57 protein-coding genes (2 of these 57 cut by a window edge) are annotated in these 57,671 nt (G+C 43.2%); 35 read left to right on the top strand and 22 right to left on the bottom strand.

The annotated features are described in order from the left end of the window. A protein-coding gene (locus tag OHT75_RS09690; RefSeq protein ID WP_264726277.1) for a penicillin-binding protein 1A crosses the window boundary here: on the top strand, positions 1-1,436 show its 3' portion. Its footprint begins 1,120 nt before the window's first position; the window shows 1,436 of its 2,556 coding nt (coding positions 1,121-2,556); its start codon lies off the left edge, out of view; it ends in the stop codon at positions 1,434-1,436. A gap of 83 nt (positions 1,437-1,519) precedes the next feature. On the opposite strand, the gene yjjG is transcribed toward OHT75_RS09690, so the two are convergent. From yjjG to OHT75_RS09675, 3 genes are all read right to left on the bottom strand, one after another. Further along, positions 1,520-2,203, bottom strand: a complete 684-nt coding sequence (gene yjjG / locus OHT75_RS09685) for a pyrimidine 5'-nucleotidase (RefSeq protein ID WP_264726276.1) — start codon at positions 2,201-2,203, stop codon at positions 1,520-1,522. Between the two features lie 73 nt (positions 2,204-2,276). Continuing rightward, positions 2,277-3,344, bottom strand: a complete 1,068-nt coding sequence (locus tag OHT75_RS09680; RefSeq protein WP_264726275.1) for an aminoglycoside phosphotransferase family protein — start codon at positions 3,342-3,344, stop codon at positions 2,277-2,279. Positions 3,345-3,393: 49 nt separating this feature from the next. Further along, a complete protein-coding gene (locus OHT75_RS09675) occupies positions 3,394-4,644 on the bottom strand; it encodes a hypothetical protein (protein WP_264726274.1) in 1,251 nt (416 codons plus the stop codon). 183 nt (positions 4,645-4,827) lie between these two features. Between OHT75_RS09675 and gmk the strand changes: the two genes are divergently transcribed. The 28 genes from gmk (at position 4,828) to OHT75_RS09535 (ending at position 33,394) form a co-directional block, all read left to right on the top strand. Further along, complete coding sequence (gene gmk, locus OHT75_RS09670; protein ID WP_264726273.1) at positions 4,828-5,451, top strand: guanylate kinase; 624 nt, start codon at positions 4,828-4,830, stop codon at positions 5,449-5,451. 61 nt (positions 5,452-5,512) lie between these two features. Further along, positions 5,513-5,791 carry a DNA-directed RNA polymerase subunit omega gene (gene rpoZ, locus OHT75_RS09665; RefSeq protein ID WP_188735731.1) on the top strand — a complete coding sequence of 93 codons (279 nt, stop codon included), beginning with the start codon at positions 5,513-5,515 and terminating at the stop codon, positions 5,789-5,791. A gap of 13 nt (positions 5,792-5,804) precedes the next feature. Further along, positions 5,805-7,907 (top strand): bifunctional GTP diphosphokinase/guanosine-3',5'-bis pyrophosphate 3'-pyrophosphohydrolase, encoded by a 2,103-nt coding sequence (gene spoT / locus OHT75_RS09660; RefSeq protein ID WP_264726272.1) that lies wholly within the window; start codon positions 5,805-5,807, stop codon positions 7,905-7,907. Positions 7,908-7,941: 34 nt separating this feature from the next. Next, positions 7,942-8,325 carry a RidA family protein gene (locus OHT75_RS09655; protein WP_264726271.1) on the top strand — a complete coding sequence of 128 codons (384 nt, stop codon included), beginning with the start codon at positions 7,942-7,944 and terminating at the stop codon, positions 8,323-8,325. Positions 8,326-8,406: 81 nt separating this feature from the next. Beyond that, positions 8,407-9,108 (top strand): tRNA (guanosine(18)-2'-O)-methyltransferase TrmH, encoded by a 702-nt coding sequence (trmH, locus tag OHT75_RS09650; protein ID WP_264726270.1) that lies wholly within the window; start codon positions 8,407-8,409, stop codon positions 9,106-9,108. Between the two features lie 354 nt (positions 9,109-9,462). Beyond that, positions 9,463-11,118 carry an AMP-binding protein gene (locus OHT75_RS09645; protein ID WP_264726269.1) on the top strand — a complete coding sequence of 552 codons (1,656 nt, stop codon included), beginning with the start codon at positions 9,463-9,465 and terminating at the stop codon, positions 11,116-11,118. 152 nt (positions 11,119-11,270) lie between these two features. Then, on the top strand, positions 11,271-12,200 hold the full coding sequence (locus OHT75_RS09640) for a calcium/sodium antiporter (RefSeq protein WP_264726268.1): 930 nt from the start codon (positions 11,271-11,273) through the stop codon (positions 12,198-12,200). A gap of 169 nt (positions 12,201-12,369) precedes the next feature. Then, a complete protein-coding gene (gene recG / locus OHT75_RS09635; protein WP_264726267.1) occupies positions 12,370-14,445 on the top strand; it encodes an ATP-dependent DNA helicase RecG in 2,076 nt (691 codons plus the stop codon). 135 nt (positions 14,446-14,580) lie between these two features. Further along, entirely contained in the window at positions 14,581-15,471 is an 891-nt protein-coding gene (locus OHT75_RS09630) for a DUF3014 domain-containing protein (protein WP_264726266.1), read from the top strand. 210 nt (positions 15,472-15,681) lie between these two features. Further along, on the top strand, positions 15,682-16,419 hold the full coding sequence (locus OHT75_RS09625; RefSeq protein ID WP_264726265.1) for a beta-ketoacyl synthase chain length factor: 738 nt from the start codon (positions 15,682-15,684) through the stop codon (positions 16,417-16,419). Continuing rightward, entirely contained in the window at positions 16,412-17,233 is an 822-nt protein-coding gene (locus OHT75_RS09620) for a lysophospholipid acyltransferase family protein (RefSeq protein ID WP_264726264.1), read from the top strand. The genes OHT75_RS09625 and OHT75_RS09620 overlap by 8 nt, the downstream gene beginning before the upstream one ends. Positions 17,234-17,259: 26 nt before the next feature. Continuing rightward, positions 17,260-17,517, top strand: coding sequence for a phosphopantetheine-binding protein (locus tag OHT75_RS09615; RefSeq protein ID WP_264726263.1), 258 nt, complete (start codon positions 17,260-17,262; stop codon positions 17,515-17,517). 8 nt (positions 17,518-17,525) lie between these two features. Continuing rightward, positions 17,526-17,774, top strand: a complete 249-nt coding sequence (locus OHT75_RS09610) for an acyl carrier protein (RefSeq protein WP_264726262.1) — start codon at positions 17,526-17,528, stop codon at positions 17,772-17,774. Further along, positions 17,774-18,325, top strand: coding sequence for a COG4648 family protein (locus tag OHT75_RS09605; RefSeq protein WP_264726261.1), 552 nt, complete (start codon positions 17,774-17,776; stop codon positions 18,323-18,325). Before OHT75_RS09610 ends, OHT75_RS09605 begins: the two co-directional genes overlap by 1 nt. After that, a complete protein-coding gene (locus OHT75_RS09600) occupies positions 18,318-19,688 on the top strand; it encodes an AMP-binding protein (RefSeq protein WP_264726260.1) in 1,371 nt (456 codons plus the stop codon). The genes OHT75_RS09605 and OHT75_RS09600 overlap by 8 nt, the downstream gene beginning before the upstream one ends. Beyond that, entirely contained in the window at positions 19,681-20,046 is a 366-nt protein-coding gene (locus OHT75_RS09595; protein WP_264726259.1) for an ApeI family dehydratase, read from the top strand. The genes OHT75_RS09600 and OHT75_RS09595 overlap by 8 nt, the downstream gene beginning before the upstream one ends. Positions 20,047-20,049: 3 nt before the next feature. Continuing rightward, a complete protein-coding gene (locus OHT75_RS09590; RefSeq protein ID WP_264726258.1) occupies positions 20,050-21,747 on the top strand; it encodes a glycosyltransferase family 2 protein in 1,698 nt (565 codons plus the stop codon). 4 nt (positions 21,748-21,751) lie between these two features. Next, a complete protein-coding gene (locus OHT75_RS09585) occupies positions 21,752-23,317 on the top strand; it encodes an HAL/PAL/TAL family ammonia-lyase (protein WP_264726257.1) in 1,566 nt (521 codons plus the stop codon). Continuing rightward, positions 23,317-23,745, top strand: a complete 429-nt coding sequence (locus OHT75_RS09580; RefSeq protein WP_264726256.1) for an acyl-CoA thioesterase — start codon at positions 23,317-23,319, stop codon at positions 23,743-23,745. Before OHT75_RS09585 ends, OHT75_RS09580 begins: the two co-directional genes overlap by 1 nt. Then, on the top strand, positions 23,738-24,607 hold the full coding sequence (locus OHT75_RS09575) for an outer membrane lipoprotein carrier protein LolA (protein ID WP_264726255.1): 870 nt from the start codon (positions 23,738-23,740) through the stop codon (positions 24,605-24,607). Before OHT75_RS09580 ends, OHT75_RS09575 begins: the two co-directional genes overlap by 8 nt. Beyond that, on the top strand, positions 24,604-26,982 hold the full coding sequence (locus OHT75_RS09570) for an MMPL family transporter (protein WP_264726254.1): 2,379 nt from the start codon (positions 24,604-24,606) through the stop codon (positions 26,980-26,982). The genes OHT75_RS09575 and OHT75_RS09570 overlap by 4 nt, the downstream gene beginning before the upstream one ends. Before the next feature lies 1 nt (position 26,983). Next, positions 26,984-28,243, top strand: coding sequence for an NAD(P)/FAD-dependent oxidoreductase (locus OHT75_RS09565; protein WP_264726253.1), 1,260 nt, complete (start codon positions 26,984-26,986; stop codon positions 28,241-28,243). Positions 28,244-28,312: 69 nt separating this feature from the next. Further along, positions 28,313-28,915 (top strand): DUF3261 domain-containing protein, encoded by a 603-nt coding sequence (locus OHT75_RS09560; protein ID WP_264726252.1) that lies wholly within the window; start codon positions 28,313-28,315, stop codon positions 28,913-28,915. A 49-nt stretch (positions 28,916-28,964) separates the two neighbouring features. After that, positions 28,965-30,173, top strand: a complete 1,209-nt coding sequence (locus OHT75_RS09555) for a beta-ketoacyl-[acyl-carrier-protein] synthase family protein (protein WP_264726251.1) — start codon at positions 28,965-28,967, stop codon at positions 30,171-30,173. Continuing rightward, positions 30,170-30,652, top strand: coding sequence for a hotdog family protein (locus tag OHT75_RS09550; RefSeq protein ID WP_264726250.1), 483 nt, complete (start codon positions 30,170-30,172; stop codon positions 30,650-30,652). The genes OHT75_RS09555 and OHT75_RS09550 overlap by 4 nt, the downstream gene beginning before the upstream one ends. 18 nt (positions 30,653-30,670) lie before the next feature. Next, on the top strand, positions 30,671-31,396 hold the full coding sequence (locus OHT75_RS09545) for a 3-ketoacyl-ACP reductase FabG2 (protein ID WP_264726249.1): 726 nt from the start codon (positions 30,671-30,673) through the stop codon (positions 31,394-31,396). Continuing rightward, on the top strand, positions 31,393-32,622 hold the full coding sequence (locus OHT75_RS09540; RefSeq protein ID WP_264726248.1) for a beta-ketoacyl-ACP synthase: 1,230 nt from the start codon (positions 31,393-31,395) through the stop codon (positions 32,620-32,622). Before OHT75_RS09545 ends, OHT75_RS09540 begins: the two co-directional genes overlap by 4 nt. Before the next feature lie 28 nt (positions 32,623-32,650). Continuing rightward, on the top strand, positions 32,651-33,394 hold the full coding sequence (locus tag OHT75_RS09535; protein ID WP_264726247.1) for a hypothetical protein: 744 nt from the start codon (positions 32,651-32,653) through the stop codon (positions 33,392-33,394). Positions 33,395-33,519: 125 nt separating this feature from the next. Here OHT75_RS09535 and OHT75_RS09530 read toward each other — a convergent pair whose 3' ends face one another. The 8 genes from OHT75_RS09530 to OHT75_RS09495 all read right to left on the bottom strand — a co-directional run bounded on the left by OHT75_RS09530 (position 33,520) and on the right by OHT75_RS09495 (position 40,146). Next, complete coding sequence (locus OHT75_RS09530; RefSeq protein WP_264726246.1) at positions 33,520-35,022, bottom strand: methyl-accepting chemotaxis protein; 1,503 nt, start codon at positions 35,020-35,022, stop codon at positions 33,520-33,522. 10 nt (positions 35,023-35,032) lie between these two features. Further along, complete coding sequence (locus OHT75_RS09525) at positions 35,033-35,650, bottom strand: SCO family protein (RefSeq protein WP_264726245.1); 618 nt, start codon at positions 35,648-35,650, stop codon at positions 35,033-35,035. A gap of 241 nt (positions 35,651-35,891) precedes the next feature. Beyond that, positions 35,892-36,485, bottom strand: coding sequence for an FMN-dependent NADH-azoreductase (locus OHT75_RS09520; protein ID WP_264726244.1), 594 nt, complete (start codon positions 36,483-36,485; stop codon positions 35,892-35,894). A 167-nt stretch (positions 36,486-36,652) separates the two neighbouring features. Continuing rightward, a complete protein-coding gene (locus tag OHT75_RS09515) occupies positions 36,653-37,162 on the bottom strand; it encodes a thioesterase domain-containing protein (RefSeq protein WP_264726243.1) in 510 nt (169 codons plus the stop codon). A gap of 2 nt (positions 37,163-37,164) precedes the next feature. Beyond that, positions 37,165-37,602: a D-aminoacyl-tRNA deacylase gene (gene dtd, locus OHT75_RS09510; protein ID WP_264726242.1), complete on the bottom strand. Its 438-nt coding sequence runs from the start codon at positions 37,600-37,602 to the stop codon at positions 37,165-37,167. A 7-nt stretch (positions 37,603-37,609) separates the two neighbouring features. Beyond that, on the bottom strand, positions 37,610-38,179 hold the full coding sequence (locus tag OHT75_RS09505; protein ID WP_264726241.1) for a hypothetical protein: 570 nt from the start codon (positions 38,177-38,179) through the stop codon (positions 37,610-37,612). A gap of 9 nt (positions 38,180-38,188) precedes the next feature. After that, positions 38,189-39,121 (bottom strand): alpha/beta fold hydrolase, encoded by a 933-nt coding sequence (locus OHT75_RS09500; RefSeq protein WP_264726240.1) that lies wholly within the window; start codon positions 39,119-39,121, stop codon positions 38,189-38,191. Next, complete coding sequence (locus tag OHT75_RS09495; protein ID WP_264726239.1) at positions 39,118-40,146, bottom strand: virulence factor BrkB family protein; 1,029 nt, start codon at positions 40,144-40,146, stop codon at positions 39,118-39,120. The genes OHT75_RS09500 and OHT75_RS09495 overlap by 4 nt, the downstream gene beginning before the upstream one ends. A 104-nt stretch (positions 40,147-40,250) precedes the next feature. On the opposite strand from OHT75_RS09495, the gene OHT75_RS09490 reads away from it, so the two are divergent. Then, positions 40,251-40,475 carry a hypothetical protein gene (locus OHT75_RS09490; RefSeq protein ID WP_261297709.1) on the top strand — a complete coding sequence of 75 codons (225 nt, stop codon included), beginning with the start codon at positions 40,251-40,253 and terminating at the stop codon, positions 40,473-40,475. 39 nt (positions 40,476-40,514) lie between these two features. Beyond that, positions 40,515-41,165 carry a DUF2959 domain-containing protein gene (locus OHT75_RS09485; protein WP_264726404.1) on the top strand — a complete coding sequence of 217 codons (651 nt, stop codon included), beginning with the start codon at positions 40,515-40,517 and terminating at the stop codon, positions 41,163-41,165. A 122-nt stretch (positions 41,166-41,287) separates the two neighbouring features. Here OHT75_RS09485 and OHT75_RS09480 read toward each other — a convergent pair whose 3' ends face one another. The 5 genes from OHT75_RS09480 to leuA all read right to left on the bottom strand — a co-directional run bounded on the left by OHT75_RS09480 (position 41,288) and on the right by leuA (position 46,775). Then, the gene (locus tag OHT75_RS09480; RefSeq protein ID WP_264726238.1) at positions 41,288-41,743 is read right to left on the bottom strand and encodes an Lrp/AsnC family transcriptional regulator; all 456 of its coding nucleotides are present in this window, start codon (positions 41,741-41,743) and stop codon (positions 41,288-41,290) included. 335 nt (positions 41,744-42,078) lie between these two features. Beyond that, the gene (leuD, locus tag OHT75_RS09475; protein ID WP_264726237.1) at positions 42,079-42,684 is read right to left on the bottom strand and encodes a 3-isopropylmalate dehydratase small subunit; all 606 of its coding nucleotides are present in this window, start codon (positions 42,682-42,684) and stop codon (positions 42,079-42,081) included. A gap of 19 nt (positions 42,685-42,703) precedes the next feature. Next, a complete protein-coding gene (gene leuC, locus OHT75_RS09470; RefSeq protein ID WP_264726236.1) occupies positions 42,704-44,116 on the bottom strand; it encodes a 3-isopropylmalate dehydratase large subunit in 1,413 nt (470 codons plus the stop codon). Beyond that, the gene (gene leuB, locus OHT75_RS09465; protein WP_264726235.1) at positions 44,116-45,210 is read right to left on the bottom strand and encodes a 3-isopropylmalate dehydrogenase; all 1,095 of its coding nucleotides are present in this window, start codon (positions 45,208-45,210) and stop codon (positions 44,116-44,118) included. The genes leuC and leuB overlap by 1 nt, the downstream gene beginning before the upstream one ends. Beyond that, positions 45,207-46,775: a 2-isopropylmalate synthase gene (leuA, locus tag OHT75_RS09460; protein WP_264726234.1), complete on the bottom strand. Its 1,569-nt coding sequence runs from the start codon at positions 46,773-46,775 to the stop codon at positions 45,207-45,209. Before leuA ends, leuB begins: the two co-directional genes overlap by 4 nt. 660 nt (positions 46,776-47,435) lie before the next feature. On the opposite strand from leuA, the gene OHT75_RS09455 reads away from it, so the two are divergent. Further along, positions 47,436-49,250, top strand: coding sequence for a tetratricopeptide repeat protein (locus OHT75_RS09455; protein WP_264726233.1), 1,815 nt, complete (start codon positions 47,436-47,438; stop codon positions 49,248-49,250). A gap of 25 nt (positions 49,251-49,275) precedes the next feature. Here OHT75_RS09455 and recQ read toward each other — a convergent pair whose 3' ends face one another. Then, complete coding sequence (gene recQ, locus OHT75_RS09450) at positions 49,276-51,099, bottom strand: DNA helicase RecQ (protein WP_264726232.1); 1,824 nt, start codon at positions 51,097-51,099, stop codon at positions 49,276-49,278. Positions 51,100-51,269: 170 nt separating this feature from the next. On the opposite strand from recQ, the gene OHT75_RS09445 reads away from it, so the two are divergent. Together OHT75_RS09445 and rarD are read left to right on the top strand one after the other, a co-directional pair. Beyond that, the gene (locus tag OHT75_RS09445; RefSeq protein WP_264726231.1) at positions 51,270-51,734 is read left to right on the top strand and encodes a thioesterase family protein; all 465 of its coding nucleotides are present in this window, start codon (positions 51,270-51,272) and stop codon (positions 51,732-51,734) included. 116 nt (positions 51,735-51,850) lie between these two features. Beyond that, positions 51,851-52,753, top strand: coding sequence for an EamA family transporter RarD (gene rarD / locus OHT75_RS09440; protein ID WP_264726230.1), 903 nt, complete (start codon positions 51,851-51,853; stop codon positions 52,751-52,753). Positions 52,754-52,763: 10 nt separating this feature from the next. Here the strand turns inward: rarD and OHT75_RS09435 are convergent, their stop codons facing one another. The 5 genes from OHT75_RS09435 to radC all read right to left on the bottom strand — a co-directional run bounded on the left by OHT75_RS09435 (position 52,764) and on the right by radC (position 56,329). After that, positions 52,764-53,297: a PH domain-containing protein gene (locus OHT75_RS09435; protein ID WP_264726229.1), complete on the bottom strand. Its 534-nt coding sequence runs from the start codon at positions 53,295-53,297 to the stop codon at positions 52,764-52,766. Positions 53,298-53,527: 230 nt separating this feature from the next. After that, complete coding sequence (argA, locus tag OHT75_RS09430; RefSeq protein WP_264726228.1) at positions 53,528-54,847, bottom strand: amino-acid N-acetyltransferase; 1,320 nt, start codon at positions 54,845-54,847, stop codon at positions 53,528-53,530. Positions 54,848-55,113: 266 nt separating this feature from the next. After that, on the bottom strand, positions 55,114-55,287 hold the full coding sequence (gene rpmG, locus OHT75_RS09425) for a 50S ribosomal protein L33 (protein WP_160054468.1): 174 nt from the start codon (positions 55,285-55,287) through the stop codon (positions 55,114-55,116). A gap of 6 nt (positions 55,288-55,293) precedes the next feature. Continuing rightward, a complete protein-coding gene (gene rpmB / locus OHT75_RS09420; RefSeq protein WP_160054466.1) occupies positions 55,294-55,530 on the bottom strand; it encodes a 50S ribosomal protein L28 in 237 nt (78 codons plus the stop codon). Positions 55,531-55,651: 121 nt separating this feature from the next. Further along, the gene (radC, locus tag OHT75_RS09415; RefSeq protein WP_264726227.1) at positions 55,652-56,329 is read right to left on the bottom strand and encodes a RadC family protein; all 678 of its coding nucleotides are present in this window, start codon (positions 56,327-56,329) and stop codon (positions 55,652-55,654) included. Positions 56,330-56,481: 152 nt separating this feature from the next. On the opposite strand from radC, the gene coaBC reads away from it, so the two are divergent. After that, positions 56,482-57,671: the 5' portion of a bifunctional phosphopantothenoylcysteine decarboxylase/phosphopantothenate--cysteine ligase CoaBC gene (gene coaBC, locus OHT75_RS09410; protein WP_264726226.1), read on the top strand. It continues 4 nt past the right edge of the window; only the first 1,190 of its 1,194 coding nucleotides appear in the window; it begins with the start codon at positions 56,482-56,484; its stop codon lies beyond the right edge, outside the window.

The following is a 57,671-nucleotide window of genomic DNA, read 5'->3' as shown; positions in this document are numbered from 1 at the left end:
ATTGGGCAGGATTAAAATGGGCACGTAAGTTTATCAGCGATAAACGTCAAGGCTTACCGCCTAAACTCGCTAGCGATATTTTGCAAGTTGGGCAGCAGGTTTACGTCCGTAATAATGGCGAATTCTGGCAATTATCACAAATCCCTGAGGTATCCAGTGCCACAGTAAGTCTTGACCCATTTGATGGCGCGATCCGCACTCTTGTCGGTGGATTTAGTTTTAGTCAAAGCCAATTCAACCGAGTAACACAGGCTAAGCGTCAATTAGGTTCAAATATTAAACCGTTTATTTACGCCACGACATTAGAACAAGATTGGACATTGGCTACCTTGATCAATAATGCCCCGATCAATAAACCTGATACTCGACAAGGTACAGCTTGGCGACCTAAAAACTCACCCGACATCTATGGTGGCCCAACGCGTTTACGTGTAGGTTTGGCGCAATCGATTAACGTCATGTCAGTTCGGGCCATGCGTCATGCAGGTTTGCAAAACACGATTGATGAGCTGGTTAAATTCGGTTTTGATCCTAAAGATTTACCCCGTAACGAATCATTAGCGCTTGGCTCACCATCTGTGACGCCTTTGCAAGTTGCTACTGCATTTAACGTTTTTGCTAACGGCGGTTATTTAGTTGAGCCTTATTTCATTGACCATGTCACAGATGCTTATGACAATATCATTGAACAAGCCTCACCGACTTTAGCTTGTTCACCTGCGGCTGCCCCTGCTTCAGAGTCGTTTAATCAGCAATCCGATACCAATACTATCAACGATCCTTTGGCAACGATGGACGCTGAATTAACCGCTGAAAATAGCGATACTGAATTAGTCTGTAATCGTGAAAATGGCCGTTATGCGGATCAGATCATCACTGAACAAACGGCATTTTTAATTACAGAATCATTGAAAAGTGTTATTTGGGGCGGTGGTGATTGGAGCAAAGGAACAGGCTGGAATGGTACTGCTTGGCGCGCGTCAAAATTAATTAAACGCCATGACATAGCCGGTAAAACTGGGACAACTAATGAATCCCGTGATACTTGGTTTAGTGGCTTTAATCCAACATTAACCTCTACCTTCTGGGTGGGCTTTGATGATCATGGCCGTCAACTTGGCCGTGCTAGCTGGATGGCTAATGGTGCACCAGATCAAATATCAGGGGCCGAAGCTGGTGCTAAAACTGCGGGGCCAGGCTGGAATGACTTTATGAATAAAGCCTTAAAGGGCACTCCTGAACATTCGACTGAGCCACCAAAGGGTATTGTGTCTGTACGGATTGATTTGGAAACCGGTAAACTCACGCGCAAAACCGATCATACTACGGCTTTCGAATACTTCGTTGAGGGCACTGAACCTAAAGAATATGCCACTGAAGCCCAAGAATCTGGCGAGATATTTATTGATAATGTTGCCGAAGATTTGTTCCAATAGCATTGATAAAAAGAGTGTCAGTTAATTAGCGACAAAGCCGCCTTAAGTGAAAACTTAAGGCGGCTTTTTCATGTGTTCTTATATTATAAAAACAAGCGCTGATGTAACTCTGTTAACGAAGAAACTTGGTAATGAGGTTGAATATTGGCATCATTTACTTGGCCATTGGCATTTAACCAACAGGTTTCAACACCGGCATTGATCCCGCCTAAAATATCTGATTGAAGGGTATCCCCAACCATAAGTATGTGATGTTTTTGCGGCTGACCCATTTTTTCAAAAGCATGATCAAATATCGCTTTATCCGGTTTGGCTTTACCCACTTGCTCAGAAATAATCACCTGAGAAAACGCACTATCCATGCCAGTCTTTTGTAAACGAGCCTGCTGTAATTGTGTAAAACCGTTAGTAATAATCCCAAGATTAACTTTACCCACTAAGGCATTAATTAACGCTTTTGCCCCAGGTAATGGCTCACAAATATCCGCCATTGCCATTAAAAAATCATGGTTAAGTTGTTCAGGTTTAACTGCTAACTTGGTCCCCCACTCTACAAACCTTTGGGTTTGTAATGTGTGCGCGCTAATCGTTCCATTTTGGTACTCAACCCAAAGTGGTTTATTCACTTTTTGATAATGATCAAAATCCGACTGATTGAATGCTATGTTATATTTTGAAAATAATAACTTAAGCCCAGCAAATGCATCAAAATGAAACAAGGTTTCATCAGCATCAAATAATATCCACTGGTATTTAGAAATATGCATTTTTTGTTCTCAAGCAGGTTGAGTCGATTATTTTTATCGACTCAGAATAGGTAATTTTGATTTTTAAAGAGTACTATTCAAACAAAGGCTTTAATTGTGACTCTTGCGCTAACAGGCTTTTAAAAATCGTCAACTGGTTAGCTGCACGGTCAAGATTATGATGAGGTTTATGAATAGAGAAGTACACATCACCATTGATATGGTCTGCTAAAAAACGGCTACCCAACATTAATGCCATCACTTTAATACCTAACCATAAACTGCGCTTTTCTATCGGTGTAATTATCCCATCGAGGGCATTGATATAACTTTCACTGGCCGCGGCTATAATTTCAGGCCTTGCAATGACTTTATCTAGGGCTGTGGAATCTTCTTCCTCAGGGGAGCAAAAAGCACGCACCATATCACCAAAATCATACATTAAATACCCTTTCATACAGGTATCCAAATCAATGATAGCCATGCTAGACATGTCGCGTTTATCAAACAGCATATTATTGATTTTTGTATCATTATGACAAACTCTAAGTGGTAATAATGATTCAACAAGTTTGAGCTCTTCAAACAATGCTGTTTGGCTAAAGACTAGATCTACCCATTGCTGACATTCAGCCAAACGCTGACATTTGTCGTCAGCCACGGCTTGTTGCAATTGGCTTAATCTAAAGGGCAAATTTAAAAAGTCATTGATCACATCTTTAATGCAATTGGGACTTAATGAGCTTAATGCTGCAGCAAAGTGACCAAAGGCACCGGCGGCCATTTTTGCTTGCTCAGTATTATTGACCACTTCTATGGTATGGCTATTGGGTAGATAAGTGATTGCCCGCCAAAAACCAAGTGACTGCAAATCTACCCCATAATGTTGCTCTAGGGTTGGTACAGGTTTCACAACCTGTAATTTATAACAATGCGAATCACGCTGTTGCTGTAAGTGTTCGCTGATATAAAGTGCATTTTGAATCAACTCTTGGGGTTGAGTAAATACATCGGTATTAATTTTTTGCAGTACAAACTCGCCTTCAGGCCAACGCACTAAAAAGGTTTGATTAATATGTCCATTTCCAAGCGCTGAGATAGTGACTTTATCTAAACCAATACCATAATGAGGCAACACTTGCTGCCTAATAAAATCACTCACTCACACACTCCATTTCATTTTGTCGCTCAATCTGATTAACGATATTGCTTTAATTAGTTGGTAAATAATCTGCAAATACTTGATGCTGCATCAAGGTTGCTTGACTGCCTTTTAGGCTAAAATCATAACCACAAAGTTTAAAACTACCACGCATTGCAATGTGATTAATAATAGATTTGTTATCTAAAGGTGAAAAACGCGCTTCAGTGGCTTCATCGCTCAATAAATCAACAGTAATTGGACGATATTCGCTGCCATCGTTAAATACTAATTCACTACAAGCTTTATCGCCTTTGGCGGTATCAAGCCGCCATATGTTTTGTGCCGAGCCGGTATCCCCCAACCAACGAAGAATAAAAATGTCATTTTGCATCACAATCCAAAAACCATCCGGCAACTTTGCTGAAATCCGCTCAACTTGCTGCTCAACATGGGACTCGGTTACCTCAACATTCTCATTGGTATCATTTTCACCACTGGTTAAGCTCACTAGCCCCCACACAATCAGCCCAGATATCAATAACACGCCAGTTATTTTCGCCGCCCAAAGAAGTGGAACATGATGTTCTTTGGCGCGATTAAGCCAAGATTTGACTAATTCGGTCACTGAGCCAGCGTCTAATGCATCATGGTCAACGTCAAAACGATGCGATGCTTGCCATGATTTTCCGAAAAAAGGCTCACTGGTTTTATCACTTGCTTCGACAATGGGCTCACGCTGCAAAGATTCTTTATGAATGTCAGTCTTATGGGCTTCTAGATCATCGAAAGTGGACACCTTTATCTGTGGTTCCAAGTTCTCGACAGTCATTTTGAACTCTTTACTTGCAGATTTTGCGGTATCATTTACATATTGACCAAAGACTTGCGGCTCATGGCGTTTTCTTGCTCGGCCGAGTATAGCCTGAGGCTGTGTTTTGGCGCCAAAATACCCTTCAACATATTTAGCCTGATTATCTTTGGCCGGAAAAAAGCTGATAAATGTACTGCAAGCCACACCTAATAAGCCAATGCCAGTGATCACACCTAATGGCCAAAACCAATAACAACTCAAGCCAAACAACAAATGGGGTAAGAGTGGCATTAATACCCAATACAGTGGTTTAGCCGCATCAATTAAACGCCGAGCTGTCGACAACCCCATCACCACACTGCTTAGCAATGTGACACATAAAATCAGCACACTTTGTGGAAAAACCAAACTTACTAACGGCAAAATGCCAAAGCTTGCTAATGTAATCCCCATAAAACGGAAGGCATTGTCGCGGCCCTGATAGCACCAAAGCGTGTTTAACTGCATTAAAAAATCCTTGAATCGTAAGCCAAGCGACTCTTTTGAGCCACGGCGTGCATTTTAATATGAATCACTCAAAAAAGAGAGTGCTGAATACAATCTCTGTGGGCAGTAATTTTATGGCTATGTTGCCCGATTCGGTTGAGTTATAATGTTAAGCTTTATTAATCCTAATGCGAGAGCAGCACTATGAGTATTCGTGGCAATCTTTTTATCGTGTCAGCCCCCAGTGGCGCAGGAAAGTCTTCTTTGATATCAGCACTATTAAAAGATAAACCCAGTGATATGCAAGTTTCTGTCTCTCATACCACGCGTCAACCCCGTCCTGGTGAAGTGAATGGGCAACATTATCATTTTGTCAGCATTGAAGCGTTCAAAGCGTTAATCGCTGCGAATGCTTTTTTTGAATGGGCTGAAGTATTCGGTAATTATTACGGAACGTCACGTACTGTTATCGAACAAACCCTAGCCAAAGGCATTGATGTTTTTTTAGATATTGATTGGCAAGGTGGCGAACAAGTTAAAAAGCTCATGCCAGAAGCGATTGGGGTATTTATTTTACCCCCCTCAAAAGCTGAATTAGCACGCCGTTTAACTGGCCGCGGCCAAGATAGCCAAGCGGTCATTGATAGCCGTATGGCACAGGCCGTATCAGAAATGTCTCATTATACTCAATATGATTTTGTCATTGTGAATGACGATTTCGATACTGCATTAGTTGATTTACAAGCGATCATTCGTAGCCAACGACTAACCTGTGCTAGTCAGAGCCATACTCACAATGGTATGCTTGTCGATCTATTGGCAAACTAATTGTCTTAGTGTACAATTTTGCGTCATTTTTTCCCCATAGATAACACTGGAGTTTCAACACATGGCTCGCGTAACTGTAGAAGACGCTGTAAATAAAATCGGCAACCGTTTTGATATGATTTTGGTTGCGGCGCGTCGTGCACGCCAAATCGCCGTGCAGGGTAAAGACCCTATGGTTGAAGAGATGAATGATAAGCCAACGGTTATCGCTTTACGCGAAATCGAATTAGGTTTAGTCACCTCTAATACTTTAGACGCTGATGAGCGTCAAACTGTCCGTGAGCGCGAAGCTGCTGAAATAGCTGCTGTTGCTGCCATTGCAGAAGGTCGTGTAATTTAAGGAGTAGCGCCACTTGTATCTGTTTGAAGGTCTCAAGGAGTCGGCTTCCGCTTATCTAGACGCGGAGCAAGTAGAATTACTCAAGCAGGCCTATTTGGTTGCGCGAGATGCCCATGAAGGGCAGATGCGCACAAGTGGCGAGCCTTACATCACCCATCCGGTTGCGGTTGCCCGCATCCTTGCTGACATGCGTCTTGATTATGAGACGTTAATGGCAGCCTTACTTCATGACACCATCGAAGACACCCCCGTCACCAAAGAAGAACTCGCAGAGTTATTTGGTGCCGATGTGGCAGAATTAGTCGAGGGTGTTTCTAAGCTAGATAAAATCAAGTTTCGTGACAAGAAAGAAGCGCAAGCTGAAAACTTTCGCAAAATGATGATGGCTATGACGCAAGATATTCGCGTTATTCTTATCAAACTAGCTGACCGTACCCACAATATGCGCACCTTGGGGGCGCTTCGTCCTGATAAGCGTCGCCGCATTGCCCGTGAAACGCTTGAAATCTACGCCCCCATAGCCAACCGACTTGGTATTCACAATATCAAAATTGAATTGGAAGATTTGGGCTTTCAAGCCTATTACCCAATGCGATATCGGGTCATTAAAGAAGTGGTTAAATCTGCTCGTGGCAATCGCAAAGAATTAATCAACAGTATTGAAGGTGCGATTGAAACGCGTCTAGAAGACGCAGGTATTCCGGCAAAAGTGAAAGGCCGAGAAAAAAACCTGTACTCTATTTACCGTAAAATGCGCAATAAAGAGCTGCAATTTGAAGAGGTAATGGACATATACGCCTTCAGGGTTATTGTCGATAGCATCGACACCTGTTACCGCGTATTAGGGGCAATGCATGGCTTATACAAGCCTCACCCTGGCCGCTTTAAAGACTACATTGCCATCCCCAAAGCTAATGGTTATCAATCATTGCATACATCACTATTTGGTCCCCATGCTGTGCCTGTTGAAGTGCAAATTCGCACCGAAGAAATGGACCAAATGGCTGATAAAGGGGTTGCTGCGCATTGGATGTACAAAAATAATACTGATGCTTCACAGCAAAGTACCACCCAAGTTAGAGCGCGAAAATGGATGCAAAGCCTGCTGGAGCTTCAGCAAAGTGCCTCCAGCTCATTTGAGTTTGTTGAAAACGTTAAAACTGAGCTTTTCCCCGACGAAATTTATGTATTTACCCCTGAAGGGCGAATATTAGAATTACCCGTCAACGCAACTGCTGTCGACTTCGCGTATGAAGTCCATACCGATGTCGGTAATACCTGTGTAGGCGCTCGCGTTAACCGCCAGGCTTATCCGTTAAGTCAGCCATTAATTTCTGGGCAAACAGTCGAAATTATTACCGCCAAAGGCGCGCGTCCCAATGCTGCTTGGCTTAACTTTGTGGTAACAGGTAAAGCGCGCGGCAAAATTAGACAGGTACTAAAAAGCTTAAAAGGCGATAACGCCATTGCATTAGGTCGCCGCCTACTCAACCATGCCTTGGGTGAAACTAAAATTGAACATATCCCTGTTGATCTGATAGATAAAGTCATTAAAGAAACGAAACATAAGAGTTTAGATTCCTTACTGGCAGATATTGGTTTGGGTAATGCCATGAGTATTGTCATTGCGCAGCGTTTGATGGGACAAAAATTAGAATCGGCATCCAAAGATGGCAACGCTATGCCAATTCGCGGCGCTGAAGGCATGTTAGTGACTTATGCGAATTGTTGTAGGCCTATCCCTGGGGATGCGGTAATTGCGCATGTTAGCCCAGGTAAAGGTTTAGTGGTTCACATGGAAAGCTGCGCCAATATTCGCGGTTATCAAGGTGAGCCAGACAAGTATATTCCTGTGCATTGGGATAATGCTGAAGGGGTTGAATACCACGCTAACTTGCGGGTTGAAATTGTTAACCACCAAGGGGCATTAGCTAAAATCACCTCCATTATCGCCTCTGCGGGTTCAAATATTCATAATTTAAGCACCGAAGAGCGTGATGGCCGAGTCTACCAAATTAATTTACGTATATCAGTAAAAGACAGGGTACATTTAGCCAATGTAATGCGTCGTATTAGGGTGCTTCCTGAAGTATTACGCACATCGCGCAACCGATAACCTACAATCATAATAATCAACAAGAGACATTATCATGGCAGAAAAAATCATTATCGCGACCGATAAAGCACCGCAGGCGATTGGCACATATTCACAGGCCGTTAAAGTTGGCAGTACCGTTTATCTTTCAGGTCAAATTCCATTAGATCCCGCCACAATGACGATGGTAAGCGATGAGTTTTCTGCTCAGGTTGTACAGGTATTTGAAAACTTAGCCGCCGTTTGCACCGCGGCTGGCGGCAACATGAGTGACATCGTTAAGTTAAATATCTTTTTAACCGATTTATCGCATTTTGCAACAGTGAATGACATCATGAGCCGTTATTTCCAACAACCCTACCCTGCACGTGCAGCAATTGGCGTAAAAGAACTGCCAAAGGGATCATTGGTTGAAATGGATGGGATCATGGAGCTATAAGCTTGATACTCAAGCCAGTCCATATCCCAAAATAGAGGGCGCTTAAGCGCCCTTTTTGTTTTATCAACATGAACAATTATTATGAGTCCAGAACGCTACGCCCGCATTAATCAAATGCTAGACAACCGCCAAACGGATCTAACACTCTGCTTAGATACTGTGCATAAAACCCAAAACATTGCCGCGGTAATTCGTACTGCAGATGCTGTAGGTATCCATCAAATTCATGCGGTTTGGCCCGATGCTGACATGCGTGTTTCAGGTAATACGGCATCAGGTAGTCAGCAGTGGGTCAAAACCCTGCAATACAACAGCATGAGTGAAGCAGCTGAACAGTTTAATTCACAAGGCATGCAAGTGTTGGCAACTAATTTTTCAGCTGACGCCATCGACTTTAGAGACATTGATTACACTAAACCCACAGTCGTTATTGTAGGTAACGAGCGCGACGGTGTCAGCGATGAAGGCCTTGCAATTGCCGATCAGCATATCATCATTCCAATGCTTGGCATGGTGCAATCGCTTAATGTATCTGTAGCTTCAGCATTAATTATGTATGAGGCCCAACGCCAACGTCAGCAAGCTGGTATGTATGGCACGCGTCAGTTAGATGAAGCTTATTGTCAAACAATGCTGTTTGAACAAGGCCACCCTATCTATGCCAAAGCCTGTAGACGTAAAAATATTCCTTATCCTAGGATTGATGAACAAGGGCAAATAGCTGCTAATCAAACTTGGTGGCAACGGATGCGTGAACCCGATCCCAATGCTGAACAAGTTTAACTGAACATCTGCGAGTGCTGATGAGCTTCTTTGCCAAAAAGAGTGGCTAACGCCAAGCTTGCGGCGATCCCATTGGGACAACATAACCGTCCCACTTTGTACCCAACAATTACCTCGTAAAATCACAACAATTTCATATAACTTATTCAACCTGCCACAAACAACATCGTTAAGTAATCTAAATAATGGCCAAATATCATCCACTTTGCTGCTGGTCAGAGCTTATTATTAACTGATAACGTTTAATATCACAGCAACGTAAACCATTTGCGCCGGCTCACAAAACTCGCCATACTAGTTCAAACGCATGTTTGAACTAGTCTTATTAATAACAAAAAATCAGAGAATAGCCCTATGAATAATGCAATGAAAACACCCGTTGAGATGCTTGCGCATTGGGTTGAAACTCAAGGTGATAAAGTTTATCTACGCCAACCCATAGATGGAAAATATGTCGATTTTACTTGGCGTGAAGTACAACAAAAAATGCAACAGATCACCGGAGCCTTGCGCCATTTAGGCTTAGTTCCTGGCGACAAAGTTGCCATTTTATCTAAAAACTGTGCCGAATGGTTCATTACCGATCTGGCATTAATGCACGGCGGTTACATCAGTGTACCGATTTATCCAACAGCCAATGCCGATACCATTCGTTATGTATTAGAACACAGTGGCACCAAAGCCATTTTTATCGGTAAGTTAGATTATTGGGCGGATCAAGAAGCAGGCGTAGGTGGGGATATCTTACGCTTGGCGATGCCTTACGACACCATGCCTGCACAATATCAATGGGATCAATTGCTATCCTTGGGACAACCGCTGGTCGATGCCGAGTACCCTGCACCCGATGCCACAATGACATTAATTTACACCTCAGGTTCAACCGGTAAACCTAAAGGTGCAATTCATACGTTTGCAAATTATACCTGGACCTGCAACGCAGTTGTACGTGATTTGCAAACCAACACAGCTGATAGATTAATATCGTATCTACCTCTGGCTCATATTACTGAGCGGGTGGCTATGGAAGGCTCTTCTTTTTATTCAGGCTCATCGGTAGCCTTTGTCGAAAGTCTTGACAGTTTCGTCACCGATGTACAACGCTGCCGTCCAACGGTTTTCTTCTCTGTGCCGCGTTTATGGACGTTATTCCAGCTGAACATTATCAATAAAATTGGTGAGAATAAGCTTAACTTTCTCTTAAAAGTACCAATCATCAGTAGCATAGTTAAACGCAAAATCCAAAAAGGTTTAGGCTTAGAGCATTGCCGCTTATTAGGATCTGGCTCTGCCCCTATTCCGCCAACACTCTTGCAGTGGTATCACAGCATTGGTATGAATATCTGTGAAGCCTGGGGCATGACGGAGAATTGTGCTTACTCGATTATCAATTTCCCATTCAATCCCAATAAAATTGGCAGTGTGGGTCGTGCCATTGAAGGTTGCCAAGTTCGCCGAACTGAACAAGGTGAATTAATGGTCAAAAGTCCCGGTTTAATGAAAGGCTACTACCTGCAAGAAGAAGCCACTGCCGCGGCATTTGATGAGGATGGCTTTTTCTATACTGGCGATTTATGCGAGATAGACAGTGATGGTTATATTGATATCACTGGCCGAGTCAAAGATAATTTTAAAACCTCAAAAGGAAAATATGTGGCACCGGTGCCGATCGAACGTAAGTTGGCTCAGGATTCACACCTTGAGTTAATTTGTGTCATTGGTTCAGGTTTACCCCACCCCGTTGCATTGGTGCAATTATCTGAGGGCGCAAACAGACAGCCACGTGAAGAAGTGCGCACCTCATTAAAAGCCACCTTAGACAGCATTAATCCTAACCTAGAATCCCATGAACATGTCGATGCGATTGTGGTGGTAACTGACCCCTGGACCATTGAAAATGATGTGCTAACACCTACGCTTAAAATTAAACGCCATGTACTAGAAAAAGCGTTTAGTGCCAAAGTAGAAGGTGTACGTGGAGCAAAAGTGCGCTGGGAAGATGAGCTATAACTCGATGAATTAAAATTCATGAGATAGATAAAAAAATACACGCTGAATGCGTGTATTTTTTTGACATATTCTGTCAACATATGCCGACGAAAACTGTCACCTTAAGTGCTGAAAAAACTGCCACTTGGGTAACCTAATTTAAAGAGAGTATCATGTTGATTGCATTGGCTATTATTGGCGGATTTATCATTTTAACCTTCGGCGCAGAAGCCTTAGTGCGTGGCGCGAGTGCTGTCGCGTTACGTTTGGGTATTGCACCTTTGATCATTGGTTTAACCATTGTCGCCTTTGGTACCAGCGCACCAGAGCTAGCAGTAAGCGTTAAATCTGCTTTAGCGGGCAATTCAGGCATAGCGCTTGGCAACGTTGTGGGATCAAACATTGTCAATATTGGCTTAATTTTAGCGCTAACCGCACTTATCAGACCCATCCAAATCCAATCGCAAATGGTAAAGCGCGATATTCCCATTATGATTGGCGCGTCTGTTCTAGTCTGGTTTTTATTGATAGATGGTGATGTAAGCTTTATCGACGGTGCGATTTTATTTAGCCTGTTGATCGGTTATTTAGTGTTCAGTTACATCAGTTCAAAAAATGAGCCTGAAGCGTTAGATATCGATACCACTCCACAAAACCCTCTGCTGTCTATTGGCCTTATTGCTGTCGGTATCGCGATGTTAGTCGGCGGCGGCATTCTATTTGTCGATGGCGCGGTAGACCTTGCCAAAATGTTTGGTATTAGCGAAGTCATTATTGGTTTAACTATTGTGGCTATTGGCACCAGCATGCCTGAACTCGTCACCTCAGTGATGGCTGCGTTAAAGGGACAAAGTGATATCGCTATCGGTAACGTTGTAGGCTCTAACATCTTCAACATCCTTGGTATTTTAGGCGCTACGGCGTTAATACACCCCGTATCGGCAGAGGGCTTTAATCAGATCGACTTTATTGCGATGATTATTTTTGCCATCTTAGTACTACCATTTGCCTGGAGCGGTCTGCGTATCGGGCGTCGTGAAGGCGCATTATTACTGGCGGGCTATATTGGATATACCAGCTATTTGATTTCTCAAGTGGTGTAATTACCAGCGTGTTTAATTCAATATTAAGGGCCCTGAATACTCAGTATTTGGGGCTTTTTCTTTTTTATGCTTCATCACGTTGCCTTAGGGACAATCTCTGCTAGTATAGACAAAATACATGTATATATTTACAGTGTTATTTCAATAAGCGAATTGGAGTCAGTTGCATTTGTTGCGTTTAGATTTAGTGCCCATTACTGAACTAAAAGGTGTGGCCAAAAAAGTGGCTGAAAGGCTGCATAAATTAGGCATAAAAACAGTGCAAGATGTGCTGTTTCACTTACCTCTACGCTACGAAGACCGTACCCAAATTTATCCTATCGCCAGCTTACCTTTTGGCAGTTATGGCACCATTGAAGCGCAAGTGCAATCGACGCAAATTATTCAAGGTCGCCGCCGAATGCTAATTTGCAATGTGCGCGATGATACCGGCCCAATGACCTTACGTTTTTTTAATTTTTCGATGGCACAGCGTAGCGCCATGCAACAGGGGGCGATGATCAGAGCCTATGGTGAAATCCGCCGCGGTAATTACCATGCTGAAATTGTTCACCCTGAATATAAAATCATTCAAGTAGGTGACGATGCCAATTTGAGCGAGACTTTAACGCCCATCTATCCAACAACTGAAGGGCTAAAGCAAGCCAGTTGGATAAAGCTCACCGATCAAGCGTTATTAATGCTTAGTCAAGGAGGGTTAGCTGAGCTAATTCCCACCAACTTACAACCGAATAATTTAAGCCTGCCTCAAGCTTTAATGATATTGCATCGACCCGATAAAAACGTCGACCCACATGTGCTGGAGCAAGGCGATCATCCTGCCCAACAACGTTTAGTGCAAGAGGAATTACTGGCGCATAATTTAAGTATGTTGCAGTTAAGACAAAAGTCTCGACGTGATAATGCTGTTTCCCTGTCAGTCAATGGGCAATTGCTCAATCCATTTTTAAAAAATTTACCATTCAAACCCACAGGTGCCCAGCAGCGTGTCGTGGCAGAAATAGCCACAGACTTACACCAAGTCCACCCCATGATGCGCTTAGTGCAAGGTGATGTCGGCTCGGGAAAAACTCTGGTTGCCGCAATGGCCGCGCTACAAGCAATAGAAAACGGTTATCAAGTTGCCATGATGGCACCAACAGAACTATTAGCAGAACAACATGCTGCTAATTTTGCACAATGGTTTGAGCCACTGGGATTAAAAGTGGGCTGGTTAGCGGGTAAACTTAAAGGCAAAGCCAGAGCCCAGTCTTTAGCTGATATCGCCTCTGGTTCTGCTCAAATGGTCATTGGCACCCATGCGATATTTCAAGATGCGGTACAATTTCATCAGCTTGCCCTGATCATTATCGATGAGCAACACAGATTTGGTGTACATCAACGCTTAGGGTTACGAGAAAAAGGTGTGCATCAAGGGTTTCACCCACACCAACTGATCATGACCGCCACGCCCATACCTCGCACACTGGCCATGACAGCCTATGCCGACCTTGATACCTCTATTATTGATGAACTACCACCGGGCAGAACACCAGTGAGCACGGTGGCGGTATCCGATAACCGCCGTAGCGATGTCATCGAACGCGTTAGATTGGCCGCGCTACAGGATAATCGCCAAGCTTACTGGGTATGCACCTTAATTGAAGAATCTGAAGTGCTGGAGTGCCAAGCGGCTGAAGACACTGCCGCTGAACTCACCGAGGTACTGGCTGAATTGAAAGTCGGCTTGGTGCATGGACGAATGAAAAGCGCAGAAAAGCAAGCCGTTATGGCACAATTTAAAGCCGGCGAAATACACCTACTTGTGGCCACAACAGTGATTGAAGTTGGCGTAGATGTGCCCAATGCCAGCTTAATGATTATTGAAAACCCAGAACGTTTAGGACTAGCACAGCTGCACCAACTGCGCGGGCGAGTTGGCCGCGGCGCGATAGCCAGCCATTGTGTGTTGCTATATAAAGCGCCTTTATCACAAACAGCAACCAAGCGTTTAGGCGTCTTACGTGACAGTAATGATGGCTTTGTGATTGCCCAAAAAGATCTTGAAATTCGAGGACCTGGCGAGGTACTCGGTACTCGACAAACGGGTCTTGCTGAATTGAAAATTGCAGATTTAGTCCGTGACCAACATTTAATACCCAGTATTCAAAAATTGGCGGTGCATATTCATCAACAGGTGCCTGACAATGTCGGTCCGATCATTGAGCGATGGTTGGGTGAACGCCAACAGTATGTGCAAGCATAATATTGGGCAAAAAAAATGATTTTTTATTTATATTTCAACCCTCCTATAGACAAGCAAGCGTAATCTTGCACAATGTACAGAGTATTATTGGTTTTAATCTTGTGTATTATCAGCTTTAGCAGCTAAGGAATTACAATGCAGGTTAATAAAGAAGATCGAGCAACTCCCGCACCAACAACAGAGCCCAAATCGGGCTCCAACACCACAGTGATTAGCGTAGTGGTCGTTGCACTTATAGCGGCGGCTGGTTACTTCTATATGAGTGGAGATGACACGATAGAAACGGAGCAAACGATCCCCACACCGGTTGTGTTACCTGAGCCTATCCCTGAAGAACCGATTGAACAACCCCCTATCGAAGAGCCTGCCATTGAAGAGCCTGTTATTGGGTCGGATGTGGTGCCGCTTGGTGAGCCTGAAACACCCGCAGCTATTATAGAGCCTTTGCCCGCACTAGCGGAATCAGATGATTTTGTGGCTAAAAAGGCCCTTGCTGTGGCCAGTGGCATGAAGATTGAACCACTGATTTTGAAAAAAGATATGGCGCGCCAATTTGTGGTCTTTATTGATAACCTAGCCCAAGGTGAATTGATCCGTAAAGCCAGTCCGATGATAGGCCCTGACAATAAATTTACCACCAGTGAAATCACTAACAAAACTTATTTAAACCCTGATAGCTATCACCGTTATGATATTTATGCTGACTTTGTCAGTGGTTTAAACGATCAAGAATTAGCCGCCACATACCGTGAGTTAAAACCCTTATTTGAAGAGGCGTTTGCTGAATTAGGCTATACCGATACCAGCTTTGATGCTCGTATGCAGCAAGCCTTTAAAATGATTGCTGACGCCCCTATCGTTGAAGACCCTATTGAGTTAACGTCAATTTCGGTTAACTACAAATATGTAGATGCCAACTTAGAAGCCTTGCCTAATGCTCAAAAGCTTTTAATCAGAATGGGTCCTGAAAATACCCGTAAGATAAAAAATGCCGTAAAACGTTTACAACCTTTACTGCCAAACTAACAGCATCAAACACTTTGAGGTCACTTTTATCATAAAGTGACTCTAAAAAAGCAGCGAAAATGCCATCATTGACGCTGCTTTTTTATGCCTTAAACACTGTCTCACAGTTCCTACTTTAGTGTACAATTGCCTCGGTTAATTTTGAATCTTGCTTATGCTGCCGAAATTAACACTTAGATATGGACGACTAGGCAACACTGAGGCAATGTAATGCAGTTAGCATTTGATATTTTATCATGGGGAGCATGGACACCCGACTTTCAAACAAAAGAGAGTTGGTTGAACTGGCAATCACCTAATCACGATGCTGCACCCACTTCAGTTGCCCCTGCATTACCGCACATTCCTGCAATGCAACGTCGTCGTTTTAGTCGATTAACTAAAATGATGCTTCACGTTGCTTTTGAATGTCAGGCGCAATCTCACACCCGCAGTGTATTTGCCTCGCGTCACGGTGAGCTCAATCGCACCATAGGGTTGCTAGAAGATGTTATCGCCAAACAACCACTTTCCCCAATGGCCTTCAGTCAATCTGTTCACAATACCGGCAGTGGCATTTATGGCATAGTCAGTGGTAATACCGCCAGTTCAACATCCATTGCAGCAGGAGCGCAAAGCTTGCCGCAGGTGTTTATTGAAACCTACGGTCAACTAGTCGCAAACCCTGCGCCTGTACTGCTGATTTTTGCTGATGAACCTGTCCCACCTGTGTATAACGAATTTATCAATGAGGTCGAGTTATCCATTAGCTTAGGGGTTTTGCTCACTCTCGCATCTGATACGCCAAATCCGCACAGTATTGCCAGACTCACATTAACCCCACCTGACACTCGCCAACACACAGATGCAGCCCTCTGTTTGAGTCAACTCATCCATCATCTTGCTAGCAATAAAGCCCTAAAAGGTAAGATGTGCCGATGGCATTGGGCACTAACACCTTATGCATAATACCAAGCAAACACGCTCGCCCGCACCAAAGCTAGCTGGGATCGCTTATATACCTAGATGGATTGGTGGTGTCGGGTGTTATTTGATGTTTGGCTTGGGTGGGTTGCTCAGTTCGTTGACCATTTTACCCATACTGCGTTTTTGGCCGGGCACCTATGCTGTTAAAGTGGCAAGGGTGCAGCATTTTGTCAGTTGGATGTTTCGTGGTTTTGTTGCCATGCTCACCTTTGCTGGGGTAATAAAAGTCAGCCAAACACAGATTAAACGCCTCAACAACGTCACAGGCACTATCGTTGTAGCTAACCACCCCACGTTGGTGGATGTAGTAGTACTCATCAGCTTGATGCCCAATGTGGGTTGTGTGGTTAAACAAACATTATGGCGCAACCCGTTTATTCGCGGGGTATTATCCTGTGCGGGGTATATTCCTAATCGCGGTGCGGCACTGTTACTCGAAGATTGCGCTCAGGTGTTAGCGCGTGGCACTAATTTGATTATTTTTCCTGAAGGTACGCGCACTGTCGAAGGCAGCATCATTAATCCTTTTGCACGTGGTGCCGCTAATATTGCCCTGCGAACCCAAACCAATATTTTACCCGTGATATTGCGAACCGATGTCGCAGGGTTAACCAAACAGCAACCATGGTATGAAATTCCACGACAAACGATTAATATGTCGGTTGAAGTCGGTGATATTTTTTGTTTCCAAACTTATCAACAACTCGATGGCGGCGATGCTAAGCTGGCGAGACAAATGACGCGAGAGTTAGAAACGTTTTACAAAACACAATTAGTACACCCGATCCCGTTTTAGATATTTGCAACCAATAAGAATAGAAAATGACCACGTTAAATAATGACATCAAACAACTCATCATTGATTGTTTAGATCTTGAAGATATCTCAGTTGATGATATCGACACCGATGCGCCTCTTTTTGGCGAAGGCTTAGGCTTGGATTCAATCGACGCTTTAGAATTAGGGTTAGCCATTAAAAAACAATTTGATATTAAAATTGAAGCTAACTCTGACGCCACCAAAGCCCACTTTTACAGTGTGGCCAGTTTGGCCAGTTTTATTGAGTCACAGCGCGTTTAGGAGCCAAGATGCAAAGCCGTGAACAAATTTATGACATGCTATGTGGCATTCTAGTTGATGAATTTGAGATTGAACGTGAAGACATAAATTTACATGCTTCACTCTACCAAGACCTAGATTTAGACAGCATTGATGCGGTGGATTTAGTGATTAAACTGCAGCAGATGACAGGTAAAAAAATTCAGCCTGACGAATTCAAAGCGGTGCGAACCGTAGATGATGTCGTTAATGCCATCGATGGGTTAATGAAACAATAATGAAATGGGTATTGCAGGTGCTGTCTGCTCTAGCGGTAATGGGATACCCCATTGCCGTCTACTTCGGCCTGCAATTATTGCCCAGCGGTGTGATTGCCCTCGTGCTATGCGGTTTATTAATTACTCGACTGTCATTAAGTCGGCAACAATTAACCCCCATGTTAGCGCCATTACTGGTGGGGATCGCCTTAACCGCAGCCAGTTTTATTGCTAAGCGGCATGATTGGTTATTGTATTACCCCGTGGTCATTAACCTCAGTATGTTGGCTTTATTTGGCCATTCATTGAAATATGGCCCCAGCATGATTGAGCGTTTAGCGAAATTGAAAGAGCCCGATTTACCGCCTGAAGCAACACCATATCTTGTCAAAGTGACCCTGATTTGGTGCCTGTTTTTTGCCTTAAATGGAGTCATGGCGCTCTATACCGCGCTCGCAACAAGCATAGAAACATGGACCCTATATAACGGCCTTATCGCTTATGTATTGATAGGCACTTTATTGGGTGGTGAATGGCTATATCGTACTTTATGGTTGAAAAAACATGGATAATTTATTACTCAATTGGCTCAAAACAGGGCCAAATACCCAGCAATTAATCAGTTTTAATCATCACGATATTATGCCAAGTAACCGCTTTTGTGCTCAGGTGGCTTACTTGTATCAGCAGTTACAGGCACAGCCTGCAAAACGATGGTTACTTGCCGCTAAACAAAGCGATTTATTTGCCGCAGGCCTTTGCGCGGGTTTATTAGCCGGAAAAACCATCATTTTACCCGCTAATACCCAAACCGGTACGCTATCTGAACTCAATCATCAATTCGATGCTGTGATTGCTGATATGCCAGTATGTGAAGTCAGAACCTTTATCCCCCTCACCACTGAAATAACCCCGCCTGTGGCAAAGTGGCCAACAAGCGAACACTTAGGGGAGTTAATTTTATTTACCTCAGGCAGTAGCGGCGAACCCAAAGCGGTGCGAAAAACCATTGCACAGCTTGATGCTGAAGTCAGCACATTAGAGCAAACCTTTGCCGAGCACTTACCACATTGCTCGGTGGTATCGACAGTGTCACACCAACATATTTATGGGCTATTATTCAAAATATTATGGCCACTGGCAGCCAATCGACCGTTTCTCAGTGAGCAAATTGAATACCCAGAAACCCTTAGCTACTACTTAGCCATCATGCCAAATCTCTGTTTAATCAGTAGCCCAGCTCAGCTTTCACGCTTACCTGATGCATTAGACAAACAGTTGCAACATCGCCACCCAAGCTTGATTTTCAGTTCCGGCGGCCCACTGAGTTTTCAAGCCGCAACGGATATCGAGCAATGTTATCGTCAACTGCCTATCGAAATTTTCGGTAGCACAGAGACAGGCGGCATAGCCTATCGACGTCAACGCAAGGCCAATGAACCCTGGCAAGTGTTCAGCCCTGTTACTATAAAGCAAGATCTCGACGATGGCGCGTTATGTATTCAATCTGCTTATTTAGAACAAGATAATCAATGGCATAAGTGCGATGACAGCATTGAACTGATTAACGCGCAGCAATTTACCCTACTCAATCGTCTCGACCGTATTGTCAAAATCGAAGAAAAACGCATTTCCATGGTGCAGATGGAGCAGTTACTCCGATCGCACCCTTTAGTGAAAGATGCCGCAGTCGCTATGCTCACTAAGCCTCGTCAAATGCTAGGCGCGATAGTGGCCTTAACCGATGAAGGTAAAGCGTTATTAGCCGCCGAAGGTAAACTCGCGGTGAATAATCACATTAAAAAGCATTTATTAAGCCAATTTGAGCGAGTGACTTTACCAAGACGCTGGCGTTACCCTGATGTGATCCCTCAAAATGCGCAAGGAAAACGAGTCCAATCTGATTTGGTTTCGTTATTAAAAAAACATGATTAAATCTGTATTACCGCAAATCATTAGCACACATCAGCAAGATGACACCATCACTTGGCGTATTGTCGTGGATGCCAATTTAGCATTTTTTAAAGGCCACTTTCCTGAACAGGCTGTATTGCCTGGGGTAACCCAATTGGATTGGGCAGTAAAGTTGGGATGTCAGGCTTTTGGTTACGATGCCAACATCGCGAGTCTAGAAGTGCTAAAGTTTCAACAGTTGTTGCTGCCAGACAGTCAAGTTGAGCTCAGCATTAGTCACAATAAAGCGAAAGCCAGACTAACATTTCAATATACCAATGGCGATAAACGCTACGCATCTGGACGGATTGTGTTCCGTGCTGCACTATCTGGACAGTAATCAATGAAACTGGCGCTGATTATCCCTAATTACAATCATCATCTTGAGATTGAAAAGACCCTTACCGCATTAGCACAATTAAACCTGCCCTGTTATTTAATTGACGATGGTAGCCAAAATGAAACCCGTTATGTGCTTCAAGCCATGGCGGATAAATTTGCTTGGGTCACGTTAATTCATCACCCTTTTAATCGCGGAAAAGGTGCTGCGGTGATCACCGGGCTGAGAGCGGCTTTTGCCGATGGTTTTAGCCACGCGTTGCAAGTGGATGCCGATGGCCAGCATAACCTGACGGATATTCCACTCATGATTGATGCGGCTACGGCTAATCCGCTAGCATTGATTTCAGGTAAACCTGTATACGATGAATCCGTGCCCAAAGGGCGTTTATATGGCCGCTATATCACCCATTTTTGGGTGTGGATTGAAACCTTAAGTTTCGACATTCAAGATTCCATGTGTGGTTTTCGCATTTATCCGCTTGCCGCAACTGAGCAGCTTTTTAAAATGACAGCCCTTGGCGAACGGATGGATTTTGATATCGAAGTCATGGTGAAATTACATTGGCAAAAAACGCCCATTATTCAACTGCCAACTAAAGTAATATACCCAGAAAATGGCATTAGCCACTTCCAAGGGTTACAAGACAACGTGCGTATCAGTTTGATGCACACTCGATTATTTTTTGGCATGCTAAAAAGACTCCCCAAAAGACTATTGCAGCGCGAAAACCAACAACATTGGTCAACAATGCAAGAACGTGGCAGTTACTGGGGGATTAAATTACTGGCGCAAAGCTATCGATTTGGCGGCCATTGGTTATGCCGCGCCATTATGTATCCGGTAATTGGTTATTTCTTTTTAACGGGTGGAAGTGCCCGCAAAGCCTCGATGGCATTTTTACAGCATGTTAAGCAAATTAACCCACATCATCCTGATTTGTCGGCCAAGCTAAGTTGGCGTGACAGCCTGCGACATTTTATTACCTTTGGTAACGCCGCATTAGATAGAATCGATGCTTGGTGCGACAGAATAAAACTCAGCGAAGTTGATTTTGCCGATAGACACTTACTTGCCGCTCAAATAGACACAGGTAAAGGTGCGGTGTTGCTGGTATCACATTTAGGTAATTTAGAGTTATGCCGCGCCATATCTATCCACCAGCAAAAAGTGAAAGTGAATGTCATGGTGCTGACTAGCCATGCTGAAAACTTCAATAAAGTATTGCAGCAACTAAATCCACAAAGCACATTAAACTTAATTCAAGTTAACGAGCTAGACCCTAGCACCGCCATGCTGTTACAACAAAAAATTGAGCAAGGTGAGTTAGTCGTGATTGCCGCCGACCGTACTTCTTCAAACAGTCAGGGGCGAGTCGTCAATTTGCCCTTTTTAGGTGAGCCAGCCCCTTTCCCACAAGGGCCATTTATTTTGGCTAGTTTGCTGGATTGCCCAGTTTTTACCATGTTCTGTATTCGTCAACATGGCCGCTATCAAGTGTATGTAAAACACTTAGCCGACACCTTAAAAGGCCCCAGAAAAGACCGCGCAGCAAGGCTTACTGAAGCCATGATTGAATACAGTCAACGTTTAGCTTATTTCGCCAAGCAGGCGCCATTACAATGGTTTAATTTTTATGATTTTTGGCGTGATGATGCCCAAAGCATACGCCAAGCCGCCCCATCAAAGCAGGAATTATAACTCGATGACGCATTCGATTTCGCAACCAGCCACCATTCATTTAGGTCATGTGGATTTTTACCAAGGCCAACTCACCATTGAGCAAGTGGTTGCCATTGCTAAAGGCGCAAAGGTCAAATTAAACGACAGCCCAGAATACCAACACTACATTGAAAAAGGCGCACGCTTTATTGATAGCCTGTTGCATGAAGAAGGTGTGGTTTACGGCGTCACCACAGGTTATGGCGACTCTTGCACGGTTAATGTCAGCTTAGAGTTGGTGCACGAATTACCGCTGCATTTATCCCGTTTTCATGGTTGTGGTTTAGGGGATGTGCTAAGCCCTGTTCAAGCAAGGGCGGTCATGGCGTGTCGCCTAAATTCATTGGCAGTAGGAAAATCAGGTGTCAGCTATGCCTTACTGCAACGTATCGAATGGTTACTGAATAATGATATTACGCCAGTTATTCCAGAGGAAGGTTCTGTCGGCGCCAGCGGTGATTTAACGCCATTATCTTATCTTGCTGCGGTATTAATTGGTGAGCGGGATGTGATGTATCAAGGTCAACGCCAACCAACCAGCGCGGTTTATCAGGCCTTCAATATACCCCCGCTAAAACTTCGCCCCAAAGAAGGTTTAGCCTTAATGAACGGCACTGCGGTGATGACCGCCTTAGCTTGTTTGGCATATGATCGCGCCCAATATTTATCGCGCTTGTCTAGCCGAATCACCGCAATGGCTTCATTAACGTTAAAAGGAAATTCAAACCATTTTGATGACATTCTGTTTGCCGCTAAACCGCATCCTGGCCAAAGTCAGGTTGCCAGCTGGATACGCGAAGATTTAAACCATCATACTCATCCACGAAACTCAGACCGCCTACAAGACCGCTATTCAATCCGCTGTGCACCGCACATTATTGGGGTACTTCAAGATGCATTACCTTTTATGCGCCAGTTTATTGAAACCGAGCTAAACAGTGCCAACGATAACCCGATTGTGGATGCTGAAGGCGAGCATATTCTGCACGGCGGTCATTTTTATGGTGGCCATATTGCCTTTGTAATGGACTCGATGAAAAACACCATCGCCAATATTGCCGATTTAATTGATCGGCAAATGGCATTGGTGATGGACACCAAATTTAATAACGGCTTACCAGCTAACCTTTCGGCCGCAACCGGTGAACGTCGCGCCATCAACCATGGTTTTAAAGCGGTACAAATTGGCGTATCCGCCTGGACAGCGGAAGCCCTTAAAAACACCATGCCCGCCAGTGTGTTTTCTCGCTCTACTGAATGCCACAACCAGGATAAAGTGAGCATGGGCACTATTGCCGCCCGTGATTGCATGCGCATACTACAACTGACTGAACAGGTTGCAGCAGCGGCATTATTAGCCATGAGTCAGGGAATTCAATTACGCATTAACCAGAATGAGTTAGACGTTGATAGCCTAACGCCATCACTCGCTAAAACCCTTGCTCAGGTTAGCGAAGACTTTGAATTACTTGTGGAAGATCGCCCATTAGAAGCGGTATTGCGTCAAACCGTTGCCAAAATACAACAAGGTGCGTGGGAGGTCTGTTAATGAAAGGCATACTCAGTATTGAAATGGACATGGTGATCCCTTTTCACGATGTCGACTCAATGGGCATCACTTGGCACGGTAATTATCTGCGCTACTTTGAAGTAGCGCGTTGCAAACTATTAGATAAACTGGATTATAACTACCGTCAAATGCAGGCTTCTGGATTTGCTTGGCCGGTGGTAGATCTACAGATTAAGTATGTTAAAAGCAGCAGTTTTGATCAACTTATCACCGTTAAAGCCAGTATTGTTGAGTGGGAAAATCGCTTAAAAATCAATTATCAAATTGTTGATACCCATTCAGGCCAACGCATCACCAAGGGCTATACCATTCAAGCGGCCGTCGATATGACAACCCAAGAACTGTGCTTTGTCACCCCAGACGTCTTTCAAAACAAAATTAAACCTTGGCTTAGCGCGAATGAATAAGCCAAACCGTATTACACGTTGGATAAACACGCTTATAGTCATTATGCAATGTGGCCTATTGGTACTATTTCTGTTGCTATTGCTTAGCCAGTTTTCCTCATCACAGGCGGCTGAAGTCACTCCCCAGCAAACCACGGTTACATCAAAGCATGAGGCATTATCTCCCCCTGCTAGCTTAGCAATCGTATTTAATCATCCCGCCAGTGAGCAAGATTTACAACAACTGGCTAATCAGGTGTCTTTAACACACGAAAATACCCAAGGGCTGTTTGAGCAAACTCGCTATTTAGCGGCATTAAAAAGACCCTTAACTAGCCGCGGAACGTTTGCATTTAACCCTAACTTGGGTATGGTTTGGCATCAACAAGCTCCATTTGTTACCACCATGGTAATGCACAAACAACAGCTAACCACCATAGATAGCAAGGGTAATATTACGCACTCTGCCGCTAAAAGCGCACAAGCCGCTAATCCGCTAATGCAGCAAGTGCCAGAATTAATGCAACATTTGCTTAGCGGTGATGTAATTGCATTACAGGATGATTTTTCAATGTTTTATCTTGCATCCAATACCAATAACACCGAGTTATGGAGCTTAGGCTTAGTCGCAAAAGACCCACTTTTACTCAAAGCCTTAGGTAAATTGATCATTGAAGGCCGGCAGCAAATCAATCGCATAGTGATGTTAAATCAAGCATCGACTCAGCAAGCTGACCGTCTTGATATCACCGATATTCAATTCAAACAGGTAAACCATCTGCCATTAAGTGCTGAAAATGCCGCTTGGTTCGACATGCTTAATATCACTCCCGCGCCGCCAATAACCACAGAAAACTCCCGTTCTGTGACGACAAAACAATGACTGTAAAGCCGGTAAAAAATCACCTTATTTCAACCAAATGGCGTTTTGCTATTTGGTGTCTGCTATTTAGCAGTGTGGTTATCTATGGGGTCAATTTATGGCAATCTGGCGCAAAAGTGCAAAGTGATATTTTGGCAATGCTGCCGCACCTACAGCAGGATGAATTAACCCATAACGCACTTCAGCAAGTGGAAAATCGTTTAGCCAATCAGGTTTATATTGCGATTGTGTCTTCGCAAAAAGACACTGCAATTAACGCAGCAAAAACACTGATTAATCAGCTTAAACAAGACCCTCAACAAGCCTTTAGTCAAGTGACCAGCGCCAGTGATAGCAATATCAATGAGCTGGGTAAATGGTATTTTGACCATCGCTTTAAGTTACTCACCGCAGACCAGCAAGATGCACTCGCCAGTAAACAACTTGATGGTTTAATCGCTAAAGCACAGCAACAACTTTACAGTGCATTCGGCTTCGCCAATAGCCAGATGATTAACCAAGACCCTTTGCTTCTATTTAGCGATAACATGCTGGCATTAACAGCCTCATCATCACTGCAGCAAGAACAGGGTATTTTATTTAATCAACAAGCTAATCAAACCGCCGCGATTGTTATCGCCAAAGGGGCACAAAGTGCATTTAATCCCAATGCTCAGCAGCAACAGTTAGCCGCCCTCAACCACGCTTTTGCAGCTATGGCTGGAAGTGATGTGCAGATTTTAAAAGCAGGTGCGCTATTTCACGCCCAAGCCGCGACCGAATCAGCCAAACAAGAAATCACCTTTATTGGTGGCTTATCGCTTATTGGGGTAATTATCTTAGTCTGGCTAGGATTTCGCACCTTAATGCCACTGCATTTAGCCTTGCTCACCTTATCCAGTGGATTTGTGCTGGCGTTAGTCGCCACCTTGAGTTTATTTAATGAGTTACATCTACTGACGCTGGTATTTGGTACCAGCCTTATTGGTATTGCCATCGATTACAGTTTTCATTTTTACTGTGAAAAACTCAGCCAGCCACAACACGATGCTTATCAGGTCCTTGACGATATTCTACCGGCAATGACACTTGCATTAGTCACTAGCTCGCTGGCCTTTATCGGCATTGGCTTTACGCCATTTCCTGGTATGCAACAAGTGGCCATATTTTGTGCCACGGGGTTATTAGGCGCATACATCACCTTGGTATTGGCTTTCCCACTGCTAGCCAATAAACCCTTAAAGCCTTCAAGCGCCTTAAATTGGGCACAATATTATTTACACTTTGTGGCAAAGTTATCTGCCAAACCCACCATCAATAAAATAATATTTTATGTCATAGGGTTAGTGATTTTTGCAGGACTTTTACAGTTACAACATAACGATGACATTCGCCATTTACAACAAAGTCCCCAGCAGATCACCGATGAAGAAAACCAACTCAGGCAGTGGCTCAGTGGTGGCACGGATAATCAATTTATTTTAGTCAGTGCCGATACTGAAATCGCCCTTTTAGAAGCCTTACATCAACTGACACCGACTTTAGCACAGGCTGTCAATCAAGGTGAGTTAACGCATTTTTTTAGCCTAGCAAGCCTGTTACCTAGCCTGTCACAGCAACAAAAAAACTATCAATTACAGGGGCTGATTTATCAGCAAAACTTACCCCATATTATTGACCAGTTAGGATTAAATGATGACAGTGGTTTATTAAATCAGTCGCTGCAGTCAGCCTACTTACAAGCACAACCGGCCAATTTAACTCCAGATGCGCTACTCGCACTCGCAGACACTGCATTAAAAGACCTATGGCTGACGCCAAATAACAACGGAATCGTAGGGGCGATAGTGCTATTAACAGGCATCAACAACCTAGATGGGTTAACAACACGCATAAATCACACCCAGCTTAACGATGCTAAGGTGAAACTGGTTGATAAAGTGGGCGACATTTCTCATTTAATGGGTCAATACCGCCAATTTACCTTGGTGCTGCTGTTAGGCGTATTGGTGATTGCTAGTGTCCTGTTTTGCTTCAAGTACCCGCTTAAGTTAGCTTTGGCCGTGATCGGCGTGCCTACACTGGCTATCATGTTAACTTTAAGCAGTTTAGGGCTTTTGGGCTCACCTTTTAGCCTGTTTCATGCACTGGCGCTCATTTTAGTATTAGGGATTGGCATAGACTACAGCTTGTTTTTTGCCGAGGCGAAACACACTAGCACTGGTGTGATGATGGCCATATTTATGTCAGCCACCTCAACCTTACTTGCCTTTGGATTATTAGCATTTAGCCACACCAATGCCATCCACTTTTTTGGTTTAACCCTATTACTGGGGATAGGATATACCTTTTTACTTGCCCCCTTTATCACATTGATAACAAGGAAAACGCATTAACATGCACAGCGAATCGTTAAATTCAATCAACAACTTGGACGTTGATGTTGCCATTATTGGCGCGGGCCCTTCTGGCGCCATTGCAGCCAGCCTGCTACACCAGCAAGGTAAAAAAGTGCTGGTGTTAGAAAAGCAGCATTTTCCGCGATTTTCAATTGGTGAAAGCTTATTGCCTTGCTGCATGCAATTTATTGCACAAGCAGGCATGTTAGATGCGGTTGAACAAGCTGGATTTCAGTTTAAAAATGGCGCAGCATTTCGTTATCAAGATCAATACACCACCTTCAATTTTACCGATAAATTTACGGCAGGTCCTGGCACAACATTTCAAGTCCAGCGCGGGCAATTTGATAAACTGCTGGCTGATACTGCCGCCAAACAGGGCGTAAATATCCATTACGGCCATACGGTGACCCAAGTCGATTTACATGCCGACCCCGTGCTACAGGTGACAGATAACAATGGCACCGAATACCAAGTTAATGCCAAATTTATTTTGGATGCCAGCGGGTTTGGCCGCGTGTTACCGCGTTTACTTCAGCTTGAAAAACCGTCAAATTTACCTTCACGCAGCGCTATCTTTACCCATATAGAAGACAATATTGATGACCCCACATTCGACCGTAACAAGATTCTGATCAGCGTCCATCCACAACATAAAGATATTTGGTATTGGCTGATCCCGTTCAGCAATAATCGCTGCTCTATTGGGGTAGTAGGTGAGCCGCATTTACTGCAACATCTAGAAGGCACGTTAGCGCAACAATTATTCTCAATAGTTAATCAAGAACCCGGCCTGAAACGTTTATTGGCGAACGCTAACATTGTTCAGGAGTGTGCCACTTTAAAAGGCTACTCAGCCAATGTCAGCACCCTCGCAACCAATCAATTTGCCCTACTTGGTAATGCCGGTGAATTTTTAGACCCGGTGTTCTCTTCAGGTGTGACCATTGCAATGCAATCTGCCGCCATGGCAGTTGAAAGCTTATTAAAGCAGTTAAATGGTGAAAAAGTGGATTGGCAACAGGACTATGCTGAACCTTTGATGAAAGGAGTAAATACCTTTAGAACCTATGTTCAAGCTTGGTATGATGGTCGTTTTCAGGATGTGATTTTTTACCAGCAAGGTAACCCTACAATCAAACAGATGATCTGTTCAATTTTAGCTGGTTATGCATGGGATGGGGATAATCCCTTTGTGGCGGAGTCAGAACGACGTTTAAATACCATCGTCGAATTATGTCGAGAAACTGCGGCATAATCTGTATCACTGCTGCGTCAATCTAAATAGGGCTTCAACCCCATCAACGGAAGATCGATTAATAATTTAATGATAATGACTCAATACCATGGCTATCGCTTACCCCATTTATGTGGATTGCTACTAAGTTTGCTATTGCTTAGCGGTTGTAGTCAGCAATTGCAACGACAAACCTGTGTCGCACTATCTGAAGCGGTAAACTACTGCTTAGCGCCGATTAACGAGCAAGTTGAACAAGGTACCCATAGCCAAACGGTGCAATTTAGCCATGGTGGTCAAACACACCAATTAATCACTGAATTACAAATTGATCAACACACCATGACACTGGTAGGTTTAGCGCCTTTGGGTCAACCACTGTTCACAATTATCTACGATGGTAATCGCTTAATTAGTCAGCAAAGCAGTTTGCTTGGCAAGGATTTTAAAGCAGAATACCTAATGGCCATTTTACAGCTAGTGTACTGGCCAACTGAGGTGGTTAATCAACATTTATCGTCGGGTCGCTGGCAGCAGCAGGTTTGTCAGTCGACATTATGCCGACAACTCAGCCAAGACAATAGTGACGTTGTGTTGAACGCCGAGTATAGCCAGATGACGCCATGGCAAGCGGCTATCGATATTCACATCACCCAAGCCAATGTGCAGATTAGGATTCAAGCGTTACAATAAACGCCTCAATTGAATCGCAATAGATATAAACAACGCTGAAGATAAAAACATGACAGGTATAGGCATAACACACATAGGATTGTGTACTCCGCTAGGCAATTGCGCAGAGTCCGTGTTAACCAGATTATTGCAAGGTGATACAAGCGCAATGCAATGGCGTGACGATTTATTATTTGATAAATCGACACTGGTTGGCGTGGTTAACAATAATGATTTGCTAAGTATTCCTGAGCATTTACAAGAGTTTGCCTGTCGTAATAACCGATTACTTCATACCGCGGCTATGCAGATCTATGCTGAGGTACAAAGTGCAAAACAGCGATTTGGTGCAAAGCGTATTGGCGTCATTTTAGGGTCGAGCACTTCAGGTATTTCAAAGGGTGAAATAGCATTACGTTATCGCGCTGAACAAGGCTGTTTTCCACCTGACTATCATTATTCACAGCAAGAGTTAGGCAGCACCAGTTTTTATTTACAAAAACTCTTTGAACTTCAGGGCCCTTGCTACACCATATCAACCGCCTGCTCTTCCAGTGCTAAAGTCTTTGCCGCTGCCAAACGTTTATTACAAGCCGATCTTTGCGATATGGTGATTGTTGGCGGAGCTGACAGTTTATGCCAACTCACCTTAAATGGGTTTAGCGCATTAGAATCTGTCTCTGCAGGGCAATGCAATCCATTCAGTGCTAATCGAGATGGCATTAACATAGGTGAAGGCGCTGCCCTTTTTACCCTTGAAAAAACACCCACACAAGTCATGCTGGTTGGCGTGGGCGAGTCTGCTGATGCCCATCATATTTCGGCGCCACATCCACAAGGCAGCGGCGCGATTGCGGCAATGAAGCAAGCGCTTGAAGATGCCAATCTCAGCATTCACGACATCGATTATATTAATCTTCATGGTACAGCAACCCCCAAAAATGATGCGATGGAGTCGCGGGCTGTTGCGGCACTCTTTAAAGATAACATTCCACCTTGCAGCTCCACTAAACCTTTGGTTGGCCATTTACTGGGGGCTGCTGGTGCCATTGAAGCGGCATTTTGTTATTTAATCTTAAGTGACCTTAATATTCATCACGCCTTACCGCCGCAATTATGGGATGGCCAGGTTGATACCAATGATCCGAGTTTACCTTTAGTGACTCAGGGACAAAAAGCTACGTCACTCCACTATGCCATGAGCAATTCATTTGCGTTTGGTGGCAGTAATGCCAGCATTATTTTTGCAAAAAAACCGCAACAAGGTCTGAATAAATGACAATCGCACCTCCTGAATTATTAGCACGTCCAATAAGCGATTTTATACCACACCGTGCCCCAATGATTTTGATTGATAGCATTGTCAGTCATCAGTCAGATAGTTTGATCACCCAAACACAGATAAGTCCGCAAAGTGCATACTTTGACGAGACGCTGCAAGGTGTACCCAATTACGTTGGTATTGAGTATATGGCCCAGAGCATTGCCGCTCTGGCTGGGGTTGAAGCATTACTTCAAGGTCAACCGATTAAAGTGGGTTTCTTATTGGGTAGCCGTAAACTGCAAATGCACCAACAGATTTTCACACTAGGACAAACCTATCGCACTCACGTGACACGCTTATATCAAGAAGAATCAGGTTTAGCTGTGTTTGATTGTCAGATATTTCATCAAGATAGATTAATGGCACAAGCCAATGTGAATGTCTTTCAACCTGCCGACAGCCAGGCGTATGTCAACGAAAGTCATAGTGCTTAAACGTTTTGGAGAACCACATTGAATAAAAGAGTTTTAATCACGGGTTCAAGCCGTGGCATAGGCAAAGCGATTGCCCTTAAGCTTGCCGCCGCAGGTTATGATATTGCCCTGCACTTTCACAGTAACCGTCAAGCCGCGACTGACACCCAAGCAGAATTAGTTGCCCTTGGCATTAACGTCAGCTTATTACAATTTGATGTTGCTGATCGCACTACCGTTAAGCACGCTATTGAACAAGATATTGCTGAACATGGCGCATATTATGGGGTCATTTTAAATGCCGGTATTACCCGAGACACCGCCTTTCCTGCGATGACAGAACAAGAATGGGATAGCGTGATCCATACTAACTTAGATGGCTTTTATAACGTGATCCATCCCACGGTAATGCCCATGGTACAACACCGTAAAGGGGGGCGTATTGTTACTCTTGCATCAGTTTCGGGTATCGCAGGTAACCGTGGACAGGTGAATTACAGCGCCTCTAAAGCAGGGATAATAGGTGCAACTAAAGCATTATCTTTAGAGTTAGCAAAGCGTAAAATCACCGTGAATTGCATCGCACCAGGTTTAATTGAAACCGACATGGTCAATGATTTCCCCAAAGAAATGGTCGATCAAATCGTGCCGATGAAGCGCATGGGCAAACCCAATGAAATCGCTGGCCTAGCGCTGTTTTTATTGTCAGAAGATGCGGCTTATATTACACGTCAGGTCATTTCTGTTAACGGGGGCATGATATGAGCCGCAGAGTCGTGGTAACTGGCATAGGCGGAATTTCAGCCTTAGGCCATAACTGGCAAAGCATTAAAGCAAGTTTATTCGCGCAAAAAAACTGCGTTATTCGTATGGATGAATGGGACCGATACCCAGATTTGAATACGCGTTTAGCGGCACCTGTGACTGATTTTTTGACCCCAAGCCATTATTCCCGTAAAAAAATTCGCTCAATGGGCCGCGTGTCCCTCATGGCCACTCGCGCCAGTGAATTAGCTTTAGAGGATGCAAACCTCTTAGAGCATCCAGTACTGACATCTGGAGACACTGGGGTGGCATATGGCTCATCTACAGGCAGCACTGATCCTATTATGGGTTTTGGCGACATGCTAAAAACGGGCAGTATGACAGGCCTTACCGCAACAAGTTATATCCGCATGATGGCACATACCACTGCGGTAAACATCGGGGTATTTTTTGGTCTTAAAGGCCGAATCCACACCACAAGTAGTGCATGCACCTCTGCCAGTCAAGGCATTGGTTATGCCTATGAAGCCATAAAATATGGCCATCAAACGGTAATGTTAGCCGGTGGTGGAGAAGAGCTTTGCCCAACAGAAGCGGTGGTATTTGACACCTTATTTGCCACCAGCACTAAAAATGATACTCCTGACATGACCCCAAGCCCTTTTGATAAGCATCGTGATGGCTTAGTGATAGGTGAAGGAGCATGCACCTTAATATTGGAAGAATTAGAGCACGCCAAAGCGCGCGGCGCTAAAATTTATGCCGAGTTGGTGGGATTTGGCACAAACTCTGACGGTTTACACGTTACCCAACCCAATGCCCAAACTATGGAAGTCGCTATTCGTTTAGCCCTAAAAGATGCGCAACTGAATGCCGATGACATTGGCTATGTCAATGCACATGGCACAGCGACAGACAGAGGTGATGTGGCTGAAACTATGGCAACCCATGCTGTATTTGGCAGCAAGATGCCAATATCCTCACTAAAAAGTTACACCGGCCATACACTCGGCGCTTGCGGCGCATTAGAAGCCTGGGCCAGTATTCAAATGATGAATGAAAATTGGTTTGCGCCGACCTTAAATCTCACCGAATTAGATCCTGAATGCGCCCCACTAGATTATATTCGTGGCGATATCAGAACACTGGAAACCAATTATGTGATGAGCAATAACTTCGCCTTTGGCGGTATTAATACCTCATTGATTTTTAAACGCTGGCAATAATTAACCCGATATACCATAAGGATATGAAATGAAAAAAATTGCATTAGGCTTGTTGATTTCAAGCTGCCTACTCACACCCTCAGTGTTTGCCAAAGATTATACTCAGGATGATTATCAACAAATTTTTCAGGGTGATAATCAGTATAAACAACAGTTAGCGCTTGAATCGCTGATGCTTTCTGGCCTCAATGACCCCAGTTTATTTGATATGGTTGAAGCCAAACTTAATGCTAGCTTACCCCTTGCAACCAAAAAACATCCTATAGAATACTCTTCATGGTTAGCCAAAGGATTAGGTTATTCGGGCAATGAAAAATATCGCGCTAGTCTGCAAGCCATTGTAAATGGGGATTACCATAGAAAACTGCAAAAATATGCCCAGGAAGGGCTAAATAATATTGACCAATTTGCCATTTGGAACCCGATCCTCAATGACAAAAGCCAGTATGATGCCAATCAACCACAACAGTTAAATGTATTAGCCAATGCATTAGCAAGCAGTGATTTAGCACTTAAACGCATGGCTGCCAAACAGATTACCAATAAACGTATTTATGATGAGTTCATCCTAGAAAAATTAGCCCACCAACTCACCAGCTTAGACTTACTCAAGCAGGATAAATTATCAATAGATACCTATGCTTGGATAGCCAAGGCCATAGCGTCATCGGGCAACGAAAAGTTTAAACCCGTTATCGCAAACCTTGCTGAAACTGCACCAGAGAAAAAGCTGCGAAAATACGCCACTAAATATATTAAAACCTATTATTAAGCTGTGATTTGTTGCTACTGAAGCATAAGAATGCGACCGCTAAAATGGTTAGCGGTCGCATGGTATTATTCAACATCAACTTTTGACTAATAAGCTGGGTAATTAATCTGCCTACTTAATCAATATTACACCTGATAAGCAGCGGCTTTAGTTTGATACTCTTGGGTTATCTGCTTCATTTCATTCACCCCAATGGCCAGTTTAGCTATTTGTTCTGACAATAGGGTAACAGTATGAATATTGTCATGCATTTCTGTACCAATATGGTTCAATTGTGTACCTTGTTGCGCGGTTTCATCGGCAACGTTTCGGCTTAAACTCGCCACCTGTTCAATTTGACTGGCACGCTCTGCTAATCCTGATGCTATGGTGTTGGTGTGTTCAACATTTTTAGTCGTGCGCTGCTTGCCTTCATCCATCGACTCAACCGTTTTTAACATGCTGTGATTTAAGCGACTAAGTACTTTTTCTATCTCATCTGTTGACTGGCTGGTTCGTTGCGCCAATGCACGCACTTCATCTGCCACAACAGCAAAACCTCTCCCACTTTCACCTGCTCTTGCGGCCTCAATGGCGGCATTCAATGCCAATAAGTTAGTTTGTTCTGAAATACTCCGAATAGCCTGTAATAGTGTGGTAATAGCAGACACATCTTTGGTTAAATCAGTTAATGAAGTAGTCACTTCTGTGGTATTGCTTTCTAATAGTTGCATATCTTTCATGATCGATAAGGCACTTTGCCTATCTTGCATGCTCGAAGAGGCGGCCGATTGTGCTTGCTGGGCAGATTGCTGGCTGTTTTCAGTGACCTGTTGAAAATACTGAATCACATTCTGGGCGGTTTGCGATATCGACTGCGCTTGATGCTGTTGGTGCGTCATCGCTTCTTGGGTATGCTCGCTTAGCATTAAAAGCTGATCGGATGTACTGCCCATTTGGGTCGCGATATCGCGATAATCACTAAATAGCTGACTTAACTCATCCAACATTAAGTTGAATGCCGCTTCGGCCTGTGTGTCGGCAGGAGACAATCGAATTGATAAATCTTTATTTGCCGATATGTGTTGAATCGCGTTGGCTATGCGTAAGTTTGCCGATGAGTCGGCACGCATAAAGAGTGACATTTTAATCAAAATTAAGGTTTCTGCGGCCGCAAACAAGGCATGCACTAACATAATGCCCCACGAGCACTCGCCAGCAAAAATCATAATGGGAGTGTCGAAAATGCTGCCGCCAGATAGCTGAATATAAGTGAACAGCACATGATGCACTGCAACGGTTAATAACGAGGCTAACAAAGGTTGCCAACGTTGATAAATTAAAAAAATACCCATAGTTGCAAAGATATGAAAATGCATTTCAATCATGCCCATTTGACTTTGCACTAAGATTGCCGATACCGTCATCATTAGCACGGCAGCCACAATACCAAACAGGGGCGTACCTTTTAACACGCTATAACTGGCCTGGGTAAGCAAGGCGATTGCCACTGCTGATACGGTTGTAAAGGTCAGCATCTGCGCCCCAAAGCACCCGCTGACAATTAACAACGGCACTTGAAGCAATAACAGTCGATAAATATAGGCATCTTTCTTCAGCAGTAAATGGGTGGCTTGTTTCTCATTCATTGTTATTACCTTAGCTCGATTCTATGTCGAATTTTAATTCGGCTAACATCCTGTCTGTCGAAAGTTGTCTGGCAGTGTATATACGAGCAACAACGCCATTTGGCTTTATTAAATATAGGTTGCCTACATGATTATTTGTAGGCGAATGTGATTGAATATTTTCAGATAAACGGCCTGACAAGCTTAAAAGGTCTGATTCTGGTAGCGCGGCACTTATAAATCTGGGTGAGCGCGCATCAATCATTTGTTGTCGAATCGCAAAAGTATCATTTTCTGGATCGATAGTAATAAACATAAACGCGATATCTATGCGACTTAAAACCCTGTCTTTTTTGATAGCACTTTCCAATTGATACAACTGCTGGATCCGTATCGGACAAATTTCTGAGCAAGACAAAAAACCAGCAAATAGATAGGTATATTGTGGCGTTTGAGCAGGAAAATGATGGACATTCGCGGCCACATCTTGCCATTGAAATGAAAGCGGTATTATCCTTTCACCATTGATGCCATATTGAGCACTGCTGTCCCGTCCAGCGATTTGCTGTGACACCACCATCAATAAAGGCACTAACAATACTGCCGTGATTATAAATCCTACAGCCCACAACATTTGCCTTTTTTGCATTTAGAACACCAGCTGTTGTTGATAATATTTATTCTGTGCCATACAAAAATGCCTACCCTGGATTATAGTCCAAAATAGGCATTAACCATTCTTAAAGTCGCAAATCATTTACTTGCACAACGGTAAATGGCAATTTAATTGGCCGTAATAGTTGTAAACTCAATATAATTTGGGGGCAGCAATTAGCTAAACAAGAGTAATTAAAGCCAAATGCCCTCTGTTAATCCGAATGTAAAACCACTCAGCAATCTAGTTGGCTCAAGGCTTGTTTGGCATTCGCCATCGCTGTCGCGGCGCTATCTGGTCCCATATTTAGCCCTTCTGCGTAAATCACTTCCACCTCTGTAATACCAATAAAAGCCAACACTGTCTTAAGGTAAGGTACTAAGTGATCGCTACCTGCATCCTTATGCATACCACCACGAGAAGTCACAATGACGGCTTTTTTACCACTGAGTAAACCTTGAGGGCCTTTATCGGTATAAGTAAAAGTCACACCAGCGCGAGCAATAAAATCAATCCAAGCTTTTAGCTGAGTTGGGATCATAAAGTTGTACATCGGCGCAGCAAGCACAATAGTGTCATTTTCTTTAAGCTCAGCTACCAGTGTGTCTGATAAAGCCAAAGCCGCGGTTTGACGTTCATTTAACGCATCGCCGCCGCGTAAACCATTGGCTAATTCGCCATCGAGTAAGGGAACAGGATCGGTGGCTAAATCACGCGTTGTGATCTGCACACCTTTGTCTTGCCATAACATCGCCAAATCATCTAACAATGCTGATGATTGTGAATGTTCGCCTAAAATACTCGATTTCAACATTAAAACTTTTTTCATGATTATTCCTTAGCTTGGTAACGATATCAGCATTGCCCAACTACATTGAATAGCTGATTTAATGGCATGAACACAGTTTACCTACTAATAAATGGAATAATAGCGGAATAAATCGACACAAAAGTTCGATAAAATCGAATGTGGACGCATTTAATTGTGAGTTGAGGTTATTTAATTTGCACTGGTAACGACACGTATAAGCCTTTGAAGCTTGCACATAACAACTCATCGCACCATAACTCAACAGTTAAGGCTGATTTAACACGTCGTCCCTGTGTCAGTGGCATTAACGCCACATCTGGCCACACGACTTTTGCCGTGGGTTGAGTGCGCACTGGGGCATGGTATTTTATTTGCGCATCCGCTAACACAATATCACCTTCTACTGCAGCCAGCTTTTGTTGCAACCACACCATCCCCCAACCCGTTAATGTCATCAAAGTGTAAATACTGCCCGCAAACATGGTGTTATGCAGATTGATATTGGGCGCTAATGGCGCAGTCGTGATAAGTTGATCTGGGGTACATAATGCATCCGAATATGTCGAGGAGGCATTAATATAAGTATCGTTTGTTGTTACAAACGATACTACATTAACCTGCATAAACTGACTAAGTGGAATGGTTTGATGCCAGGTAGCAACAAGTTGGTCAATCAGTACTTGATGCATTTTCATGGTTAAACCTGCAGGTTAAATGTCACAGGGCCATCATTAATTAATGACACTTGCATATCCGCGCCAAAACGCCCTGTGTGGGTTTCTACGCCAAGCTCGCGACAATAAGCGACAAAGGCTTCATATAAGGAATTCGCTTGCTCAGGTGTGGCGGCTCCTGAAAAGCTAGGGCGCAACCCTCTACCTGTATCTGCGGCTAAAGTGAACTGTGATACCACCAATAATTTGCCACCCACCTGCGACACATTCAGATTCATCTTGCCATCCTCATCACTAAATATCCGATATTTAATGATTTTATTGGCCAACTTTTGCATTTTTTCGATGTTATCTTCACGTTCTACACCGAGTAAAATCAATAATCCTTGATTGATTTCACCCGTTGTTTCATCCGCCACGGTCACTTTTGCCTGTTTAACTCGTTGTATTAAGCCAATCATTTTGACACTAAACCCCTTGAGGATGCTGCATAACAGGTATCGCTTTAATCAGCTTTTCGGTCCCTTCAGGCATAGAGGTTCCCACCTGACGTAAACCTTCATCGGTCCAAATTAAGAAACGACGAATTTCTTCAAGGCTCATGACATTCACAAAAGTCGCACTGCTTTGAACTTGAATAACGGCGCCATTTTCACGAATAAAAAACTTGGCAAAATTTAACTTTTGATTGAGTAGACCAATCATCACTAACAATTCTTTACTGCCCTGTAATTGAGGGTGAACCGCGTAAAAACGATTGGCTAAAATACGGTCTATTCCCTCAGCATTCATACTAGGTTGCAACACAAATTGATGATCGCCCAATTGCACCGCCACACGGGCCGGCCCTACTTTAGTAACCAAATAGTTAGCTTTGATCAATGACACATACAATTGTTCAGCCGCTTGTTCATTCGTCATGGCTGACATATCAACGGTACTAGGGAGGCTATTATCTACTGCGGACTGAGTTTCTTGACCCGTTGCACTACAGGCTGAAAGTACTAACAAACCACTTAACAGTAATAATTTTTTCATTCTTTTTCCTTAACTTATGTTTGCTATACTTTGCATCACACGGATTAACATCTTAGCATCATTTAAACTGTGATATCCCGATTTAACTTCCTCAACCGTTAGCTGATGATGTTGCGATTGCTGTAAAAAATCCTTCAGTAGATGAGCAGGACACACCCAATCTAACTCACCTTGGATCAAATGGGTTTTGGCGCTTATGTTACCGTTAACCTGTTGAAATAAATCAGTCGCTGAAAAGTATCGATGTAGGGCATGATGGTGCTCGATCACGGCCAGCGTAACCGATGCTGACGACGGATCCACTAGGGTAATTTGATTCGGTGAAGCAAGCTTTTGTTCCCATTGATTCCAAGATAATGCCGCTGACTGCTGATGTGATTTATTGGCGTTAAAGCGTTGCGAGTATCCAAGTAGTATATCTTCAATGGACATACGATCGGGTATCATTGCGCCCTGAACCGCTGCGCGTTGGAAATCGTGATAATCATCAGGAAAAAACACCGCCGCGCCATGGGGGCCATACAGCCAATCTCGCGCGGCATTGTTGGCTAAAAACATCCCCCAATAAATTTGTTCACTGACCCTGTTAGGATATAGCCCACTGTATAACCATCCTAACGTCGCGCCATATGAGCCCCCCACAATAGCCCATTGCTCAATCGCAAAGTACTGTCTTACACGTTCAATATCTTCGATTAATTCCGCTAAGGTATTATCGGTAAGATCATGACCCAGCGAGCGACCGCAACCTCTTTGATCAATAAAAAACACATGTAAATCTAGGTGTTGAAACAATGTGACATCGCTAGCATGGCAACCGGCACCGGGTCCGCCATGCAAATACAACACAGGTTTAGCGCCGACTCGTCCATATTGTGAAACAGACAAGGCAATACCATCAGCAACCTCTACCATCACATGGCGGATAAAAATCAAACTCAAGATACTGACTCAATGGGCTTAATATTATCTTTTACTCCCTCAGTCGCCACCACGGCCTCTGCCGGTGTCGTTTGTTGGGGGCTGTCATGGCCTGACTGTGTCATTTCAGTTTCTAAATGGGATTTTTTCGGCGCGTCATGACCAGCTTCCATTCTGATTTTATGCAGTAGCTCGGCCACATGTTTGTCTAAATACTCAGGTAATGAGGCGGTAATAACCGCACCTAGCAATACAATCATCCAAGATAAATAAACCCAAACAAACAAAATGGGAATAACCGCCAAAGCACCATAGATTGCTTCGTAACTGGGAAATTGCGTCACATAAAACGCAAAGCCTTTTTTGCCGGCTTCAAATAATAACGCTGCCACTGTGGCACCTAAAAGCGCATGCCAAAAACGCACTTTTCTATTGGGCACAACCATATATAGCAACAAAATTGACGCGACCGAAAACATCATCGGCAAACGCGACATTACCCAAGGTAATAATCCTGATAACTCAGTATCAGTCAGTAGCTGTAACGATAAAACATACGATGACGCTAAAATACTTGCGCCGATAAGAACTGGACCTAAAGTGAGCACCATCCAGTACATTGAAAACGACACCACATATGAGCGTTTTTCGGTCACCCGCCAGATACTATTTAGCGCTTTATCGATAGCGGAAATCAGCATAATCGCCACAAAGACCAAGGCAACAATACCCACAAACGTGCCCTTTGAAGCATTACTGACAAACTCATTGATATATACCTGCACTGTATCGCCCGCTGCAGGTAAAAAGTTTTCATAAATAAAGCTCTCAATGTGTCCTCGAATCCCCTTAAACACTGGGAAAGCAGACAACATAGACATGGTCACAGCAACTATAGGGACTAATGATAATAAGGTGACATAGGTTAAGTGGCCTGCACGTATATTGATTTGATCTTCATTAAGTCGTTGCTTTAAATGTAATAAGAATTTCCAAGCCCCGACAAAAAAACCTTTTAGGGATGGCAAAATGCTACGACTGGCCATAAAAATCCTTATTCACAAACGATAGGTAAGATATTCATTGTAATCACATTTCAACTTCGTACAATGTTATAACAAATCAAAATATAAACCAAAGGATACCATTTATGTCGCAACAAGGATCGGCTGGCAATGTATTAGCCGCTGTCGCTAGCTTATTTTTCCCAGGTCTTGGGCAATTATTACAAGGGCGTATTTTGGCCGCTATCGCTTTCTTTTGTATTGTGGGCGTGTGTTATTTCTTTTGGGTGTTAATTATCCCTCCTATTATTGGTGCTATTTTTCACTTGTGGAGCATTATCGACGCGGCAAAATTTAAATCCCCTGCTTAACACAGACATGAGGCTCGCAACATGAATACATTTAATTTTATGAAAATTGGCCTAGCTGCCACGCTTGCTATCGGCACATTATCGATAAGCGGATGCCAAACGGCCTATTATGGTGCAATGGAAAAAGTGGGTTACCACAAACGCGACATCATGGTTGACCGTGTTCAAGACGCTAAAGAGTCACAGGAAGAAGCCCAACAACAATTTAGTTCCGCGTTAGAAGAAATGCAGGCATTACTGGCATTTGATGGTGGCGATTTAGAAAAAGCCTACAACAAAGCCAAAGATGAATATGAGTCAGCTCAATCGGCTGCCGACGATGTGAGCAATCGCATCACTAAAGTAGAAGATGTCGCTGAAGCATTATTTGAAGAATGGCAGTCTGAAATCGATGAAATTAGCAAAGCCAGTTTACGTCGTAATAGCACCACAAAGTTAAAAGAAACCCAGCGCTCTTATCAATCTTTAGTAAAAAGTATGCGCCGCGCCGAAGCAAAAATGCCGCCTATTTTAACCGCAATGAAAGACAATATGCTGTACTTGAAACATAACCTGAATGCGCAGGCTATTGGTGCTATCAAAGGGGAGTTCACCAACTTACAAACCGACATTTCCAGCTTAATTAAAGAAATGAACAAGTCGATTGCTGAATCGAATAAATTTATCGAATCGATGGAAGCAGGCACTTAACGTTAATGCTCATCAAGCATAAAAAAGCCGCCCTAATAACATGGCGGTTTTTTTATGCGTGTCCTGAAGCTACTCTGCACGATTGCAGTCATTTTTTAGCTGCACCTTTTTATTGTCGATAGTTATTCTAATGGTAAGGTTGTCCGGCTAAACACGGGCTTTAATACCACGGTAGAGCTGACTTGCGCGACATTGTCTAAATTACTGATATGCTGTTTCACTAAACGCTCTAAACTGAGTAAATCCTTCGCCACTATTTTTAGCATATAGTCATACTCACCTGACACAACCAAACACTCCATAATATGGGCCAACTTAGTCATTTCCTGCTCAAATTTGTCAGTAAACTCACTTGAACAATCGGTTAGGCGAATATACAGAAAAGCACTGACATTCAAATCCAACTTTTGTGGATCTAACTGGGCCTGATAAGCAGTAATAACCCTATCCTGTTCAAGTTTTTTCACTCGGCGTAAACAAGGGGTATCAGACATGTTCATTTTGTCTGCGAGATCTGCAATAGAAATACGACCTTGCTTTTGTAAAATATCGAGTAACTTTACATCTTTTTTATCCATTATTTAACCTATAAAAGCTTCAACTTACATTACTGCAATACGCTATCAATACACAAAAAATCACCATCATTCACACCCATGTGAAAACATCATTCACCCTTTATCGGTTTATTGGCGAAGATAGATTCTCTCGAGCACCTTATTCAGAAAAATAGCGGATTGCAAATACATACCATAGTGTATGGTGAATATTAGAGCTAAAAAGTACATTCAATAATATCAGCACTGCATTCGAACGGGGGCTCAAATGCTATACATAACGGCCATAGCCCAATAAAAAAAGCGCATAAAAAAACCTTCCAAACTAGAAGGTTTTTATAGGGCGTTATTCGCGCTTATGCATACCAAGCTGGAATTTTCGCTTCATAATCAGTAATGCTTTGTTCAAATGACAAGGTCAAGCCTATCGCATCGAGCCCATTAAGTAACTTATGGCGCGCTGACTCAGCTAGAGTAAAACCAAACACTGCACCAGAAGGAGATGTCACTTGCAAAGCTTGCAAATCAACGGTAATTTCTGCGCCTTCTTTAGCCGCGACTTCATCCATTAATTGTTGTACTTGCTCTGCAGATAACTTCACAGGTAATAAACCATTATTGATGGAATTACCATAAAAAATATCTGCAAAGGTGGGGGCTATAATGACCCGTAAACCAAAGTCGGCTAATGCCCAAGGGGCATGTTCACGACTCGAACCACAACCAAAGTTTTCTTGAGCCAACAGAATAGACGCACCTTTATAACGGGGCTGATTAAGCACAAACTCAGGATTGGGTTGATCGCCGGCATCATCTAAATAGCGCCAATCGTGAAACAAATGCACACCAAAACCGTCACGTGTCACTTTAGACAAAAACTGTTTTGGAATAATCTGGTCGGTATCAATATTGGCACTATCAATGGTTACCGCTAAACCGGTATGGGCAGTAAATGCTTGCATGTTTATTTCCTTTTTCGGTTTAGTAAGGTTTGCGAATATCAACAAAATGACCTGCTATTGCCGCTGCTGCAGCCATTGCGGGGCTCACTAAATGGGTGCGGCTACCGCGGCCTTGTCGCCCCTCGAAGTTACGATTACTGGTGGATGCGCAACGATCGCCCGCTTCTAAACGGTCATCATTCATGGCTAAACACATTGAACAACCAGGTAAACGCCATTCAAAACCGGCCTCAATAAAGATTTTATCTAAGCCTTCCGCTTCCGCTTGCAACTTAACCTGACCAGAACCCGGAACCACAATTGCAGTTACCCCTGCGGCCACTTTACGGTTTTTAGCATGCGCTGCGGCTGAACGTAAATCTTCAATACGTGAATTGGTGCATGAACCGATAAACACCTTATTGATTGCAACATCAGTCATTTTGGTGCCAGCAGTTAAGCCGATGTACTCCAACGCTTTAATGATGCTATTACGCTCAGTGCTGTTGGTTTCGTCATCAGGATTAGGCACTACGCCATCAATCGCCACAACTTGACCAGGGTTAGTACCCCAAGTGAGTTGCGGCGCAATGTCTTTAGCGTCTAACACCACTTGCGCATCAAATTGAGCGTCTGCATCGGTTTTTAGCTCAGACCAAGCTGCAACGGCTTGCTCCCATGTTGCGCCTTTAGGTGCAAATTCACGCCCTTTTAAATAGCTAAATGTGGTCTCATCTGGCGCAACCATACCGGCTTTTGCACCCATTTCGATGGCCATGTTACAGAGTGTCATGCGCCCTTCCATTGATAATGCTTCAATGGCCTCGCCACAAAACTCAACAACATAGCCTGTGCCGCCGTCCATACCCAGCTTACCAATAATCGCCAACACGATATCTTTAGCCGTCACACCATCAGTCACTTGTCCACGCACTTCCACTTTCATGGTTTTGGCTTTTAATTGACGTAAGGTTTGTGTTGCAAGTACATGCTCAACTTCAGAGGTACCAATTCCAAATGCTAAGGCACCAAAAGCACCATGAGTGGCAGTGTGTGAATCACCGCACACTATCACAGTACCCGGTAAAGTAATGCCTAACTCAGGCCCCATCACATGCACAATCCCTTGATTAGGATGGTGAATATCATATAAACGCACACCAAATTCTTTACAGTTTTGCGCTAAAGTTTCAACTTGAGTCCGCGCCATTGGGCTTAATGCATCAAGGCTGGCACTTTTGGTTGACGTATTATGATCCATAGTGGCGAAGGTTTTTTCGGGAGCACGTAATTTACGTCCAGCCACTTTTAAGCCGCTAAATGCTTGGGGAGAAGTCACTTCATGAACTAAGTGACGATCCACATAAATAATTGGCGCTTCAGCCTCTGGCGTCGCAACAAGATGTGCGTCCCATACTTTTTCGTATAATGTTTTTGCGCGAGTTTGCGTCATTAGACACCTTCCTTAATGGCATTAGCGATAAAATCACCCATTTGTTTGGTCGATTTTGCTTGGCTGCGTTGATCTGCGGTTAATAGCTCGCCAGTTAAATAGCCTGCTGATAAAGCCTGACTGACCGCACGTTCTATCGCGCTTGCTGCCTCTTCTTGTTTTAAGCTATGACGCAGCATTAACGCCGCAGATAAAATTTGCGCCACAGGGTTAGCAATGCCTTTTCCTGCGATATCTGGGGCGCTGCCACCCGCAGGCTCAAATAAACCAAATCCCGTGCTATTCATACTTGCTGAAGATAATAACCCCATTGAGCCCGTTAACATGGCAATTTCATCGGATAAAATATCACCAAATAAATTTGAACACAGCATGACATCAAACTCATCTGGGCGACGTAATAGTTGCATCGTGGCGTTATCGATATAGATATGTTCTAAGGTGACATCGGGGAAGTCTTTAGCCACTTCTTCCACCACTTGACGCCATAATACCGAACAGGCTAACACGTTAGCTTTATCGACTGACGTAACTTTGTTTTTACGGCCACGAGCGGCCTCAAAGGCAATGCGGGCAATACGGGTGATCTCGCGACGACTGTAGCGCATGGTGTCGAAAGCTTCTTCGTCATCACCTTCGCCTTGGCGTCCCTTTGGTTTACCAAAGTAAATCCCACCGGTTAACTCGCGCACGCACAAGACATCAAAACCCCGAGCTGAAATATCACTGCGAAGCGGTGACATGTGCTCTAGACCATCATGCAATTTTGCAGGACGTAAATTACAAAACAGCTCAAAATGACCACGAAGTGGCAATAATGCTCCACGTTCTGGTTGATCGTTCGGCGGTAAATGTTCCCATTTAGGACCACCCACACTGCCGAATAAAATCGCATCTGCGGCTTCACATCCCTTTAGGGTTGCATCTGGTAATGGACAACCATGGTTATCAATCGCAATGCCGCCTACGTCATATTCGGTGTAGTTAATATCCAGTTTGAAGCGCGCTTCCACTTCAGCTAGCACTTTACGCGCTTCAGCCATCACTTCAGGACCGATCCCATCACCCGACAATACTGCTACTTGATAACTCATACGCCACCTAACTCCCTATTTTTATGAATCTGTTGTTTAAAATCAGCCACTTTATCGGCTCGATACGTCAAGTTCATTACGTGAACTAAGGCTTGGGCAGATGACTCAACCACATCCGTTGCTAAGCCAACACCATGGAAATTTTGGCCGTTATATTTAGCGGTAATATCCACTTGGCCTAATGCATTTTGGCCTTCGCCTTTGGCACCTAATTTATAACTGGTAATGTTAATATCACGTCCCGTTGCACGGGCAATGGCATTGTACGCCGCATCAACAGGACCATTACCCGTTGCAGCTTCAGTTCGTTGTACTCCATCAACCACAATGCGCACAGTGGCTGTAGCAACCCCTTCGGTAGAGTCCGAATGCACCATCATGTGTTGTAATTCATAGTTATCATCGTCTTGAGCTTGTGATTCCATGAAAACTAAAGCTTCTAGATCATAATCAAACACTTGGCCTTTTTTATCGGCTAATTTTAAGAACTGATCATATAAGCTATCCATGTCGTAATCAGTGGCCAAATAACCCATTTCTTCCATACGATGTTTAATCACATGACGGCCCGAACGCGACGTCATATTTAAATTATTGCGGTTCAAGCCTATGCTCTCTGGCGTCATAATTTCATAGGTATTTTTCGCTTTCAACATGCCATCTTGGTGAATGCCCGATGAATGCGAAAATGCATTGCTACCTACAATCGCTTTATTGGCTTGAATGGGCATATTACATAACTGACTCACTAAGCTTGAAGTGCGATGAATTTCTTTAGCATTAATTCCGCATTCTAAATCCAACAACCCTTTACGGGTTGATAAAATCATCGCGATTTCTTCAAGCGAACAGTTACCGGCACGCTCGCCAATACCATTGATAGTACATTCAACCTGACGAGCCCCCATTTCAACGGCAGTAATCGAGTTAGCCACAGATAAACCTAAGTCATCATGGCAGTGCACGGAGATCACTGCTTGATCGATATTCGGCACACGATTAAATAAAGTTTGAATAATCCCGCCAAACTCACTTGGAATGGTATAACCGACGGTATCTGGAATGTTAATGGTTCTTGCACCAGCGGTAATGGCAGCCTCGACCATACGGCATAAATTATCAATCGGTGTGCGGCCCGCATCTTCACATGAAAATTCAACATCATCGGTAAAACGGCGCGCATATTTAACCGCATGAACTGCCATCGCTAATACATCATCAAAGCTGCGTTTTAATTTACTTTCCACATGAATCGTTGAAGTTGAAATAAAGGTGTGAATACGGAATTGATCCGCTACCGATAACGCCTGAGCTGCAGAATCAATATCCTTTTCTAACGCTCGAGCCAAAGCACATACACGGCTATTTTTTATCGTTTGGGCAATGGTTTGTACTGATTTGAAATCACCGGGTGAAGACACAGGAAAACCCACTTCCATCACATCAACACCAAGACGCTCTAATGCTAAGGCAATTTGAAGTTTTTCTTTCACTGTCAAACTGGCGGCTAATGCCTGTTCACCATCTCGTAGCGTGGTATCAAAAATTATTACTCTATCTGACATCGACTTTACTCCATTTTTGCCTTTGCTTTTTGATTCAAACCAGCAATAGCTCAATTTTCAAATGTGTATAAACAAAAAACCCCGCGACATAATGCGCGGGGTTTGTGATGGGTGAGAATCTTAATTCACATGTAACACAAAAGGCTCCGCGCAATGTTTGCGAATGAGGAGAAGGAGGCCTAGTAGTGCATATATTCTATTCATTATTTTTAAATATCTATTCTATGATCAACAGTAACTGAATTTCTCTTGGGTTAATAATTACCTCGGTAGCGTTCCAGTGTCAACCCCCTTTTTATCAAGTTGAGTAATATGAATGGCCAATAGTAATCAATAATGATTGAATGAATATATTTTCAATCATTAAAAGTCAACGACAAAACCATAGAGCGTGTTGAGCTTTCGAGGCTATTTGTGTTTTACCCCGCACAGACTTTGTGGTGTCGAGAATCTAGATAAACCGTTGGACTATTTGCTGAATAGCTTAGGTATGTAGGCATCAATCCATTCACCTCAACAATACATTTTTATTTGGAACCATATTCAATCAACAAAGATCAACAGCCTCTTGTGTAAGCATTTATTTGCTGCCTAATTTTCATCAAAATCGGTATACTCGATTCAATTATTCAGTTTTTACTCAACCCAATTTAGGTGATCATGTTTTTGCTGTCAGTACCTTCTTGTATTAAGGGCCTAATTTCGCCTACTAGGGCGATCTTTTTTACCGCTATACTACTGATCATAAGCCTTACGCCAGCGACATCTGCAACCACTGAATTTTCAGAACAGGATTTTGAAACAAAAACGGTTAACCAAAAACTTGATTACCTCTCTTGGCTTTCTCCTCAATATCCTAATCGTGCTAAATCTTTGATTGATCAGCTCGAAGTAAGCCACCAACACCAACCTTTTTCAGATACTTTGTTTCTAAAATTACAATTGGTCAGCTGCTTTAATTTTATCGATCTCGGTCAAAATGAGCAGGCTGTTGAGTTAGCGAAACAAGGTGCTGATAACACTAAGATGATGCGGATTGATCAAGCTAAAGCATACTTTTTGGCCTGTGAAGCCAGTGCTTATGATTCATTGGGCAAATATACTTTATCAACTTTAATCAATGAAGAAGCCATTAAGCTCGCCAAACAATATAATCAACCTCAAGCATTGCTATTAGGTTTCGTCGCTCGGTCTTTACGAGAAAATATCAACGGTAATTATGCACAAGCATCAGAAAGTATAAAAGTTGCCAAAGAGTTGTATCCAACAGCTAAACGACAATTACCCTCTTGGTATATGGTTCCAGCCCCTTATTTAAAAATGATCATGAGCAACTTGCTCTACTCATCAGGAGATGAACAAACCGCACTCGAATACGCCAAGGAAATCCAAACAGATCCACAAACAAATGGCGCTATTGCTATTAGCACAGCATTTTATTTGGCAAGGATATCACTTTCACAGGGAGATTTAGTCGCAGCACAGAATTACTTAAATCAATCTAAAAAAATCCCCCCTGAATTAGGAAATATACGTAATCAAGCATTATTTAATGCTCAAATAGCATATATTGAGCTGCATTTAGGTAACTTAAGTGCTGCTGAACAAGCCATTAATAAAAGCTTACTGCACTTTATTGACACTGCGGATGATTTAAAAGTAATGCGTGCTAAACGGACATTGTCACTGATTTATTTTGCGCAGCATAAAACCGTTGAAGCATTCACTTTAATGGCAGATATCATTAAACAAGCCGATAATAGTGAGCAATATTTTGACCTGATAGAGTTTCATCAAATACTGAGTGATTATTATGAGCAACAAAACCAGTTCGAGTTGGCATTAAAGCAACAGAAACTGAAGTTCAATGCAGGTCAAAAAGCGAATCAGCAACTATCCAACTCTCGTATTGATCAAATAAAAGCCAGCAGAGAGCCAATTGAAAATATTTCGAATGAAATAAACGCCTCTTCATTAATGTTTCAGGCACAAAATGTGGCACTGTTAAGCTTAGGCATTTTCATTTTGCTCGCCTCATTCGTGGTTTTTATGTACCGAAAACCCAAAGCGAATATAACATCGGAGAATGTTAATGACCCATTGCAGCGGATTGATGCGTTATTAAGTCAAGCCAAGCAAAGCCATTACCCTCTGACATTATTACTATTAGATACACATCAAATGCGCGAAGTAGATGTCGCAATTGCTCAGGAAGAGATACAACACACTTTACGTGAACAAGATAAGATTTTGCGTGTAGAGTGTAATAGAATGGCCATTTTATTACCCTTTGCTTCTGAAGAAGGGGCGCTAAAAGTGATTGGACAACTCACACCAATTATTCAGCCATACGTGTCTGGTAAACTGCATTTTGGCTGTGCGAGCTTACAGCAGTTGGATAATCTCGAAACATTATTAAAACGTGCAGAGTTAAATAAATTAAGCCAACAACAAAAACAATTTGGCGATAAATAAACAACATGATTTACCGTGTTTGAACTTATCCGTTGGTTAAATAATCGCTAATTTCATCTAAAAACTCACCACCAAAACGGTCCAATTTAATTTGACCTACACCATTCACAGCTAACATTTCACCTGGACTGGTGGGCAGCATAGCTGACATCTCAGCCAGTGTGGCATCATTAAATACTAGATAAGGTGGAATATCATGTTGTTCAGCCAATTCGCGGCGCAACAGTTTTAATCGCGCAAATAATTTACGATCATATTGCTGAACCGTTCGAGTCGTTGATTTTCGCTTAACGTCCAACAATTGAATCCGTGGCTCAGCCAACATCAAGGCCATTTCAGCTTTTAAAATAGGTCTCGCGGCTGGGTTTAATCGAATACTAGAACCTCGGGTGATATCTTGACTGGCCAAACCTAAATGGATCAATTGCCTCAGTACACTTAACCAGTACTCTGCCGATTTATCCGCGCCAATACCCCATGTGGTCAGTTTATCATGCCCTCTATCAACCACATTGGCAGCCTTAGAGCCTCTAAGCACATCAATCACATGGTGCATGCCGAAACGTTGTTGTAAACGAAACACACAAGATAATACTTTTTGTGCGTCTTCTGTGCCGTTATAACGTTTTGGCGGGTCTAAGCAAATATCACAGTTACCACAGGGTTCAGATGCGCTTTCATCAAAATAGTGCAGTAACACTTGGCGCCGACAGGTTTGCGCCTCCGCAAAGGCGGCCATGGTATGCAATTTATGAAACTCGACTTGCTGTTGAGGACCCGGTTCAGATTGCTCAATTAAGTGACGCACACGGCCAATATCTGCGGGATCAAACAACATATATGCTTCAGCATCGAGTCCATCTCTACCTGCTCGGCCTGTTTCTTGATAGTAAGACTCTATACTTTTAGGAATATCGTAATGCACCACAAACCTTACATTAGACTTATTTATCCCCATACCAAAGGCAACCGTAGCCACCACAATATCCACTTGATCTTTTAAAAACTTATCCTGAATATCAACTCGGTCTTCCTGACTCATTCCCGCATGGTAACCCTGTGCATTAAAGCCTTGTAAACGAAGACGTTCTGCGACCTCATCCACCCGACGGCGACTACTGCAATAAATAATGCCACTGGTACCATTTTGAGATTGCAGATATTGGCGCAGCTGATTGGCAGCATTTAATTTTTCTGCCACGGTATAACGAATATTTGGGCGATCGAAGCTAGCTAGCAACACATAAGGCTGAATATGGAGGCGCTCACAAATACTCAGCCGAGTCGCTTGATCAGCAGTGGCCGTTAATGCCATTAATGGAATATGTGGAAAATGCTGTTTAAGCGCGCCCAAAGCGGCATACTCAGGTCGAAAATCATGTCCCCACTGACTAATACAATGCGCTTCATCTACGGCAAATAATGAAATTGTCAGCTCATGCATACGTTCAATGAAATCGGGTCTTAATAAACGTTCGGGGGAGACGTACAGCAGTTTTATTTCACCTTGATGCAATTGCCGTAAAATGGCGGCACTTTGCTCACGCGGCAACGATGAATTTAAATACGCAGCACTCACTCCACTTTGTCTTAAACTATCGACTTGATCTTTCATCAATGAAATCAGCGGCGAGACAACAATAGTTACCCCTGGCAACACCAGTGCGGGTAACTGATAACACATACTTTTACCCCCACCTGTAGGCATAATCACTAAGGTGTCATTTCCCGATAGGGCTTGTTCAATAACCTCACGCTGCCCATCACGAAAATCACGATAGCCAAAAACCTGCTGCAGTTGCGCAGCGAGTAAATCATTCTGGGTGGACTCAAGCAGTTGTGATGTCATTAGCGTAAAACGATATATCCATGGCAATAAGGGGCAAAATCGTCGTCTATTCTAAAGCAGTGCAAGCCATATGTCTTGGCTTAAACCGTATTGAGTATTAGTGATTGAATCATCTGTAAATTAGCGCTAGATTAAATACTCTACGTTTGTCAGATATACCAAGGAAGAACATGACGTCACCTATCCAAGCTCAAGTTTTAGCACAAGTTGCAGAGGTTTTTGATAAACATGTGCCTTTCCATAACCTGTTAGGATTATCGATAACACGCTATGACATTGAAGGCGTTGAAGTCGTGGTCAAGATGAAGCCTGAGTTGATCGGCAATATACATCAAAATATTCTTCACGGCGGTGTCGCCGCAACCATACTGGATGTGGTCGGTGGTTTAACGGTGTTTGCTGGATTGGTCGCCAGCCGAGATGATTGGAATATCGAGGAGCTACAGCAGCGATTAACAACCTTAAGCACAATCGACATGCGTATTGATTATCTGCGCCCAGGTAGAGGCCAAACCTTCACAGGTACGGGAAGCGTTATTCGTTCAGGTAATCGTGTCTCAGTTTGCCGCATGGAATTACACAATGAGCAAGGCACGCATATCGCGTTTGGCACTGGCACATACATGGTGGGATAATGTCAGCACATTTCTTTACACCGAAAATGAAACAAGTTATCTCAGTTTACTTGAGTCGCTCATCGATGAGGCCTACAATCCCCAGTCCATTTGCCTGATAACTCCTGTGATCCTTTATGCCTGATTTAGAATACCGTAAAGGCGTTCTCCTTGCTGTGTGCGCCTATGTTATTTGGGGTATTGCACCACTTTATTTCAAACTGCTCACTCAAGTTTCGCCGCTGGAAATTTTAATGCATCGCGTGATTTGGTCATTCGTGTTTATGATTGTATTAATGCAATTTATTGGCGGATTTGGACGCTTACATCAGGTATTAAAACACCCCAAACAGGTCGGTGTGTTAATTGTTACATCAATACTAATCGCTGCGAATTGGTTGATTTTTATCTGGGCGATTAACAACGATCACATGCTGGATGCAAGTTTAGGATACTTCATAAACCCCCTGTTTAATGTGTTGTTGGGGATGGTATTTCTGGGTGAAAGATTACGAAAAATGCAATGGGTAGCCGTCACTTTGGCTTTTATGGGCGTCTTGTTGCAGCTCATCTCATTCGGCTCAATCCCAATGGTATCATTAGCCCTAGCAGCCAGTTTTGGCTTTTATGGCTTATTACGTAAAAAGGTCAACGTGGATGCAAAAACCGGATTACTGGTTGAAACCGCATTGCTCTTACCCGTCGCGTTAGGATATTTACTGCTGACAATAGACTCATCCGCTACTAGCATGTTAATAAATAGTCTGAATTTGAATTTAACCCTTATCGCTGCAGGTATTGTCACGACTATTCCGTTATTGTGTTTTGCTGGTGCAGCGGTACGAATCCCCTTTTCAATTTTAGGCTTCTTCCAATACATAGGCCCAAGTATTATGTTCATTTTAGCGGTAAAGCTATTTAATGAACCCTTTGATATGGAAAAAGGCATCACCTTCGGATTTATTTGGCTAGCACTGTTAGTTTTCGTTGGCGATATGCTTACTCAACATCAAAAACGTCGCCAAGTAACCCACGGATAACCGAGTGTGACTAGTGATTTTTTGAGTGGAGTAAAGCCAATGCGCGTTCTGGTTGCTCCACACTGAGCATCATCAAGTAATTTTTGTGCGTGGGTATGATAATTACCCGCTGCGAGCCCTGTTTAGCCCCAACGACAGACAATAACGCCCTGCGCTTATCCTGTAATGTAAACCATCCCAAACTGTAACCCGGTAAACCTAAGCCATTGGTGCGCCATTTAGGCTTGAGTTCTGTCTGAGTCGTTAAATCTGTGATATATGCCCCTTGCCAATCAATATCCTCAGAGTCGAATGTTTGAGCATATAACGGGATATTTAACGAAACGGTTTTATCATCCCATATCAGATGGCTGGTATAAGATTGATATAATGCCACGCTAAAGATACTGAACACCGCCAGCAATATCCCCATGGCGGCATATTTGGCCGTATTTGGCATAGGTTTCATCAATATTATCCCTGCTATAACGACCAAACCAACAAGTAAGCCGATTAAACTATATAGTGCTGAAGTATCGATGGCGCTTAAGGTAATGCTATGCATGCTAAACATTCCGTGGGTTATGGAGTCAACATTGACGAGGCCAATAAAGGCTATCAAATCGCAAAATATAAACCAACCATTAGGTTTAAAATCATCGCTTGATTGACCCAATACATGGATCATCTTAAGCGATATGAAATATTGAAAAAATCTTAATCACTCGCGGTAATGATGGAATTGAAGATATAAAAAATGCCGGGCAATCCGGCATTTTTTATATTGAAAATTAATTATAAATCAAGGGCTAAAATTTTTGAGCGACGTTGATAATTATATAATTGCTTTTTCTTATTTGGTAACGCTTCCACTTCGACAATATTAAAGCCATGCTCTAAAAACCAGTGAATACTGCGTGTTGTGAGTGCAAATAAGCGTGAGTAACCACGTACTCTTGCCTGACCGATAATGTTGTTTAATAGCACACTGCCTCGGTCGGCGTCACGGTAATCAGGATGCACCACTAAACAAGCAAACTCACCGGCATTGTCTTCTTCAAACGGGTATAACGCGGCACAACCAATAACTAAGTTGTCACGTTCGATCAGCATAAACTGCTCGATTTCCATCTCTAATTGCTCGCGAGAACGTCTTACCAAAATACCTTGTTCTTCCAATGGGCGGATCAGGTTTAGTACCCCGCCGATATCACTGATTGTCGCACGGCGTAATCGCTCAGCACTTTCGGTAACAATTTGGGTACCGATACCTTCTCGGGAGAATAACTCTTGTAACAAGGCACCATCATCTAAATAACTGACTAAATGACAACGTGGCACGCCATTACGACAAGCATCAATACTGGCTTTGACGAACGCAGTAGTGCCAGTACAAGCTGAGCCATCTTGTTCCATTTTCGCTAAATGTTCTATCGCTTGATTTGGCATGAGTTCAGCAATTGCATTACCGTTTTCATCCGATAAACCATTAGTCTCACTAAAACCGATAATTTTATCGGCCTTTAATTTAACCGCGACCTGAGTCGCCACTTCTTCAGCAGTAAGGTTAAAACTTTCACCAGTAACAGATGCCCCAATCGGGCCCATTAATACAATACAATTATTATCCAGCTGACGCCTTAAACCCTGACTATCAATACGGCGGACTTTACCGCTTAAGCAAAAATCCACCCCATCATCAACCCCTAAAGGCTGCGCGATAACAAAGTTACCGCAGACTAAGTTAATTTGCGCATTTTGCATTGGGGTATTACCAAGGCTCATTGATAGACGCGCGGTAATATCAAATTGAGTCGCACCCGCAACCTGCTTAATGACTTTTAATGTGTCTTCATCAGTAATACGAATTCCATTATGGTATGCCGGCTCTATCCCTGCAGCCTTTAAGCCCGCATCAATCTGCGGCCTGGCGCCATATACAAGAACGATTTTAATTCCAAGAGAATGCAACAAAGCCACATCATTTAAAATGCCGCGAAAATGATTATTCGCGAGTGCCTCACCGCCTAACATTACAACAAATGTTTTACCACGATGGGCATTAACATAAGGTGCAGAATGACGAAATCCATCAACCAGTTCTGTAGTTCTCACGGACAAAATCACCTCTCTTTACATTTAGTCAATTTAACAACGATGATTCAATCCACCCAACCATCACATTTTACGCAATGCTATTGCATCTTAATTCACTATTAAAGCATTTATTTTCATTATGGATAAAATAAAAAATGTATAACCGCTGTAAAAACTTCATGACAGCCAAAAAGTTATCATCAGTAATATTCAAGTATAGCTTACTTTTCTTCAAGCATAAAAAAAGCCCCTAATAAGGGGCTTTTTTAAGAGTCAAAAATCAATTACTTGATTTTAGCTTCTTTGTAGATAACGTGCTGACGAATAACTGGATCAAATTTCTTGATTTCCATTTTCTCAGGCATGTTACGCTTGTTCTTTTCAGTAGTGTAGAAGTGACCAGTTTTAGCAGTAGATACTAATTTGATCTTCTCGCGATTACCTTTAGATTTAGCCATTTTCTATTATACCTTCTCGCCACGGGCACGAAGTTCAGCAACAACAACTTCAATACCTTTCTTGTCGATAATACGGATACCTTTAGTAGATACACGTAATTGTACGAAACGCTTTTCTTCTTCTAACCAAAAACGGTGGTTTTGTAGGTTAGGTAAAAAACGACGACGAGTCGCGTTTTTAGCATGCGAACGGTTGTTACCAACCATAGGCTTTTTGCCAGTTACTTGGCATACTCTTGACATGTCAATCTTCTCCAAAACAAATTTTTAACGCTCGAGCATTAATGTGCCTCGTATGGCCGTCGCCCGAGGCACAAAGAGGGCGCATTTTATACACGATTGGCTACACAAGATCAAGTATTGTTTATATTAACCATCCTCGCTCGGCGAAGGACACTATCTCTTTATCACCCACAACCATATGATCTAACAAAGAAACATCGATAGTTTCTAATGCATTTTTTATTCGCTCAGTTATTCGCCGATCAGCTTGACTGGGCTCTGCAATGCCAGAGGGATGGTTGTGACAGACTATTACTGCCGCAGCACCTTTTTCAAGCACCAGGCTTACCACTTCACGTGGATAAACCGAAGCCGCATTTATTGTGCCACGAAATAATTCTACAAATTGAATGACTCTATGTTGGTTGTCCAACAATAGTAAGGCGAACACTTCATAGGATCGGTCCGCTAATTGTCTCATTAAATAGTCCCGAGTTAAATCAGGATTTGTCAAAATTTGACCTCTTTGTAGATTTTCTCGTGCAATTCGCTTAGAAATTTCGGCTGCAGCCTGCAATTGAGCAAATTTTACCGGTCCAACACCGTTAATTTGACAAACTTGCTGCTTCGAGGCTGAGAGTAATTTACGTAAACCACCAAACTGCATGATGAGCTGACGTGATAAATCCAATGCATTTTTACCCGCTAGGCCATTTCGCAATATCACGGCAAGTAATTCTGCATCGGATAATTGTCCCGCGCCGTTGAGTAATAGTTTTTCTCGTGGCCCTTCACCCTGCGGCCAATCTTTAATCGCCATAAACCTTCCTTGTTTTAAGTTACCCTTTTTCCATTTAAATTAATGGCTGTCACAAAACAGTATGGTCGAATATTTTGATAATGGATCTTCACCCACTTTCGATTGCTTTGTGGTATCGTTAGCCGCATTAGGATTTGAAGTGAATTTTACCCATGCTGACAGATAAGAAAGTTTTATTAGGTATTGGTGGTGGTATAGCCGCATATAAAAGTGCCGATTTGATTCGTCGCTTAAAAGAACGCGGTGCAGATGTGCGCGTGATCATGACGCAAAGCGCAATGGAGTTTATCACCCCATTGACGATTCAGGCACTTTCAGGCCATCCCGTGGCGGCAGATTTACTCGATCCCGCGGCTGAAGCGGCGATGGGGCATATTGAGCTAGCCCGTTGGGCTGATGTGGTGCTCCTTGCCCCGGCAACAGCCAACTTAATTGCTCGCATTAATGCAGGCATGGCTGATGACTTACTGACAACCACCTGTTTAGCCACAAGCGCGCCTGTGATTATCTGTCCTGCGATGAATCAGCAGATGTATCAAAATATCGCGACTCAAGAAAATTTAGCTAACTTAAGCCGAAAAGGGTTCACTTTATGGGGCCCCGCCACAGGCAGCCAAGCTTGCGGTGAAATAGGCCCTGGGCGAATGTTAGAGCCTTTGGTTATTGCCGAGCATTTAGATCAATTTTTTACCCCCAAAATACTCGCAGGCAAAAAACTATTGTTAACTGCTGGCCCTACCCGAGAGGCTATTGACCCTGTCAGATACATATCTAATCATAGTTCAGGAAAAATGGGCTTTGCGCTAGCACAAGCAGCTGCAGAAATGGGCGCTGAAGTGACCTTAGTATCTGGGCCGGTAAGTTTGGCCACGCCGGCAAATGTGGCACGCATTAATGTTGACTCTGCACAGCAGATGCTCTCAGTCGTCATGGAACACATCAGCCCGCAAGATATCTTTATTGGTTGCGCAGCTGTCGCCGACTATCGCTTTGCCGATGTGGCCACAGAAAAAATGAAAAAAACAGCAGAGCAAATGCAGCTTTCGTTGATACGTAATCCAGACATTTTAGCAACGGTGGCAGCCTTGGCAGATAAACCTTTCACGGTCGGTTTTGCAGCTGAAACCAATCATGTCGAGCAATACGCAAAAGGCAAACTAACGCGCAAGAAACTTGATATGATCGCAGCGAACGATGTATCGGTTCAAGGCTTAGGATTTAATGCCGATAATAATGCGTTGCAAGTATTTTGGCCAAATGGCCAACAGACATTACCAACAACGGATAAATTGTCATTAGCGCGTCAACTACTTACTTTAATTAATCAGCAGTTACCCACAAA

Source organism: Shewanella subflava (assembly GCF_025971955.1).
GTDB classification, from domain to species: Bacteria; Pseudomonadota; Gammaproteobacteria; order Enterobacterales; family Shewanellaceae; genus Shewanella; species Shewanella subflava.
The sequence above is the reverse complement of the archived record's forward strand: the minus strand, read 5'-3'. Positions and strand labels throughout refer to the sequence as shown.

Excerpts from the sequence above, each read along its gene's own strand:
- trmH (WP_264726270.1), top strand. The coding sequence starts at position 8,407 with ATGAGTCCAGAACGCTACGCCCGCATTAATCAAATGCTAGACAACCGC.
- OHT75_RS09630 (WP_264726266.1), top strand. The coding sequence starts at position 14,581 with ATGCAGGTTAATAAAGAAGATCGAGCAACTCCCGCACCAACAACAGAG.
- OHT75_RS09640 (WP_264726268.1), top strand. The coding sequence starts at position 11,271 with ATGTTGATTGCATTGGCTATTATTGGCGGATTTATCATTTTAACCTTC.
- OHT75_RS09485 (WP_264726404.1), top strand. The coding sequence starts at position 40,515 with ATGAAAATTGGCCTAGCTGCCACGCTTGCTATCGGCACATTATCGATA.
- OHT75_RS09645 (WP_264726269.1), top strand. The coding sequence starts at position 9,463 with ATGAATAATGCAATGAAAACACCCGTTGAGATGCTTGCGCATTGGGTT.
- OHT75_RS09675 (WP_264726274.1), bottom strand. The coding sequence starts at position 4,644 with ATGCAGTTAAACACGCTTTGGTGCTATCAGGGCCGCGACAATGCCTTC.
- OHT75_RS09620 (WP_264726264.1), top strand. The coding sequence starts at position 16,412 with ATGCATAATACCAAGCAAACACGCTCGCCCGCACCAAAGCTAGCTGGG.
- OHT75_RS09610 (WP_264726262.1), top strand. The coding sequence starts at position 17,526 with ATGCAAAGCCGTGAACAAATTTATGACATGCTATGTGGCATTCTAGTT.
- rpoZ (WP_188735731.1), top strand. The coding sequence starts at position 5,513 with ATGGCTCGCGTAACTGTAGAAGACGCTGTAAATAAAATCGGCAACCGT.
- OHT75_RS09655 (WP_264726271.1), top strand. The coding sequence starts at position 7,942 with ATGGCAGAAAAAATCATTATCGCGACCGATAAAGCACCGCAGGCGATT.
- OHT75_RS09520 (WP_264726244.1), bottom strand. The coding sequence starts at position 36,485 with ATGAAAAAAGTTTTAATGTTGAAATCGAGTATTTTAGGCGAACATTCA.
- OHT75_RS09570 (WP_264726254.1), top strand. The coding sequence starts at position 24,604 with ATGACTGTAAAGCCGGTAAAAAATCACCTTATTTCAACCAAATGGCGT.
- OHT75_RS09565 (WP_264726253.1), top strand. The coding sequence starts at position 26,984 with ATGCACAGCGAATCGTTAAATTCAATCAACAACTTGGACGTTGATGTT.
- OHT75_RS09550 (WP_264726250.1), top strand. The coding sequence starts at position 30,170 with ATGACAATCGCACCTCCTGAATTATTAGCACGTCCAATAAGCGATTTT.
- OHT75_RS09575 (WP_264726255.1), top strand. The coding sequence starts at position 23,738 with ATGAATAAGCCAAACCGTATTACACGTTGGATAAACACGCTTATAGTC.
- rarD (WP_264726230.1), top strand. The coding sequence starts at position 51,851 with ATGCCTGATTTAGAATACCGTAAAGGCGTTCTCCTTGCTGTGTGCGCC.
- OHT75_RS09560 (WP_264726252.1), top strand. The coding sequence starts at position 28,313 with ATGATAATGACTCAATACCATGGCTATCGCTTACCCCATTTATGTGGA.
- radC (WP_264726227.1), bottom strand. The coding sequence starts at position 56,329 with ATGGCGATTAAAGATTGGCCGCAGGGTGAAGGGCCACGAGAAAAACTA.
- rpmG (WP_160054468.1), bottom strand. The coding sequence starts at position 55,287 with ATGGCTAAATCTAAAGGTAATCGCGAGAAGATCAAATTAGTATCTACT.
- OHT75_RS09435 (WP_264726229.1), bottom strand. The coding sequence starts at position 53,297 with ATGCATAGCATTACCTTAAGCGCCATCGATACTTCAGCACTATATAGT.
- OHT75_RS09605 (WP_264726261.1), top strand. The coding sequence starts at position 17,774 with ATGAAATGGGTATTGCAGGTGCTGTCTGCTCTAGCGGTAATGGGATAC.
- OHT75_RS09455 (WP_264726233.1), top strand. The coding sequence starts at position 47,436 with ATGTTTTTGCTGTCAGTACCTTCTTGTATTAAGGGCCTAATTTCGCCT.
- OHT75_RS09530 (WP_264726246.1), bottom strand. The coding sequence starts at position 35,022 with ATGAATGAGAAACAAGCCACCCATTTACTGCTGAAGAAAGATGCCTAT.
- OHT75_RS09480 (WP_264726238.1), bottom strand. The coding sequence starts at position 41,743 with ATGGATAAAAAAGATGTAAAGTTACTCGATATTTTACAAAAGCAAGGT.
- OHT75_RS09555 (WP_264726251.1), top strand. The coding sequence starts at position 28,965 with ATGACAGGTATAGGCATAACACACATAGGATTGTGTACTCCGCTAGGC.
- OHT75_RS09585 (WP_264726257.1), top strand. The coding sequence starts at position 21,752 with ATGACGCATTCGATTTCGCAACCAGCCACCATTCATTTAGGTCATGTG.
- leuB (WP_264726235.1), bottom strand. The coding sequence starts at position 45,210 with ATGAGTTATCAAGTAGCAGTATTGTCGGGTGATGGGATCGGTCCTGAA.
- OHT75_RS09515 (WP_264726243.1), bottom strand. The coding sequence starts at position 37,162 with ATGAAAATGCATCAAGTACTGATTGACCAACTTGTTGCTACCTGGCAT.
- OHT75_RS09615 (WP_264726263.1), top strand. The coding sequence starts at position 17,260 with ATGACCACGTTAAATAATGACATCAAACAACTCATCATTGATTGTTTA.
- OHT75_RS09625 (WP_264726265.1), top strand. The coding sequence starts at position 15,682 with ATGCAGTTAGCATTTGATATTTTATCATGGGGAGCATGGACACCCGAC.
- recQ (WP_264726232.1), bottom strand. The coding sequence starts at position 51,099 with ATGACATCACAACTGCTTGAGTCCACCCAGAATGATTTACTCGCTGCG.
- OHT75_RS09590 (WP_264726258.1), top strand. The coding sequence starts at position 20,050 with ATGAAACTGGCGCTGATTATCCCTAATTACAATCATCATCTTGAGATT.
- OHT75_RS09540 (WP_264726248.1), top strand. The coding sequence starts at position 31,393 with ATGAGCCGCAGAGTCGTGGTAACTGGCATAGGCGGAATTTCAGCCTTA.
- OHT75_RS09505 (WP_264726241.1), bottom strand. The coding sequence starts at position 38,179 with ATGAAAAAATTATTACTGTTAAGTGGTTTGTTAGTACTTTCAGCCTGT.
- OHT75_RS09525 (WP_264726245.1), bottom strand. The coding sequence starts at position 35,650 with ATGCAAAAAAGGCAAATGTTGTGGGCTGTAGGATTTATAATCACGGCA.
- leuC (WP_264726236.1), bottom strand. The coding sequence starts at position 44,116 with ATGACGCAAACTCGCGCAAAAACATTATACGAAAAAGTATGGGACGCA.
- rpmB (WP_160054466.1), bottom strand. The coding sequence starts at position 55,530 with ATGTCAAGAGTATGCCAAGTAACTGGCAAAAAGCCTATGGTTGGTAAC.
- OHT75_RS09595 (WP_264726259.1), top strand. The coding sequence starts at position 19,681 with ATGATTAAATCTGTATTACCGCAAATCATTAGCACACATCAGCAAGAT.
- OHT75_RS09495 (WP_264726239.1), bottom strand. The coding sequence starts at position 40,146 with ATGGCCAGTCGTAGCATTTTGCCATCCCTAAAAGGTTTTTTTGTCGGG.
- leuD (WP_264726237.1), bottom strand. The coding sequence starts at position 42,684 with ATGCAAGCATTTACTGCCCATACCGGTTTAGCGGTAACCATTGATAGT.
- OHT75_RS09535 (WP_264726247.1), top strand. The coding sequence starts at position 32,651 with ATGAAAAAAATTGCATTAGGCTTGTTGATTTCAAGCTGCCTACTCACA.
- dtd (WP_264726242.1), bottom strand. The coding sequence starts at position 37,602 with ATGATTGGCTTAATACAACGAGTTAAACAGGCAAAAGTGACCGTGGCG.
- OHT75_RS09600 (WP_264726260.1), top strand. The coding sequence starts at position 18,318 with ATGGATAATTTATTACTCAATTGGCTCAAAACAGGGCCAAATACCCAG.
- leuA (WP_264726234.1), bottom strand. The coding sequence starts at position 46,775 with ATGTCAGATAGAGTAATAATTTTTGATACCACGCTACGAGATGGTGAA.
- yjjG (WP_264726276.1), bottom strand. The coding sequence starts at position 2,203 with ATGCATATTTCTAAATACCAGTGGATATTATTTGATGCTGATGAAACC.
- OHT75_RS09445 (WP_264726231.1), top strand. The coding sequence starts at position 51,270 with ATGACGTCACCTATCCAAGCTCAAGTTTTAGCACAAGTTGCAGAGGTT.
- gmk (WP_264726273.1), top strand. The coding sequence starts at position 4,828 with ATGAGTATTCGTGGCAATCTTTTTATCGTGTCAGCCCCCAGTGGCGCA.
- OHT75_RS09490 (WP_261297709.1), top strand. The coding sequence starts at position 40,251 with ATGTCGCAACAAGGATCGGCTGGCAATGTATTAGCCGCTGTCGCTAGC.
- OHT75_RS09580 (WP_264726256.1), top strand. The coding sequence starts at position 23,317 with ATGAAAGGCATACTCAGTATTGAAATGGACATGGTGATCCCTTTTCAC.